The 53,770-nt window shown below is 68.6% G+C and carries 59 protein-coding genes and 1 riboswitch; of the genes, 35 read left to right on the top strand and 24 right to left on the bottom strand.

Features of this window, described 5'->3' with window-relative positions; translation table 11 throughout:
• The first annotated feature begins 2 nt into the window (after positions 1-2).
• The 3 genes from ACREEF_RS02180 to ACREEF_RS02170 are packed head-to-tail and all read left to right on the top strand — an operon-like array spanning position 3 to position 2,429.
• Positions 3-251 (top strand): helix-turn-helix domain-containing protein, encoded by a 249-nt coding sequence (locus ACREEF_RS02180; RefSeq protein ID WP_431563977.1) that lies wholly within the window; start codon positions 3-5, stop codon positions 249-251.
• Complete coding sequence (locus ACREEF_RS02175) at positions 251-889, top strand: Pr6Pr family membrane protein (protein WP_431563976.1); 639 nt, start codon at positions 251-253, stop codon at positions 887-889. Before ACREEF_RS02180 ends, ACREEF_RS02175 begins: the two co-directional genes overlap by 1 nt.
• A 10-nt stretch (positions 890-899) precedes the next feature.
• Positions 900-2,429: a UbiD family decarboxylase gene (locus ACREEF_RS02170; protein WP_431563975.1), complete on the top strand. Its 1,530-nt coding sequence runs from the start codon at positions 900-902 to the stop codon at positions 2,427-2,429.
• Position 2,430: 1 nt separating this feature from the next.
• Here the strand turns inward: ACREEF_RS02170 and ACREEF_RS02165 are convergent, their stop codons facing one another.
• Positions 2,431-3,411: a helix-turn-helix transcriptional regulator gene (locus tag ACREEF_RS02165; protein ID WP_431563974.1), complete on the bottom strand. Its 981-nt coding sequence runs from the start codon at positions 3,409-3,411 to the stop codon at positions 2,431-2,433.
• A 96-nt stretch (positions 3,412-3,507) separates the two neighbouring features.
• On the opposite strand from ACREEF_RS02165, the gene ACREEF_RS02160 reads away from it, so the two are divergent.
• The 10 genes from ACREEF_RS02160 to ACREEF_RS02115 all read left to right on the top strand — a co-directional run bounded on the left by ACREEF_RS02160 (position 3,508) and on the right by ACREEF_RS02115 (position 10,467).
• On the top strand, positions 3,508-3,999 hold the full coding sequence (locus tag ACREEF_RS02160; RefSeq protein WP_431563973.1) for a DUF1579 domain-containing protein: 492 nt from the start codon (positions 3,508-3,510) through the stop codon (positions 3,997-3,999).
• Between the two features lie 171 nt (positions 4,000-4,170).
• Positions 4,171-4,800 (top strand): hypothetical protein, encoded by a 630-nt coding sequence (locus ACREEF_RS02155; RefSeq protein ID WP_431563972.1) that lies wholly within the window; start codon positions 4,171-4,173, stop codon positions 4,798-4,800.
• Positions 4,801-4,898: 98 nt separating this feature from the next.
• Entirely contained in the window at positions 4,899-5,240 is a 342-nt protein-coding gene (locus ACREEF_RS02150; RefSeq protein WP_431563971.1) for a hypothetical protein, read from the top strand.
• A gap of 42 nt (positions 5,241-5,282) precedes the next feature.
• Positions 5,283-7,124, top strand: a complete 1,842-nt coding sequence (locus ACREEF_RS02145; RefSeq protein WP_431563970.1) for a M14 family metallopeptidase — start codon at positions 5,283-5,285, stop codon at positions 7,122-7,124.
• Positions 7,125-7,126: 2 nt separating this feature from the next.
• Entirely contained in the window at positions 7,127-7,522 is a 396-nt protein-coding gene (locus ACREEF_RS02140) for an MAPEG family protein (protein ID WP_431563969.1), read from the top strand.
• A 44-nt stretch (positions 7,523-7,566) separates the two neighbouring features.
• Positions 7,567-8,913 carry a TldD/PmbA family protein gene (locus ACREEF_RS02135; protein WP_431563968.1) on the top strand — a complete coding sequence of 449 codons (1,347 nt, stop codon included), beginning with the start codon at positions 7,567-7,569 and terminating at the stop codon, positions 8,911-8,913.
• Entirely contained in the window at positions 8,910-9,704 is a 795-nt protein-coding gene (locus tag ACREEF_RS02130; RefSeq protein WP_431563967.1) for a 3'(2'),5'-bisphosphate nucleotidase CysQ, read from the top strand. The genes ACREEF_RS02135 and ACREEF_RS02130 overlap by 4 nt, the downstream gene beginning before the upstream one ends.
• Before the next feature lie 28 nt (positions 9,705-9,732).
• Complete coding sequence (locus ACREEF_RS02125; RefSeq protein ID WP_431563966.1) at positions 9,733-9,969, top strand: DUF4170 domain-containing protein; 237 nt, start codon at positions 9,733-9,735, stop codon at positions 9,967-9,969.
• A 97-nt stretch (positions 9,970-10,066) separates the two neighbouring features.
• Positions 10,067-10,252 (top strand): hypothetical protein, encoded by a 186-nt coding sequence (locus ACREEF_RS02120; protein WP_431563965.1) that lies wholly within the window; start codon positions 10,067-10,069, stop codon positions 10,250-10,252.
• Positions 10,249-10,467, top strand: coding sequence for a hypothetical protein (locus ACREEF_RS02115; RefSeq protein WP_431563964.1), 219 nt, complete (start codon positions 10,249-10,251; stop codon positions 10,465-10,467). Before ACREEF_RS02120 ends, ACREEF_RS02115 begins: the two co-directional genes overlap by 4 nt.
• A gap of 16 nt (positions 10,468-10,483) precedes the next feature.
• Here ACREEF_RS02115 and ACREEF_RS02110 read toward each other — a convergent pair whose 3' ends face one another.
• Positions 10,484-11,149 carry a fused DSP-PTPase phosphatase/NAD kinase-like protein gene (locus tag ACREEF_RS02110; protein ID WP_431563963.1) on the bottom strand — a complete coding sequence of 222 codons (666 nt, stop codon included), beginning with the start codon at positions 11,147-11,149 and terminating at the stop codon, positions 10,484-10,486.
• 91 nt (positions 11,150-11,240) lie between these two features.
• On the opposite strand from ACREEF_RS02110, the gene ACREEF_RS02105 reads away from it, so the two are divergent.
• From ACREEF_RS02105 to lpxK, 4 genes are read left to right on the top strand one after another with little or no spacing between them, the layout of a single operon-like run.
• Positions 11,241-13,106 carry an ABC transporter ATP-binding protein gene (locus ACREEF_RS02105; RefSeq protein ID WP_431563962.1) on the top strand — a complete coding sequence of 622 codons (1,866 nt, stop codon included), beginning with the start codon at positions 11,241-11,243 and terminating at the stop codon, positions 13,104-13,106.
• Complete coding sequence (locus ACREEF_RS02100) at positions 13,103-13,789, top strand: lysophospholipid acyltransferase family protein (protein ID WP_431563961.1); 687 nt, start codon at positions 13,103-13,105, stop codon at positions 13,787-13,789. The genes ACREEF_RS02105 and ACREEF_RS02100 overlap by 4 nt, the downstream gene beginning before the upstream one ends.
• A gap of 3 nt (positions 13,790-13,792) precedes the next feature.
• Positions 13,793-15,094, top strand: coding sequence for a 3-deoxy-D-manno-octulosonic acid transferase (locus ACREEF_RS02095; RefSeq protein WP_431563960.1), 1,302 nt, complete (start codon positions 13,793-13,795; stop codon positions 15,092-15,094).
• The gene (gene lpxK, locus ACREEF_RS02090; protein ID WP_431563959.1) at positions 15,091-16,128 is read left to right on the top strand and encodes a tetraacyldisaccharide 4'-kinase; all 1,038 of its coding nucleotides are present in this window, start codon (positions 15,091-15,093) and stop codon (positions 16,126-16,128) included. Before ACREEF_RS02095 ends, lpxK begins: the two co-directional genes overlap by 4 nt.
• 109 nt (positions 16,129-16,237) lie before the next feature.
• On the opposite strand, the gene ACREEF_RS02085 is transcribed toward lpxK, so the two are convergent.
• Complete coding sequence (locus tag ACREEF_RS02085) at positions 16,238-17,554, bottom strand: amidohydrolase family protein (protein ID WP_431563958.1); 1,317 nt, start codon at positions 17,552-17,554, stop codon at positions 16,238-16,240.
• A gap of 281 nt (positions 17,555-17,835) precedes the next feature.
• Between ACREEF_RS02085 and ACREEF_RS02080 the strand changes: the two genes are divergently transcribed.
• On the top strand, positions 17,836-18,384 hold the full coding sequence (locus ACREEF_RS02080; protein ID WP_431563957.1) for a murein L,D-transpeptidase catalytic domain-containing protein: 549 nt from the start codon (positions 17,836-17,838) through the stop codon (positions 18,382-18,384).
• Between the two features lie 76 nt (positions 18,385-18,460).
• Here ACREEF_RS02080 and purD read toward each other — a convergent pair whose 3' ends face one another.
• Together purD and ACREEF_RS02070 are read right to left on the bottom strand one after the other, a co-directional pair.
• Entirely contained in the window at positions 18,461-19,738 is a 1,278-nt protein-coding gene (gene purD / locus ACREEF_RS02075) for a phosphoribosylamine--glycine ligase (RefSeq protein ID WP_431563956.1), read from the bottom strand.
• 56 nt (positions 19,739-19,794) lie between these two features.
• The gene (locus tag ACREEF_RS02070; protein WP_431563955.1) at positions 19,795-19,956 is read right to left on the bottom strand and encodes a hypothetical protein; all 162 of its coding nucleotides are present in this window, start codon (positions 19,954-19,956) and stop codon (positions 19,795-19,797) included.
• Between the two features lie 65 nt (positions 19,957-20,021).
• Here ACREEF_RS02070 and xseA point away from each other — a divergent pair, with 65 nt between their 5' ends.
• Entirely contained in the window at positions 20,022-21,503 is a 1,482-nt protein-coding gene (xseA, locus tag ACREEF_RS02065; RefSeq protein ID WP_431563954.1) for an exodeoxyribonuclease VII large subunit, read from the top strand.
• A gap of 150 nt (positions 21,504-21,653) precedes the next feature.
• Here xseA and ACREEF_RS02060 read toward each other — a convergent pair whose 3' ends face one another.
• A complete protein-coding gene (locus ACREEF_RS02060) occupies positions 21,654-22,814 on the bottom strand; it encodes a P1 family peptidase (RefSeq protein WP_431563953.1) in 1,161 nt (386 codons plus the stop codon).
• An 84-nt stretch (positions 22,815-22,898) separates the two neighbouring features.
• Between ACREEF_RS02060 and ACREEF_RS02055 the strand changes: the two genes are divergently transcribed.
• Complete coding sequence (locus ACREEF_RS02055) at positions 22,899-23,111, top strand: DUF2093 domain-containing protein (RefSeq protein ID WP_431563952.1); 213 nt, start codon at positions 22,899-22,901, stop codon at positions 23,109-23,111.
• 47 nt (positions 23,112-23,158) lie between these two features.
• Entirely contained in the window at positions 23,159-23,656 is a 498-nt protein-coding gene (locus ACREEF_RS02050; protein ID WP_431563951.1) for a response regulator, read from the top strand.
• Here ACREEF_RS02050 and ACREEF_RS02045 read toward each other — a convergent pair.
• Both ACREEF_RS02045 and ACREEF_RS02040 read right to left on the bottom strand, forming a co-directional pair.
• Positions 23,653-24,585 carry a lysophospholipid acyltransferase family protein gene (locus tag ACREEF_RS02045; protein ID WP_431563950.1) on the bottom strand — a complete coding sequence of 311 codons (933 nt, stop codon included), beginning with the start codon at positions 24,583-24,585 and terminating at the stop codon, positions 23,653-23,655. The two genes, ACREEF_RS02050 and ACREEF_RS02045, sit on opposite strands and share 4 nt — an antisense overlap.
• Positions 24,575-25,345, bottom strand: a complete 771-nt coding sequence (locus ACREEF_RS02040; protein ID WP_431563949.1) for an SDR family NAD(P)-dependent oxidoreductase — start codon at positions 25,343-25,345, stop codon at positions 24,575-24,577. Before ACREEF_RS02040 ends, ACREEF_RS02045 begins: the two co-directional genes overlap by 11 nt.
• A gap of 111 nt (positions 25,346-25,456) precedes the next feature.
• Here ACREEF_RS02040 and ACREEF_RS02035 point away from each other — a divergent pair, with 111 nt between their 5' ends.
• Together ACREEF_RS02035 and ACREEF_RS02030 are read left to right on the top strand one after the other, a co-directional pair.
• Positions 25,457-26,725: an EAL domain-containing protein gene (locus tag ACREEF_RS02035; RefSeq protein WP_431563948.1), complete on the top strand. Its 1,269-nt coding sequence runs from the start codon at positions 25,457-25,459 to the stop codon at positions 26,723-26,725.
• Positions 26,726-26,926: 201 nt separating this feature from the next.
• Positions 26,927-27,622, top strand: a complete 696-nt coding sequence (locus ACREEF_RS02030; protein ID WP_431563947.1) for a 2OG-Fe(II) oxygenase — start codon at positions 26,927-26,929, stop codon at positions 27,620-27,622.
• A gap of 51 nt (positions 27,623-27,673) precedes the next feature.
• Here the strand turns inward: ACREEF_RS02030 and ileS are convergent, their stop codons facing one another.
• On the bottom strand, positions 27,674-30,601 hold the full coding sequence (ileS, locus tag ACREEF_RS02025; RefSeq protein ID WP_431563946.1) for an isoleucine--tRNA ligase: 2,928 nt from the start codon (positions 30,599-30,601) through the stop codon (positions 27,674-27,676).
• 247 nt (positions 30,602-30,848) lie between these two features.
• Between ileS and ACREEF_RS02020 the strand changes: the two genes are divergently transcribed.
• Positions 30,849-31,406 (top strand): DUF3828 domain-containing protein, encoded by a 558-nt coding sequence (locus tag ACREEF_RS02020; RefSeq protein WP_431563945.1) that lies wholly within the window; start codon positions 30,849-30,851, stop codon positions 31,404-31,406.
• 349 nt (positions 31,407-31,755) lie between these two features.
• Here ACREEF_RS02020 and ACREEF_RS02015 read toward each other — a convergent pair whose 3' ends face one another.
• From ACREEF_RS02015 to ACREEF_RS02005, 3 genes are read right to left on the bottom strand one after another with little or no spacing between them, the layout of a single operon-like run.
• Positions 31,756-32,673 carry a bifunctional riboflavin kinase/FAD synthetase gene (locus ACREEF_RS02015; RefSeq protein WP_431563944.1) on the bottom strand — a complete coding sequence of 306 codons (918 nt, stop codon included), beginning with the start codon at positions 32,671-32,673 and terminating at the stop codon, positions 31,756-31,758.
• Between the two features lie 29 nt (positions 32,674-32,702).
• On the bottom strand, positions 32,703-33,164 hold the full coding sequence (locus ACREEF_RS02010; protein ID WP_431563943.1) for a MaoC family dehydratase: 462 nt from the start codon (positions 33,162-33,164) through the stop codon (positions 32,703-32,705).
• A gap of 38 nt (positions 33,165-33,202) precedes the next feature.
• The gene (locus tag ACREEF_RS02005) at positions 33,203-34,072 is read right to left on the bottom strand and encodes a TIGR01459 family HAD-type hydrolase (protein WP_431563942.1); all 870 of its coding nucleotides are present in this window, start codon (positions 34,070-34,072) and stop codon (positions 33,203-33,205) included.
• Between the two features lie 108 nt (positions 34,073-34,180).
• Between ACREEF_RS02005 and lspA the strand changes: the two genes are divergently transcribed.
• A complete protein-coding gene (gene lspA, locus ACREEF_RS02000; RefSeq protein WP_431563941.1) occupies positions 34,181-34,708 on the top strand; it encodes a signal peptidase II in 528 nt (175 codons plus the stop codon).
• Positions 34,709-34,776: 68 nt separating this feature from the next.
• The gene (locus ACREEF_RS01995; RefSeq protein WP_431563940.1) at positions 34,777-35,343 is read left to right on the top strand and encodes a DUF3035 domain-containing protein; all 567 of its coding nucleotides are present in this window, start codon (positions 34,777-34,779) and stop codon (positions 35,341-35,343) included.
• 72 nt (positions 35,344-35,415) lie between these two features.
• Here the strand turns inward: ACREEF_RS01995 and ispH are convergent, their stop codons facing one another.
• The gene (gene ispH, locus ACREEF_RS01990) at positions 35,416-36,387 is read right to left on the bottom strand and encodes a 4-hydroxy-3-methylbut-2-enyl diphosphate reductase (protein WP_431563939.1); all 972 of its coding nucleotides are present in this window, start codon (positions 36,385-36,387) and stop codon (positions 35,416-35,418) included.
• A 149-nt stretch (positions 36,388-36,536) separates the two neighbouring features.
• Between ispH and ACREEF_RS01985 the strand changes: the two genes are divergently transcribed.
• From ACREEF_RS01985 to ACREEF_RS01975, 3 genes are read left to right on the top strand one after another with little or no spacing between them, the layout of a single operon-like run.
• Positions 36,537-37,196, top strand: a complete 660-nt coding sequence (locus ACREEF_RS01985; RefSeq protein ID WP_431563938.1) for a Tat pathway signal sequence domain protein — start codon at positions 36,537-36,539, stop codon at positions 37,194-37,196.
• 4 nt (positions 37,197-37,200) lie between these two features.
• Positions 37,201-39,003 (top strand): arginine--tRNA ligase, encoded by a 1,803-nt coding sequence (gene argS, locus ACREEF_RS01980; protein WP_431563937.1) that lies wholly within the window; start codon positions 37,201-37,203, stop codon positions 39,001-39,003.
• Positions 39,004-39,053: 50 nt separating this feature from the next.
• A complete protein-coding gene (locus ACREEF_RS01975; protein ID WP_431563936.1) occupies positions 39,054-40,064 on the top strand; it encodes an adenosine deaminase in 1,011 nt (336 codons plus the stop codon).
• 178 nt (positions 40,065-40,242) lie between these two features.
• On the opposite strand, the gene pncA is transcribed toward ACREEF_RS01975, so the two are convergent.
• Entirely contained in the window at positions 40,243-40,875 is a 633-nt protein-coding gene (gene pncA, locus ACREEF_RS01970; protein ID WP_431563935.1) for a bifunctional nicotinamidase/pyrazinamidase, read from the bottom strand.
• 3 nt (positions 40,876-40,878) lie between these two features.
• Positions 40,879-41,847: a class 1 fructose-bisphosphatase gene (locus tag ACREEF_RS01965; protein WP_431563934.1), complete on the bottom strand. Its 969-nt coding sequence runs from the start codon at positions 41,845-41,847 to the stop codon at positions 40,879-40,881.
• Between the two features lie 112 nt (positions 41,848-41,959).
• A riboswitch (glycine riboswitch) is annotated at positions 41,960-42,058 on the top strand.
• A gap of 162 nt (positions 42,059-42,220) precedes the next feature.
• On the opposite strand from ACREEF_RS01965, the gene gcvT reads away from it, so the two are divergent.
• The 6 genes from gcvT (at position 42,221) to ACREEF_RS01935 (ending at position 47,953) form a co-directional block, all read left to right on the top strand.
• Entirely contained in the window at positions 42,221-43,336 is a 1,116-nt protein-coding gene (gcvT, locus tag ACREEF_RS01960) for a glycine cleavage system aminomethyltransferase GcvT (RefSeq protein WP_431563933.1), read from the top strand.
• A 12-nt stretch (positions 43,337-43,348) separates the two neighbouring features.
• A complete protein-coding gene (gcvH, locus tag ACREEF_RS01955) occupies positions 43,349-43,714 on the top strand; it encodes a glycine cleavage system protein GcvH (protein WP_431563932.1) in 366 nt (121 codons plus the stop codon).
• 119 nt (positions 43,715-43,833) lie between these two features.
• Complete coding sequence (gene gcvPA, locus ACREEF_RS01950; RefSeq protein WP_431563931.1) at positions 43,834-45,180, top strand: aminomethyl-transferring glycine dehydrogenase subunit GcvPA; 1,347 nt, start codon at positions 43,834-43,836, stop codon at positions 45,178-45,180.
• Positions 45,181-45,194: 14 nt separating this feature from the next.
• Positions 45,195-46,775 carry an aminomethyl-transferring glycine dehydrogenase subunit GcvPB gene (gene gcvPB, locus ACREEF_RS01945; protein WP_431563930.1) on the top strand — a complete coding sequence of 527 codons (1,581 nt, stop codon included), beginning with the start codon at positions 45,195-45,197 and terminating at the stop codon, positions 46,773-46,775.
• Between the two features lie 170 nt (positions 46,776-46,945).
• Positions 46,946-47,368 carry a hypothetical protein gene (locus ACREEF_RS01940; RefSeq protein ID WP_431563929.1) on the top strand — a complete coding sequence of 141 codons (423 nt, stop codon included), beginning with the start codon at positions 46,946-46,948 and terminating at the stop codon, positions 47,366-47,368.
• Between the two features lie 117 nt (positions 47,369-47,485).
• Entirely contained in the window at positions 47,486-47,953 is a 468-nt protein-coding gene (locus ACREEF_RS01935; RefSeq protein WP_431563928.1) for a DUF6789 family protein, read from the top strand.
• A gap of 76 nt (positions 47,954-48,029) precedes the next feature.
• Here the strand turns inward: ACREEF_RS01935 and ACREEF_RS01930 are convergent, their stop codons facing one another.
• From ACREEF_RS01930 to ACREEF_RS01890, 9 genes are all read right to left on the bottom strand, one after another.
• Positions 48,030-48,545 carry a F0F1 ATP synthase subunit B gene (locus ACREEF_RS01930; protein ID WP_431563927.1) on the bottom strand — a complete coding sequence of 172 codons (516 nt, stop codon included), beginning with the start codon at positions 48,543-48,545 and terminating at the stop codon, positions 48,030-48,032.
• A 1-nt stretch (position 48,546) separates the two neighbouring features.
• A complete protein-coding gene (locus ACREEF_RS01925; protein ID WP_431563926.1) occupies positions 48,547-49,179 on the bottom strand; it encodes a hypothetical protein in 633 nt (210 codons plus the stop codon).
• Positions 49,180-49,262: 83 nt separating this feature from the next.
• Positions 49,263-49,487: a F0F1 ATP synthase subunit C gene (locus ACREEF_RS01920; RefSeq protein WP_105562970.1), complete on the bottom strand. Its 225-nt coding sequence runs from the start codon at positions 49,485-49,487 to the stop codon at positions 49,263-49,265.
• Between the two features lie 57 nt (positions 49,488-49,544).
• Positions 49,545-50,309 (bottom strand): F0F1 ATP synthase subunit A, encoded by a 765-nt coding sequence (locus ACREEF_RS01915; RefSeq protein ID WP_431563925.1) that lies wholly within the window; start codon positions 50,307-50,309, stop codon positions 49,545-49,547.
• A 50-nt stretch (positions 50,310-50,359) separates the two neighbouring features.
• Positions 50,360-50,722: an AtpZ/AtpI family protein gene (locus ACREEF_RS01910; RefSeq protein WP_431563924.1), complete on the bottom strand. Its 363-nt coding sequence runs from the start codon at positions 50,720-50,722 to the stop codon at positions 50,360-50,362.
• Positions 50,723-50,903: 181 nt separating this feature from the next.
• Positions 50,904-51,569, bottom strand: a complete 666-nt coding sequence (gene scpB, locus ACREEF_RS01905) for an SMC-Scp complex subunit ScpB (RefSeq protein ID WP_431563923.1) — start codon at positions 51,567-51,569, stop codon at positions 50,904-50,906.
• Positions 51,566-52,393, bottom strand: coding sequence for a segregation and condensation protein A (locus ACREEF_RS01900; RefSeq protein ID WP_431564024.1), 828 nt, complete (start codon positions 52,391-52,393; stop codon positions 51,566-51,568). The genes scpB and ACREEF_RS01900 overlap by 4 nt, the downstream gene beginning before the upstream one ends.
• Positions 52,394-52,396: 3 nt before the next feature.
• Positions 52,397-53,446: a beta-N-acetylhexosaminidase gene (nagZ, locus tag ACREEF_RS01895; RefSeq protein WP_431563922.1), complete on the bottom strand. Its 1,050-nt coding sequence runs from the start codon at positions 53,444-53,446 to the stop codon at positions 52,397-52,399.
• A 21-nt stretch (positions 53,447-53,467) separates the two neighbouring features.
• Positions 53,468-53,770: SPOR domain-containing protein (locus ACREEF_RS01890; protein ID WP_431563921.1), on the bottom strand; the 303-nt coding region annotated here is incomplete at its 5' end.

Raw genomic sequence — 53,770 nt, 5'->3', positions numbered from 1 at the left:
CGATGGGTTCGGTTCTGGGGTTTCCGGGCATTGACCCGATGGACGCCGCCATCGGCGCCCGCATTCGGCGCTGGCGGGATCAGAGAGGCGTCGCCTCGTCCGATCTCGCCGCCGCCCTGAACCTGACGCCCGAGGCCCTGCGCCGGATCGAGGCGGGTCGCGAGCATCTGGATTCCGCAGGCATCGACGCCGCCACCCGCGCCCTGCACCTGCCGGTGTGGGCGCTGGCAGCCGACCGGCCCGAATACTGATGGCCCGCCTCTATCGCGCCGCCTTCGCCTGCGTCGGCTGGTTCGCGCTGATCCTGCAATACGTCCTGGCGCTGATCGACGAAACGCAGCCAAGCCTGGGCCTTATGACGCTGAACTACTTCAGCTTCTTCACCATCCTGAGCAATATTCTGGTCGCCCTGGCCCTGACCGGACCCGCCTTGTCGCCGGGCAGCCGATTGGGGCGCTGGGCCGCCAGCGAGGGCGTCCGCGCCGCCGTAGCCATGTATATCGTCGTGGTCGGCATGACCTATCACTTCCTGCTGGCCGCCACATGGAACCCGCAGGGCTGGACGTTGGTGGGCAACAACCTGCTGCACTACGTCATGCCGATCGCCTTTGTGGTCGACTGGCTGGCCTTCACGCCCAAGGGGCGGCTGCGCTGGATCGATCCGGTGAAATGGCTGATCCCGGTGCTGATCTATGGCGCCTGGACCTTGCTGCACGGCACGCTGAGCGGCTGGTGGCCCTACTGGTTCGTGGACGCGGACAAGCTGGGGCTGGGCACGGTCATGGCCTATTTCGCGGGCCTGCTGGTCTTCTTCCTGATCGTCGGCCTGATCATCGTGGCGATCGACCGCACCTTCGGACGGCGTGACAGACGGCCTCTACCCGCCTAAGCGTCAGCGCATGGCCTACAAGTCCCTGCGCGATTTCATCGCTGTCCTCGAAGCCGATGGCGAACTGGTTCGCGTCGCCGAACCCGTCTCCACCCATCTGGAGATGACGGAGATCCAGACCCGGCTGCTGCGCAACGGCGGCCCGGCGGTCCTGTTCGAAAAGCCGGTCATGCCCGACGGCTCGATCAGCCCCATCCCCTGCCTGGCCAACCTGTTCGGCACGGTGAAGCGGGTGGCCATGGGCGTGACGCTGGAGGGCAAGGCGCGCACCACGGCGGGCGAGCTGCGGGAAGTCGGCGAACTGCTGGCCTTCCTGCGCAATCCGACGCCGCCGCGCGGCTTCGGCGACGCGATGGAGATGCTGCCGCTGGCCCAGACCGTCATGTCCATGCGGCCCAAGACGGTGAAGAAGGCGCCCGTTCAGGAAGTGGTGCTGAAGGGCGACCAGATCGACCTGACAAGGCTGCCCATTCAAGGCTGCTGGCCCGGCGAGCCCGCGCCGCTGATCACCTGGGGCCTGGTCGTGACCAAGGGGCCGTCGGACGAGCGCGAGGACGACTTCAACCTGGGCATCTATCGGATGCAGGTGCTGGGCAAGGACAAGGCCATCATGCGCTGGCTGGCCCATCGCGGCGGGGCCCAGCACTACGCCCGGCACAAGAAGGCGGGCAAGCGCGAGCCCCTGCCCTGCGCCGTCGTGCTCGGCGCCGATCCGGGCACCATTCTGGCCGCCGTGACCCCGGTGCCGGAGACCCTGTCGGAGTATCAGTTCGCGGGCCTGATGCGCGGCTCCAAGGCCGAGCTGGTCCCCTGCAAGACCGTGCCGCTGATGGTCCCGGCCCAGGCCGAGATCGTGCTGGAAGGCCACGTCCTGCTCGACGAGTTCGAGGACGAAGGCCCCTACGGCGACCACACCGGCTACTACAACTCGGTCGAGAAGTTCCCGGTCTTCCAGGTCAGCGCCGTCACCATGCGGAAAGACCCCATCTATCTGACCACCTTCACCGGCCGTCCGCCGGACGAGCCGAGCGTGCTGGGCGAGGCGCTGAACGAGGTCTTCATCCCCCTGATCCGCCAGCAGTTCCCCGAGATCACCGACTTCTGGCTGCCGCCCGAGGGCTGCAGCTATCGCATCGCCGTGGTGTCGATGAAGAAGGCCTATTCGGGCCACGCCAAGCGGGTGATGATGGGTTGCTGGAGCTATCTGCGCCAGTTCATGTACACCAAGTGGATCATTGTCGTGGACGACGACATCAACGCCCGCGACTGGAAGGACGTCATGTGGGCCGTCTCGACCAAGATGGACCCGGCGCGCGACATCACCGTCATCGAGAACACCCCGATCGACTATCTGGACTTCGCCAGCCCCGAGAGCGGCCTGGGCTCCAAGATCGGTCTGGACGCCACCGACAAGTGGGAGCCCGAGACCAAGCGCGAATGGGGCGAGGATATCCGCATGGACGAGGGCGTGGTCGAGCGGGTGTCAGATATCTGGGATCGACTGGGCCTGCCCGGCGACGGCAAGCCGATCTGGAAATGATTCAAGTCTCGTAGATCGCCGCCAGCCGCATCGCCGTCGCACGCATCGCAGCTCTCAGCGCCGGTGGAGCCAACACTTCCGCCTCGCCCCCCAGCCGCAACAGGTCGGTCGCGGCATGGTCGATTGATTCGATCGGGAGGTTGACCACGACCCAGTCGGCGCCGACCTCGGCTTCCGCGGCGATGCGGGCCTGTTCGGCGCCCAACCGCACCAGCCGCCTCAGCCCTTCCGCCGACAGGCGCAACGTGGCCCGGTCGGTTAAAATCTCGGCCTCGAAGCGCCGCGAGGTCGCGCCCCACCAGTCCGCCAGATCGAACGCCGCTGGGCGCTCGAACGTCTCATCGCTGACCGACAGGTCCCGAATTTTCGTCACCCGGTAAGTGCGCGGGTCCCGCTTGGGATCACCAGCGGCGCCCTCCGTCGGGCGGGCGGCCAGATACCAGAGCCCGGCCTTCAGGATCAGGCCCAGAGGCTCAAGATCGCGATCGACGACGCCTTTCCAGCTTTCGTAGCGCACCTGGATTCTGTGGTTGTTCCACACCGCCTGGGCGATGATCGGCAGCCGTTTGGCGTCGTCGGGATTTTGATACCATCCGACCGGATCCAGGTGGAAACGCCCCGCCAGCCGCTCCGCCGCCGCCTGACGTTCGGGCGGCAGGGCGGCCAGCAACTTCAACTGCATGGTGGTGACGGCGGCTGAAAATCCCATCTGCGCCGCTGGTCCCGACAGACCGCCCAGGAACAGCGTTTCGGCCTCCGCGTCGGTCAATCCGGTCAACCGGGTGCGATAGCCGTCCATCAGTTGGAACCCGCCGGATCGCCCCCGGTCGGCATAGACCGGCGCGCCGGCGGCGCTCAGCTGGTCGATGTCGCGATAGATGGTGCGCACTGACACCTCGAACTCCGCCGCCAGCGTCTCGGCGGTCATCCGCCCCCGGGTCTGGAGCAGCAGCAGGATCGAGAGCAGTCGGCTAGCGCGCATTTTTCGACCCTAGTCGATAAATCCTGACATTGGATGACAGTTTATACAGCCTATCCCTGCCCGACCGGACATCCCGGCCGTCAGAAAGGACCCGCCATGTCAGTCGCCTCATCCGAGACCATCCCCCAAATTCGCGATTTCGACTTCATCCACGGGCGCTGGAACGTCGCCCATCGCCGACTGAAGATACGCGGCGGCGGTCGGGACGGCGTTGCGGATTGGGACGTATTCGACGCCGTCGCATCGTGCGAGCCGCGCCTGGGCGGTCTGGCCAATATCGAGGAGATGAGCTGCCCCGCGCGCGGCTGGAGCGGCATGGCGGTCAGAACCCTCGACGTCGCCTCGGGCGAATGGTCGATCCACTGGGTCAACAGTCTGGACGGCGTCTTGCAGCCACCAGTGCGCGGCCGGTTCACCGCGGACGGCTGCACGCTGGAAGGCCCCGACACCGACGGCGACCGCCCGATCATCGCCCGCTACATCTGGTCCGATATCCGCCCTGACAGCGCCCGGTGGAGCCAGGCCTTCTCCTACGACAGCGGCGCGACGTGGGAGGTCAACTGGATCATGGACTTCACCCAGGCATGACCCCCGGGGTGGCCTCGCCGTCGCTGTGCCGCCCCCGCCCTTCTCCTTGCCAAGGAGCACCGCATCGACGGAGGACTGGGAAGAATTCCGGAGCCCGACCTTCCCCGCCGCCGACTGGTGCGGCGGCGGGTAACCGTCTAGCTTGCCCCGCGTCTAGGTCGGGGGGCTGCATTGAGCGCGTTCGAGTTCTTCTTCAGCTTCTACGGCCTGTTGCTGGGCCTGTCGGTGGCCGAACTGGTCGGCGGTTTCGCGCGCGTGCTGCATGAGCGCGAGCGCATCCGCTTCGGCTGGCTGACGCCTGCGCTCGCCCTGTTCGTGGCCATCGACATCGCCACCTTCTGGAACCAGGCCTGGGTCATCTTTCGCGGAGCCCCGTTCAACACCTTCCTGCTGTTGGTCAGCCTGAGCATCGCCGCAACCTTCTATGTGGCGGCCAGCGTCACCTTCCCGCGCGTCTCGGCGGAAGGCGCCCACGAGCGCATCGACATGGATACCCACTTCTGGGCGCACCGGCGGCTGGTCTTCGGCTGCATCCTGGCCGCCAATCTGATCGTCGCCGTCATGGTGATCATCCTGGGTCAGAGGAACCCGGGGTTCGCACGAGTGGCCAGTTCCGTGCCCCTATGGACCGGCGTCGCCATCTTCGTAGTCGGCACCGCCACGGCGGCCTTTGCGCCCTGGCGCCGGGTGGCGGTGGGGGCCCTGGCCGTCGTCCTGCTCTACAGCCTGTGGCAGATGGCCCGTTCGGCGGCGGCGCTGGCGGCAGCGGGCGGATGGGCGCCGATGAGCGGCGGCGGCTAGAAATACCTGCGATTAGCCAAATGTGGCGCAAATACGATTTTCAGATGACGAAGTCGTAATCTCAACGTAGCGTTTCGGGATAGCAATCGGAGCGCTCCATGAAGCCCGCATTCGTCCTGGTCCTGGCCCTCGCCGTGGCGACCCCCGCCCTCTATGTCCCAACGCTCGCAGATGCTCAGGTGCGTGTCGGATCCGGCGGCATGGCCCGGCGCTCGCCGCCTCGCCCGCGTCCGCGCCTTTCGGAGGCCGAACAGGAACGCCTGATCGCCGCCGAGGACGAGGTGTTCGAACTGGACGACAAGATCGCTGACCTTGAAGCCGCCAATACAGCCGAAGGCGGCCTGACCGAGGCGCAGCGCACGGAATGGCAAAGCCACACGGCCCGCCGCCAGGCGGCTCAAGCCACCGTCGAGCGTCTGCGCGCCAAACAGAACGGCTGATCGGGCTTGCCAGGACGAACGCGACGGCGGAAGACAGGCGCCATGCGCACCAGTCTGCTTCTCGCCGCCGTCGCGGCGTTCGCTTCGAGTCCCGCCATGTCCCAGACCCCCTCCGTTCCGAACGCCGCGCCCAATTCAGCGCCTTGGGATCAGGCCTTCCTGCCGCCCGCGCCCGCGTGGAACGGCGCGTCCAAGGCCCTGCTGCGCGACGCCTCCGATCCCTGGGTCACGGCCTTCGAAGCCGATGCTGCGCATGACTTTTCGCCCTCCTACGCCGACACCCGCGCCTGGTTCGACCGTCTGGACGCGGCCAGCGATCTGATCCGCATTGAGCAGTTCGGCGTCTCGCCGGAGGGCCGCCCGATCTATGCGGTCATCGCGTCCAAGGACGGCGCCACGCTGGACCCGAACAAGCCCGTCCTGCTGGCCCAGGCCGGCATCCACCCCGGCGAGATCGACGGCAAGGACGCGGGCATGATGCTGCTGCGCGACATGGCTTTCTACGGCAAGGACGGCCTGCTGGACCGCGCCAACCTGATCCTGATCCCGATCCTGAGCGTGGACGGGCACGAGCGCACCAGCCCTTACTCCCGCCCCAACCAGCGCGGACCGCGCAATCAGGGCTGGCGCCACACGGCGACCAACCAGAACCTGAACCGCGACTTCATGAAGCTGGATCAGGCCGAGATGCAGGCCGTCATGGGGCTGATCCACAAGTATCAGCCCGACCTCTACGTCGACATCCACGTCACCGACGGCATCGACTACCAGTACGACGTCACCTACGGCTACAACGGCGAGGACGGGATCTGGAGCCGCAGCCCGGCCATCGCGAAGTGGCTGGACGACGCCTTCAAGCCCGACATGGACGCCGCGCTGGAGGCCCAGGGCCACATCCCCGGCGAACTGGTCTTCGCCATCGACGACCGCGACCCGAAGAAGGGCATGAACGACGGCGGTCTGGGCGAGCGCTACTCCAACGGCTGGGGCTCGGCGGCGCACGTCCCGACCATCCTGATCGAGAACCACAGCCTGAAGCCGCACGAGCAGCGGGTGCTGGGCACCTATGTCTTCCTGGAAGAAGCGCTGAAGCTGCTGGCCGACAAGTCGCAGACCCTGCGCGCCGCCATCAATGCCGACCGCGCCCTGCGTCCCGCCGAACTGCCCGCCAACTTCGTCGGCGACGAGCAGCCGATCCGCATCCGCCCCTTCAAGGGCATCCTCTATGACACCTATGACAGCGTCGCCTCGGGCCGTCCCGAACTGCGCTGGCTGGGCCAGCCGGACCCGGTGCTGTGGCAGGTGCCCTACTTCGGCTCACACCCGACCCTGACGCTGAAGCGCCCGACCGCCTACTGGGTGCCGTCCTACCGCGCCGACATCATCGCGCGGCTGAAGACCCACGGCGTGCAGATGGAGACGCTGTCCGCGCCGCGCACGGTCGCCGTCGACATGCTGCGCCTGGTCGATCCCAAGGTTTCAAGCCGCACCAACGAAGGCCATGTGCCGATCACGGTCGGCGAGGTCCGCGCCGAGGCCAAGGACTGGACCTTCCCGGTCGGCTCGGTGCGCGTGCCGACCGATCAGCCGATGGGCGACGTCGCCATCCTGCTGCTGGAGCCGCAGTCGAGCGAGAGCTTCTTCGCCTGGGGCATGTTCCCCGAGGTGCTGAACCGCGTCGAGTACATCGAGGCCTACGCCATCGCCCCCCTGGCCGAAAAGATGCTGGCCGCCGATCCGGCGTTGAAGGCCGAGTTCGAAGCCAAGCTGGCCGCCGAGCCCGCCTTCGCCGCCGACGGCGACGCGCGATTGGCCTGGTTCTACGAGCGCACGCCCTTCTATGATCAGCGCTACCGCCTGTATCCGGTCGGACGGGAGAAGTGAGCATGGTCCCTTCGATCCAGGCCGCCGCCCTCTGGGGCGGGATGCTGATCCTGACCCTGCTGGTCCTGTCCAGCGTCGTGGTCAGCCGACGCCGTCGGTTCATGATCGAGTTCGGCGACGGGGGTAATCCCGAGATGACGCCCGCCGTCCGGGCCTTCGGCAACGCCGCCGAATATGTGCCCGCCGGCATCTGCGGCCTGATCCTGCTGGCCTTCGTCGGCGCCCCGCCCCTGCTGATCCACGGCGTCGGCGGCGTGCTGTTCCTGGGCCGCGTCATCCACGGTCTGGGCCTGCTGTTCCAGAAGGGGCCGTCGCTGGGCCGGGTGACGGGCACGGTCCTGACCTGGCTGGCCCTGCTGGTCGCCGCCGTCAGCCTGATCGCCTGGTCGGTGATCTAGCAGCGAGCAGTTGCGGCGCCGGGGCGGGTCCGCCATATCGGGGCATGTCCGAACAGACGCCCTCCCCCGACATCCTGCATGATCTGGTCGCCGCCGCGCTGAAGGCCGGCGCCGACGCCGCCGAGGCCGTCTCGGCCCACCGCGCCTCCCTGTCCGTCGGCGTGCGTAACGCCGAACTGGAAGAGGTCGAGCGCGAGGAGGCCCGCGACCTGGGCCTGCGCGTCTTCATCGGCCGCCACCAAGCCACCGTCTCCGCCTCCGACCTGTCCGACGCGACCCGCGCCCGTCTGGTCGAGCGCGCCGTGGCGATGGCGAAGCTGGCCCCCGAAGACCCCTATGCCTCGCTGGCCCCGCAGGACCGGCTGGCGAAGGGTCCGCACGCCGACCTCGACCTGTTCGATCCGTCCGAGCGCACCGCCGAGGCGCTGGAAGCCGCCGCCGCCGAGGCCGAGGCCGCAGCCCTGGGCGTCGCGGGCGTGTCCAAGTCCGAGGGCGGTCACGCCTCCTGGTCGGCCAGCGAATGGCGTCTGGTCACCTCGCACGGCTTTGACGGTCGTCATAAGGGCAGCGCCTTCTCGCTCGGCGTCGGCGTCATCGCCGAGAAGGACGGCGCCATGGAGCGCGGCGGCGAAAGCCGCGCGACCCGCTACCTGTCCGACCTGCCCGGCGCCGCCGAGATCGGCCTGAAGGCGGGCGAGCGCGCCGTGGCCCGCGTGGGCTCACGCAAGATCGCCTCGACCACCGCCCCGGTCATCTTCGAGAACCGCATCGCCACCCAGGTCCTGTCGCCCCTGCTGGGCGCCATTTCCGGCCCGGCCATCGCCCGCGGCAGCTCCTTCCTGAAGGACAAGCTGGGCCAGCGGGTCCTGCCCGCCGGCGTCGACCTGATCGACGACCCGTTCCGTCTGCGCGGCCTGGGCTCCACCCCCTTCGACGACGAGGGCGTGGCGGTCGAGCGTCGCAACATCGTCGAAGACGGCGTCATCACCACCTGGCTGCTGAACACGGCCGCCGCCGCTCAGCTGGGCCTGGCCTCGACGGGTCACGCCTCGCGCGGTCTGGCGGGTCCGTCGGGCGTCTCGACCCACAACCTGCATCTGGCGCCGGGCGAGCGCGACAAGGCGGGCCTGATGGCCGAGGCCGGGTCGGGCCTGCTGATCACCTCCATGTTCGGCCCCTCGCTGAACGCCAACACCGGCGACTGGTCGGCGGGGGTGTCGGGTTTCTGGTTCGAGGACGGCCAGGCAGCCTATCCGGTCAGCGAAGTGACCGTGGCCGGCAACCTGATCGACCTTTACGCCCGACTGGTGCGCGGATCGGATCTGGAGTTCCGGGGTTCCTTCAACAGCCCCTCCCTGATGTTCGACGCGGTGGCCATCGCCGGAAAATGACCGACCTTCTCTCCGACCTCGAACTGATCCGCGATGCGGCGCTGGCTGCGGGCCGGCTGGCACTCGAGCATCGCGAGACGGGGCTGAAGGTCTGGTCCAAGGAAGGCGGCTCGCCCGTCACCAGCGCCGATCTGGCGGTGGATCAACTGCTGCGCGATACGCTGCTGGGCGCCCGCCCCGACTACGGCTGGCTGTCCGAGGAGACGGCGGACAGCGCCGAGCGCCTGACGAAGAAGCGCATCTTCGTCGTCGATCCGATCGACGGCACCGTCGCCTATATGAAGAACAAGCCTTGGTGGTGCGTGCCCATCGCCGTGGTCGAGGACGGCCGCCCCGTCGCCGCCGTCATCCACGCCCCCATGCTGGGCGAGATGTTCGAGGCCACCCTGGGCGGCGGCGCCCGGCTGCAGGGCCGCCCTATCAGCGCCTCGGACACCGACACCCTGGAGGACGCCGAGCTTCTGGCCGACGCCCGGTTGATGGAGGCGCGCGAATGGGCCGAGCCCTGGCCGGAAATGCGCTTCACCAAGCGCAACGCCCTGGCCTACCGCATGGCCCTGGTCGCCGCCGGAGCCTTTGACGCGGCCATCGCCATCAGCCCCAAATGGGACTGGGACGTCTGCGCCGGCGCCCTGATCGCCGAGGAGGCCGGGGCCAGGGTCAGCGACCATATGGGCCGTCCGTGGCGGTTTAATCGCCCCGATCCGCGACAAACCAGCCTGATCTGCGCCGCGCCGGCCCTTCACCCGTTGATCGTCAGGCGCACAGCGCCTATCCCGCTGGCGATCTGATCTCCTTTCGCAATGGATTGCCCGCTCCATGGCTGACGCCCACGACCCCCAACTGCTTCACCTCGTCATCGGCGGCGAGATGCGCCACCCGGCCGAGCCGATCTTCCGTGACCTGTCCAAGGTCGAATTCGTTGGCGCCTACGGCAATTATGAAGAAGCCAAACAGGCCTGGAAGGCCCGCGCCCAGGCCACCGTCGACAACGCCCACATGCGCTACTTCATCCTGCACGCGCACAAGCTGATCGACCCGCGCAGCGACGTCTGAGGCGAAAGCACGCCTCACGGCAAGGTTTCGGAACCGCACAGGCGGCTGACGCGCTTTCCCGTCAGCCGCCTTTGGCGTTTCTGGAGAGGTTGCCGTCATGATGCCCACCCTGATCGTCCTGCTGCTGGTGATCGTGGCCGTGGCCGTGATCGTCTGGGTGGTGCGGCGCCAGCCGGCGCACGCGCCGCGTCCGGGCGAGGATCAGGACACCGCCTGGAATGACCCGATCACCCCGGCCGAAACCCACCATCACCACCCCCACGAACCGGAGTCGCGGCCATGACCCTGTTCGGCTACACCATCGACGGCGGACAGTTGTTCGGCCTCATCTCCCTGCTGAGCGTCCTGGCCCTGTGGCTGATCGTTCTGGGGCGCGAGCGCCACTATGGGCGCTGGTTCCGCCAGTGGGAGGCCGACCGCAAGGCCCGCCGTGACGCCGAGAACGGCCAGTCCTCCAGCCCCGGCTCCGGTCATGCCAAGCGCGGCCCCTGGGGCTAATTGAAGGGCTGATCGCCTATTCGCGCTTCAGCAGGCGGTCGACGACCAGCTTGCCCCACCAGCCGGCCTTGAACTCGGCGCGGATCGTCTTGGGGTCATAGGCGTCGCTGTCGATCCAGTCCTCGAAGCTGACGCCGGTCGGCTCGACCTCGGCGACATATTTCTCCAGCACATAGTCCAGCACCCCGGTCAGCCCCTCGCGGCTGTGCAGGGTGCGCTTGCCCAGTTCAGACATGGCCGCCGAGATCGGCTCGCCCAGATGGAAATGGCGATACAGCACCGCCATCATCCCGGCCCGGTCCGCGCCGGACTTGCAGTGGATCAGGGCCGGGTATTCGATGGTGCGGAACAGTTCGCGCGCCCGGTGGATACGGTCGCGGCCCGGCGCATCGCGCGAATCCAGCGGGGCGTCGATCAGGGTCAGGCCCAGCTGCTCGCACGCCGCCTTCTCCAGCCAGTAATAGGCCTCGTCGCGCTGACCGCGCAGGTTGATGACCGTCGTGATCCCGCGCCGCCGCCAATAGGCCAGTTGCCCCGGCGAGGGCTGGTTGGTGCGCACCAGGTCCGGCCCCAGCCAGTGGGCGTTGGTGAAGGCCGTGCGCAGGAAGGCGTGATCCGCCCAGAAATAGGACCAATGCGCCTTGAACCGGCCCATCAGTGTTGTCAGATCATAGCGCGCCATAGGCCGCAGATAGCGATGAATCCGCACCGCGTCACCACCAGCTTGACGGCGGCGGCTTGACTTGACGCCCGTCCCGTTCGACCGAGAGCCAATGACCGTTCCCGCGCCCGCACCCAACACCCGCGAACCTCTGCGGCCGCTTTTGGGCCGGATCTGGCGCGACTACCTGTCCCGGCACAAGCGCGCCTTCTTCGCCTCCATGTTCTGTGCGGCGGTTTCGGGCGGACTGACGGCCCTGCTGCTGAAGTTCCTCGAACCCGCGATCGACCTGCTGTTCACCAGGCACCAAGGACCGGTTCAGGTCTGGGGTCTGGTCAGCATTCCGTCGGACAAGGTGCTGATCCTCATCCCGCTGTTCATCATCATGGTGGCGGTCGTCCGCTCGCTGGCCATGGCGGCGCAGGCGGCGCTGGTGAACCGGCTGGGCCACGGCATCGTCGGCGACATCCAGAAACAGCTCTTCTCGGGCATGATCCGGGCCGACCTGTCGCGCCTGCGCGGCCAGCACTCCGGCAGCTTCGTCTCGTCCGTCCTGTTCGACGCCAATCTGGTGCGCGAAGCCTTCACCTCCGGCGTGGTCAACTACACCCAGAACGCCCTGATGCTGCTGGGCGTCATCATCGCCATGGGCTTCATCGACCTGCCGCTGACCCTGATCGTCCTGCTGGGCGTGCCGGTGGTCAGCTGGATCATCCGTCGCTTCGGCAAGAAGTCGCGCAAGGCCGCGCGCGGGGCCATGGTCGAGACCGAGGCCCTGTCCAGCGCCCTGATGGAGAACCTGGACGGCGTCCGCGTCATCAAGATCGAGAACCGCGAGGCCGCCGAGGAAGCCCGCGTCGGCGAGGTCATCGCGCGTCGCCAACGCCACATCATCAGGGGGTCCGACAGCCGCGCCTTCGCCGGGCCGGCCAGCGACATCGTCGCCTACGGCATCGTCGCCGCCGTCATGGCCTATGCCGGCTGGAGCGCCAGCCAGGGTCAGATGACGGTCGGCGCCTTCGCCTCCTTCATCGGTATGCTGCTGCTGGCCGGCCAGGCCCTGCGTCAGGTGACCAACCTGACCACGGTCCTCAGCGAAGGCCTGACCGCCGCGCGGCGCCTGTTCACCGCCCTGGATATCGAGCCTGAAATCCGCGAGGCGACCGACGCCATAGAGCTGGAGACCGGTCCGGTCACCGTGGCCCTGGATCACGTCTCCTTCGCCTATCAGACCAGCGAGGACGGCGCCGCGCCGACCCTGTCGGACGTCAGCCTGCGCGTCGCGCCGGGCGAGACCATCGCCCTGGTCGGCCCGTCGGGGGGCGGCAAGTCGACCATCCTGTCGCTGCTGCCACGCTTCTACGACGTCACCGCCGGGGCCGTGACCATCAACGGCCGCGACATCCGCGAACTGAAGCTGCAGTCCCTGCGCGACCACATCGCCCTGGTGACGCAGGAGCCCTTCCTGTTCGACGACACGGTCGCCGCCAATATCGCCTACGGCCGCAAGGGCGCGACCGCCGAGCAGATCATCGAGGCCGCCCGCGCCGCCGCCGCCCACGACTTCATCGCCGCCCTGCCCGAGGGCTACGCCACCCGCGTCGGCGAGGCCGGGATGCGGCTGTCGGGCGGTCAGCGCCAGCGCATCGCCATCGCCCGCGCCTTCCTGAAGAACGCCCCCATCCTGCTGCTGGACGAGGCCACCAGCGCGCTGGACACCGAGAGCGAGGCCCTGGTCCAGGCGGCGCTGGAACGGCTGATGCAGGGCCGCGCCACCCTGATGATTGCTCACCGCCTGTCGACGGTTCAGAACGCCGACCGCATCTATGTCATCGAGGCCGGCCGCGTGGTCGAAAAGGGCAGCCACGCCGCCCTAGTCAAGAAGGGCGGTCTCTACGCCCGCCTGGCCCGGCAGCAGTCGCTGGACGGCCCGTCGCCCGTCGTTGCCTCGCCCCTGCCCGACGAGACCGGCGCATGAGGCCGCTGCGCAACCCGATCATCCAGACCTCCATGGCCTGGATCCTCTCGGAATGGATGCGGTTCTGTTATGCCACCATCCGCTGGGAGCATGAGAACGAGCAGGTCGCCGAAGAGGCCTGGGCCCAGGGCGGCGGCGTGCTGTGCGCCTTCTGGCACTCCCGGCTTGCCCTCGCGCCTGCCTGCTGGCCGATGAAGCGGGCGCAGCCGATCAAGGGCCTGGTCTCGCTCAGCGCCGACGGCGAATTCTTCGCCAAGGCCGTGGGACGCCTCGGCATCCCCGCCGTGCGCGGCTCCTCCAGCAACAAGGACAAGGCCAAGCAGTCCAAGGGCGGCACCCAGGCCCTGCGCGACGGCCTGAAACAGTTGAAGGTCGGCGGTCTGGCCGTCACCCCGGACGGGCCGCGCGGCCCGGCGCAGCAGATGGCCGAGGGCCTGCCGCTGATGGCCAAGCTGTCAGGCGCGCCCGCCCTCTTCATCGGCATTTCGTGCAAGCCCGCGATCCGGCTGAACAGCTGGGACAAGGCCGTTCTGCCTCTGCCCTTCGGCAAGGGCGCCATCGTCTGGGACAAGGCCTGGTATCCCGAGGGCGCGGAGATGTCTGAGGTCGTCGCCGACTGGACCAAACGGCTGACGGCGGTCGAAGCCCGCGCCGACGCCATCGTCGGCCTGAAGCGGATCTAGGCCGTGATCTTCAGCCCCGCCCTGATCGCCTATCGCCTGCTGACCCGACTGATCGAGCCCCTGGCCCCGCGCCTGCTCGACGCCCGGGTCAAGCAGGGCAAGGAAGACCCGCAGCGGGTCGACGAGCGCCTGGGCCTGGCCGGCGTCGCCCGTCCCGCCGGGCCGCTGATGTGGATTCACGGCGTCAGCGTCGGCGAGGCCCTGTCCATCCTTCCCCTGGCCGAGCGCATCCGCAAGGACCGGCCCGACGTGACGGTCCTGGTCACCACCGGCACCCTGACCTCGGCGCAGATTCTGGCCCAGCGTCTGCCGCCCGGCGTCATCCACCAGTTCGCCCCGGTGGACAGCCCCGGCGCCGTCGCCGCCTTCCTCGACCACTGGCGGCCCACCGTCGGCGTCTTCGTCGAAAGCGAGCTGTGGCCCAATCTGCTGACGGCGGCCAAGAAGCGCGGCGTGGCCCTGGCCCTGGTCAGCGCCCGCATCACCGACAAGACCGCCGAGGGCTGGAAGAAGGCCCCCGGCATGGCGCGCGCCCTGATGGCGACCTTCGCCCATGTCTGGCCCCAGGATCAGGACAGCGCCGATCGGCTCACGGCCCTGGGCGCCCGCGTCGACGGCCAGGTGAACCTGAAGCTGTCCGGCGAGCCCCTGCCCTATGACAAGGGCGAGTTCGGCCGCCTGTCGGCCCTGATCGACGACCGCCCCGTCGTCGTCGCCGCCAGCACCCACGAGCACGAGGAAATGGCCATCGTCGGGGCGCTGGACCATCTGGCCGACCGGCTGTTCCTGATCGTCGTGCCGCGCCATCCCGACCGCGCCGACGAGATCGCCCGGTCACTGGCCCAGGACGGCTACAGCTTCGCCCGGCGCAGCCTGCGCCAGCCGGTGACGGATCAGACCGACATCTATCTGGCCGATACGCTCGGCGAACTGGGCCTGTTCATGCGGCTGGCCGACGTGGTGGTCATGGGCGGCTCCTTCGCGCCCGCGCTGGGCGGCGGCGCCGTCGGCGGGCACAATCCGCTGGAGCCGGCGCGTCTGGCCAAGCCCGTCGTCACCGGCCCCGACGCCAGCAACTGGGCCGCGGTGACGCGGATGCTCAAGCAATCGGGCGGACTGGTCTCCGTCCTGTCGCCAGCCGAACTGCCGGGGAGCGTCGGACCTCTGCTGGCCGATCCCGACGCGGCGCGCGACATGGGCGAGCGCGGCCGCCGCGCCGCCGCCGAGGCCGCCGCCGGGCTGGACCGTTTGTGGCTGGCCCTACAGGCCCACCTGCCCGCCGCCCCGTCGCGAGGCCGCCGATGAAGCTGAACACCCCCCGCTGGTGGTACAGCCGCGACCGCCGCCATGCCCCGATGACGCGCATGCTGCTCAAGCCCGCCTCATGGCTCTGGGCCGGGGTCACCGCCCGCCGCATCGCCCGCGCCACGCCCGTCGATCCCGGCGCGCCGGTCATCTCCATCGGCAACCTGACCGTGGGCGGTTCGGGCAAGACCCCGATCACCCGCGAGGTCCTGCGCCTGCTGCACGCGCAAGGGATCAAGGCCGCCGCCCTGTCACGTGGCTATGGCGGCGCGCTGGAAGGCCCGGTTCAGGTCGATCTGGCCGTCCACACCGCCGCCGACGTGGGTGATGAGCCGCTGATGCTGGCCGCCGACGCCCCCGCCTGGATCGCCCGCGACCGCGTCGCCGGGGCGAAAGCCGCCGTCGCCGCCGGGGCCGAGACCCTGGTTCTGGACGACGCCCATCAGAACCCGACGCTGAAGAAGACCCTCAGCCTGATCGTCGTCGACGGCGAAACGCGCGGCGACGAATGGCCCTTCGGCGACGGCTCGGTCTTTCCGTCCGGGCCGATGCGCGAGCCGTTAGCGGCCGGACTGGCCCGCGCCGACGCGGTCGTCGTCCTGCTGCCCGCCGACCTGTCCGAAGCCGACCCGGAACTGGTCGCGACCTTCGGCGCCCTGCCCGTCTTCATCGCCCGGCTGGAGCCCGCCGTCGCGCCGCCGTCAGGGCCTCAGGTCGGCTTCGCCGGCATCGCCAAGCCGTGGAAGGTCGAGCGGTCGCTGATCGCCGCCGGTTGCGACCTGAAGGACTTCGTCCCCTTCCCCGATCACGCCGAACTGTCGGAGCGCGACTTCGCCCTGCTGACCGATCGGGCGGCCCTGTTCGAGGCCGGTCTGGTGACGACCGAAAAGGACTGGGTGCGTCTGTCGCCCCAATGGCGCGGACGGATCGTCGCCTGGCCCGTGGCGGCCCGACTGGAACAGGAAGCGGCCTTCGCCGGCTTCCTTGCCAAGGCCCTTCTCCCCTTGCGGGAGAAGGTGGCAGCCGAAGGCTGACGGATGAGGGGTCGCGCCGCGCTTGCCAACGCCCCCTTTATTCAACCGCCAGAAACCCCTCATCCGACCCGCTGACGCGGGCCACCTTCTCCCGCAAGGGGAGAAGGACTTAGTCGGCGCGGAAGACCTGCCCGCCCTTCATCACGAAGCGCACGCGCTGCAGCTCCGTCACGTCGCTCAGCGGATCGCCCGAGACGGCGATCAGGTCGGCGGGCATCCCCGCCGCCAGACGACCGGCCTCGTTCGAGATCTTCAGGTGCTCGGCGGCGCCGACGGTGGCGGCCTGAATGGCCTCCAGCGGGGTCAGGCCGGCGCGAACCAGAAGGGCGAACTCCCGGGCGTTGTCGCCGTGGGCCGAGACGCCGGAGTCGGTGCCGAAGGCGATGCGGACGCCGCCGTCATGGGCGCGGCGCGCCATGTCCAGCATCTTGGGACCAGCCTCCAGCGCCTTGGCCGTCTGGGCAGGGCTGAAGAAGTTGTCAGGGCTGGCGGCCACGCGCGCCACGAAGTCGCCCGCCATCAGGGTCGGCACCAGCCAGGCGCCGTGCGACTTGAACAGCCGCATGGACTCGTCGTCCAGATAGGTGCCGTGTTCGATGGAATCGCCGCCGGCCTTCAGGAATGCGTTGATGCCGTCGACGCCGTGGGCGTGGGCCGTGACCTGACGCCCCATCCGATGCGCCGAGGCGACGATGGCGGCCAGTTCGTCCTCGCTGAACTGCTGGGCCAGACCCGCCGCCGTATTGGACAGGACGCCCCCGGTGGCGGTGATCTTGATGATGTCGGCGCCGCTGCGGACCTGAAGGCGCACGGCCCTCATGCAGTCCTCGACGCCCGAGCAGACGCTTTCCGGCGACAGGACATGCATGATGTCCTCACAATAGCCGTTGATGTCGCCGTGCCCGCCGTGCACCGACACCGCCGAACCCGAAGCGATGATGCGCGGCCCCGGCACGTCGCCGCGCCGCACCGCGTCGCGCAGGGCGAAGATGGCCTCGTTGCTGGCCCCCAGGTCGGCGACCGTGGTGAAGCCGGCGTTCAGGGTGCGGCGAGCGTAGCGGGCGCCGATCATGGCCTGGGTGGCCTCGGACTCCGTCACATTGTCCAGACGCGAGGTCGGGCTCTGCTGGCTGGTCAAATGGACATGGCTGTCGATCAGTCCGGGCAGGACGAAGGCGCTACGCAGATCGACCACCTTGCCGTCGCCGACGAAGCCGTCGCGGATTTCGACGACCTGGTTCCCTCTGATCACGAGAGTTTTATCGCGCAGCACCCGGCCGCTGGCCGGATCGGCCAAAAGCCGCCCCACTTGAACGAACGTCGTCGGCTGTTCGGCGGAAACCGAAGGGGCCGCAGGGGCTTGTTGCGCCTGTGCGGACGTGGCCGCCAGAACGGCAGCGGTCACAATCAGAGCCAGTTTCTTCATCGGTCCCTCCCAGAACTACTGGCGTCACCTTAGCGGGTCGGCGGCTTTCGCCAAGGCTCAGGTTGCGTCGTTACGGGGCTTTGTGAAACAAGCCGTCACAGTTGTTTAAATCGTGCGAGGGGCGTCGCATGCGGCTTTCCAGACGTGGCTTGATCTTGGGCGGTTCGGCCCTGCTGGCGGGATGTTCCTCCGCCGCTTCGACCAGCAACCTCCAGCTCGCCGGCGCCGCGCCTGCCAGCCTCCCCGTCGTTCCGGTCCCGACCACGGCGCAGCCCGTTTCCGTGGCCAAGACGACCGGCCCCGCCATCGACCCGCACGGCGTCGTCCGCAAGGACCTGATGGAGCGCGCCCGCGCCGCGCTGGACACCCACGGTCACAAGATCAGCAAGCGCGACCGGATGTATCTGGTCGATTTCCAGAAGTTCTCGGGCGAGGACCGCTTCTACGAGGTCGATCTGGAAGGCGGCTGGGTCACGGCCTATCGCACCAGCCACGGCCGCGGCTCGGACCCGGCGCACTCGGGCTTCGCCCAGCGCTTCTCGAACGAGATGAACAGCCACATGTCGTCGATCGGCGCCTTCGCCACGGCGGGGGCCAGTTGGGGCTCGCAGCAGGGTCCGAACGTCCTGCTGGACGGGTTGGAGTATTCCAACAACCGGGCGCGCGAGCGGGCCATCATCATCCACGGCGCCGATTACGCCGACCCGGCCTTCCTGGCCCGCGAAGGCAAGCTGGGCCGCTCTTACGGCTGCTTCTCGGTGTCCCACGCCGACCTGGCGCCCCTGCGCGAACGCATGGGCGAGGGCCGGCTGCTGTTCGCCATGGCCTAAGCCTTTGCGGAGCCGCTTGGCGCGGCTCCATTTCTCCAGCCGCCGCTTAGCGCGGCTCCATCCTTCTTTGAGCCGCTTAACGCGGCTCCAGCGCCCGCCAGCCGATGTCGCTGCGGTGGAAACCGCCCGGCCAGTCGATCTTGGCGATGGCTTCATAGGCCCGCGCGCGCGCCTCGGCGATGTCCGCGCCATAGGCGCAGACGTTCAGCACACGACCGCCCGCCGCGACCAGGGCGCCGTCGTCACGCTTGCGCGTTCCGGCATGGAAGACCTGGACGTGGGGACCGAAGTCCTGATCGGCGCCGCGAATGACCGAGCCTTCCAGCGGGCTGTCGGGATAGCCCTTGGCGGCCAGGACCACGGTGATGACCACGCCGTCCTTGAACCGGGGCGCGGGCGCCTTCGACAGGTCGCCGCGCGCGCAGGCCAGCAGCAGCGGCACGATGTCGCCGTCGAAGCGCATCATCAGCACCTGGCATTCCGGGTCGCCGAAGCGGGCGTTGAACTCGACCACCTTGGGGCCTTCGTTCGTCGCCATCAGACCGGCGTAGAGGACGCCGCGATAGGGGGCACCCTCGGCGGCCATCATGCGGATGGTCGGCTGGACCACGCGCTCGTCGGCCTGCTGCACCAGTTCGGGGGTGAAGACCGGGGCGGGCGAATAGGCGCCCATGCCGCCCGTGTTCGGACCCATGTCGCCGTCAAAGGCGCGCTTGTGGTCCTGGGCCCCGCCGAACAGGACGGCGCGCTGGCCGTCGCACAGGGCGAACAGCGAGCCCTCCTCGCCGTCCATGAACTCCTCGATCACCACGCGCGACCCGGCCGAGCCGAAGCGTCCGCCCAGCATCCGCTCGATCTCGGCTTCGGCGTCCTGCCTGTCGGGGCTGATGGCCACGCCCTTGCCCGCCGCCAACCCGTCGGCCTTGATGACATAGGGGGCCGAATACTGGTTCAGCGCCGCCTTGGCCAAGGCCACGTCCTCGTAGACGCCGTAGCCCGCCGTCGGGATGCCGTGCCGTTGCAGGAAGGCCTTGGAGAAGGCCTTGGAGGTTTCCAGCTGCGCCGCCTTGGCGGTGGGGCCAAAGCAGGGAATCCCCGCCGCGTTCAGACGGTCGGCCAGGCCCTCGGCCAAGGCCGATTCGGGGCCGACCACCACCAGGTCCGCCTTCATCTCGCGGGCCAGGGCGGCCAGGCCCTCGGCGTCGGTCGCCTTCAGGTCGGGCCGCAGCTCGGCGTGCTTCGCCATGCCGGGATTGCCGGGCGCGGCGACGAGCCGCGTGACCAGCGGCGACTGGGCGATCTTCCAGGCCAGGGCGTGTTCACGCCCTCCGGATCCGACGAGCAGAATGTTCATACGGGCGCAATGACCGCCCCGGCCGTCCGGGTCAAGCGGGGGAAAGGGTTAGCGGCCTAAAGGAGGGCCAGGCCGACATAGATGAGCAGGCCCAGCAGCAGGATGACGAACACCGCCAGCCAGGGGCTGACGGCCGGGGCGTTGCTGCGACGCGACAGGTCATCCTCGCGCGGCGCGCGTTCGGCGGGATCGGTTCCGGGGGGATCGGCGGGCTCCATGGCTCCGCTAACGGCCGGGTCCGCGCCCCGTTCCCGCCGCGCGCGGCAGAGGCTAAGATGCCTTCATGATCTCCGACGACGACTATGCTTTCGAAGGGCCCGCCGAGGCGCCGGCCGCCGCCCGCGACAACAATCCGCCCCTGTCGATCTCGGAACTCAGCTTCGCGCTGAAACGCACGCTGGAGGACCGCTTCGGCCATGTCCGCCTGCGCGGCGAGATCTCCAAGGTGAACCGCCACGCCTCGGGCCACGTCTATCTGACGCTGAAGGACGACAAGGCGGCCATCGACGGCGTCATCTGGAAGGGCGTGGTCAAGGGTCTGGGCGCCCAGCCGGAAAGCGGCCTGGAAGTCATCGTCACCGGCAAGATCACCTCCTACCCCGCCCGGTCGTCCTATCAGATCGTCATCGAGAGCATGGAGCCGGCGGGCGCAGGCGCCCTGCTGGCCCAGCTGGAGCGGCTGAAGGCGCGCCTGCGCGACGAGGGTCTGTTCGAGCCGAGCCGCAAGAAGCCCCTGCCGAGCTTCCCGGCGACCATCGGCGTCATCACCAGCCCGACCGGGGCCGTGATCCGCGACATCCTGCACCGCATCGCCGAGCGCTGGCCCTGCCGCGTCATCGTCTGGCCGGTCGTGGTGCAAGGCGACGCCGCAAGCGGTCAGGTGACGAACGCCATTCGCGGCTTTGACGCCATGCGGTCTGACGGGCCGATCCCCCGCCCCGACCTGCTGATCGTCGCGCGCGGCGGCGGCTCGGTCGAGGACCTGTGGTGCTTCAACGACGAGGCCCTGGCCCGCACCGTGGCCGAGGCCCGCATCCCCATCATCTCGGCCGTCGGGCACGAGACCGACACCACCCTGATCGACTTCGTCTCCGACCGCCGGGCGCCCACCCCGACCGGCGCCGCCGAAATCGCCACCCCGGTCCTGGCCGACCTGCGCTGGGCCCTGACCGATCTGGAAGGCCGTCTGGCGCGCGCCGGTTCGCGCCTGCTGGAGGACCGTCGCACCCGTCTGCGCGCCGCCGCGCGCGGCCTGCCCGCCCGGCCCGAGGACCTGCTGGCCCTGCCGCAGCAACGCCTCGACCACGCCGCCAGCCGTCTGGGCTCGGGCCTGCACCGCAACGTCGCCGTGCACGAACGCCAGCTGGCGGTCGTCGGCGGACGTCTGTCCAAGGGGCTGCTGGACCGCGCCATCGAACGCCGCGGCGACCGGCTGGCCGCCTATGCCGACCGCTTCGCCCCGGCCATGAAGCGCCGGCTGGACCGCGACGAGACCCGGCTGGCCGCCCTGTCGCGAGCCCTGGCCACGCTGGACCCCAAACGGCCCAAGCCCGGCTTCGCCCGCATCGAGGACGCGGCGGGGGCCATGATCGCCTCCGCCGCCGCCCTGTCGCCCGGCCAGGCGGTGCGCATCGTCTTCGGCGACGGCGCCAAGGGCGCGACGATTGATGGCGAGGGGGCCGCGTCTCGGCCCGTCGCCCCGCCCGCGCCCAAGCCGGCGCCGCGTCCGAAACCGCCGGCAGCCGGTCAGGGCGACCTGTTCTAGCCTGAAATATCCGCTCATCCCGGCCGACGCCGGGATCCAGTGCTTTGGCTTCAATTTCAGCGCCTGGAATTCCCGCAGAAGGCTTCAGATTGCGGAGCGCATGGCTCTCACTGGATCCCGGCGTCCGCCGGGATGAGCGGGGATGAAGCGTTAGCGACCTGCCGCCAGCAGCCCCTTCACCGCCTCGACGTCCAGCGCCTCGACCGTCACCGGCTTGCCGTCGATGACCGAGGTCGTGGTCTCCGCCTTCAGCAGGGAGTTGAGGATGGCCTCCTCGGTCGCCTCGGCCACGGCGACGAACAGGGGCGACATGCGGTCGTTGGGCCAGTCCGCCACGGTCGTCACGTCAGCCCGCCGCTCCGGCGTCCGCCGCACGCCCTCGGCCGTGGAGAAGGCGACGGCGTAGTCGCCGGACCCGTTCGAGAAGGCCGCCCCCGTCCGCGCCAGACCGGCGAAGGCGCGATCCGCCAGCCGCTCCAGATTACGGTCCGACAGGGGCGCGTCGGTGGCGATCACGATCATGATGGAGCCGTCGGCGCGCTCGGCCTCGACCTCCTGACGCAGGAAATAGCGGCCCAGCGGCACCCCGACGGGCGTCCCGTCCATGCTCAGCACCCCGCCGAAGTTGGACTGTACCAGCACCCCCACGGTGAAGCCGCCCAGGCTGTCGGGCAGCTGGCGCGAACTGGTGCCGATGCCGCCCTTGAAGCCGAAGGCGATGGTGCCCGTCCCGGCGCCGACCGCGCCCTGCTCGACCGGGCCGCTCGTCGCCGTTTCAATGGCCCGCACCACGTCGGCGGCGGTGACGACGCGGGCGCGGATGTCGTTCAGCCCGCCGTCGTTGGTCTCGCCCACCACGGCGTTGACCGAGCGGATGTCCTCATGCCCCGGCTGTTTCAGCGTCCAGTCCAGCACACCGTCGACGCCGCGCGCCACCGACAGGGTGTTGGTCAGGACGATGGGCGTCTCGATCTCGCCCAGTTCGCGAATCTGGGTCGCGCCCGCCAGCTTGCCGAAGCCGTTGGCCACCGACAGCCCCGCCGGAACCTTGTCGCGGAACAGGTCGCCGCCGTGCGGCAGGACGGCGGTGACGCCCGTGCGGATGCTGTCGCCGCGCCGCAGCGTGACCTGCCCCACCCGCACGCCCGCCACATCGGTGATGGCGTTCAGCGGCCCCGGCGACAGGACGCCGGGCGTCCGGCCCAGATCGCGAATCGTCGGCCGGGTTTCGCCCGTTTGCGCCGCGATGGGCGAGCCCGTCAGGGTCGCCGCCAGAGCCAGGGCGGCCAGAAGGGCGTGTGAACGGGTCATGGGCGGCTCCTGTCATCGACTTGTTTTCAGATGACAGCGATTCGCCCCTCGTCTCGCGCGCCAAGCCGTGCCTATCATCGGCCCATGACGCCGCCTGTTTCTCCGCCTGTTTCGCCTTCGCCCGCCACGCTGCACTACGGCGACGGCGAATTCGCCGTGCTGCGCCCCGGTGCCTATGTGACCTGCGCTGTTAGCGGCGTGCCGATTCCTCTGGCCGCCCTTCGCTACTGGTCCGTCGAGCGACAGGAAGCCTACGCCAGCCCGCTGGAATTCATGGCCGCCGCGCGCGACGCCTGATATCCGTCCAATCTTCCCGCCGCCTGTCAGATCGCGTCGTATTTTCCATGTCCGCCCTGCAATCGCTCGACATCCTGCTCGCCGACGACAATCCGAACATGCGGGCCATCGTCTCGGCCATGCTGAAGTCCGTGGGCGTGGGGCGAGTACGTGAGGTCGATGACGGCGCGGCCGCGCTCGAGGCGCTGAAAGCGCGCCCGGCCGACATGGCCATCGTCGATTTCCGGATGCTGCCGATCGACGGGGTGACTTTCACCCAGCTGATCCGCAACGCAGAGGACAGCCCCAACCCCTATCTGCCGATCATCATGATGACGGGCCATTCTGAGCGCCGCCGCGTCACCGAAGCCCGCGACGCCGGGGTCACCGAGTTCGTGACCAAGCCGGTCAACGCGCCCGCCCTTCTGGCGCGGATCGAGGCGGTGATCATGCGGCCGCGCGCCTTCATCAGAGGCGGCCAGTATTTCGGACCCGACCGCCGCCGCACCCAGCCGGAGAACTATGCCGGGCCGTTCCGCCGGGCCAGCGACGCCGTGATCGATTAGGCCTCGGACGCCTTCAGCGCCTCATAGACCTTCGCCGGCCAGCGCTTGTGGACCCAGAACCAGTCCACCGGATGTTCCTTCACGCGGTCCTCGACGAAACGGTTCACGGCCTGAATGCCGGCCAGAACATCGGCGGCCTTGTCGCCCGTATCCGGCACGGCGATCGGTTCGTGCGCCGTCACGCGGAAACGCACGCCCGGCAGGCGCGTCACCGACAGCGGCTGCATCACCGTACCGAACTTCAGCGCCAGTCTTGCCGCGCCGGGCGAGGCGTTGACCGGCTGGCCGAAGAACTCGACCTCCGGCCCCTGATTGTATTTCTGGTCGACCAGCAGGGCGATGGATTCGCCGCGCTTCATGCCGGCCATCAGCTCGCGCGTGCCGTCGCCCTTGGGCGCGAACAGCTTGATGCCGTAGCGCTCGCGGCTCTGGCGGATCAGGGCGTCGACATAGGGGTTGTTGGCCGCGCGATAGGTCACCTGACACGGCACGCCCGCCGCCATGATGACCGCCGCCATGACCTCGAAATTGGCCAGGTGGCCCGAAATCAGGACCACGGGCTTGCCGCTGTCGCGCACCGCGTGCAGCCGTTCTAGGCCGACCACGTCGATCCGGCCGCTCTCCGGCGTCAGGCGATCCATGACCGCCAGTTCGGCGAAGGTCCGGCCCGTCTGCTCCCACTGATCCACGGCCAGACGCTCGCGCTCGGCGGCGTCCATGTCGGGGAAGGCGATTCGCAGGTTGCGCGTCACCGTCTTGTGCGTGCCCGTCAGCGGGCCCAGCCAACGCAACAGCTTGCCGCCGAAGCCGGAGGCCCCCTCGACGCCCAGCGCCCGCAGGAAGGCGAACAGCGCCGAGAAGGCCGCCGCCTCGAGCCGCCAGTTCAGGTCCTGGAAAAACCCGATCTTCTTCTCGTCGTCACCAGGCAATCGTCAGTCCGCCGTCCACCACAAGGGTCTGCCCGGTCACATAGGCCGAGGCAGGGCTGCACAGATAGACCGCCGTGCCCGCGATTTCATCAGGCTGACCGATCCTTTTCAGCGGGGCGGGTTCGGTGACGGTCTTCAGCAGCTCCGGGTTCTCCCACAGGTATTTGGCGAAGTCGGTCTGGACCAGGCCCGGGGCGATGCAGTTCACGCGCACGTTCGACGGGCCGAACTCGACCGCCAGATTGCGCGCCAGCTGCATGTCGGCGGCCTTGGAGATGTTGTAGGCGCCGATCAGGGCGTTGCCACGAAGCCCGCCGATGGACGAGATGATCAGGATCGCCCCGTCCTTGCGCGCCAGCATCTGCGGCGCGACCATCTGGATCAGCCAGTGGTTGGAGATGACGTTGTTCTGAAGAATCTTCTCGAACTGGTCGTCATTGATGCCCGCCATCGGCCCGGCGTAGGGGTTGGTCGCGGCGTTGCAGACCAGGATGTCGATCTGGCCGAAGGCGCTGTTGGTCTCGTCCGTCAGACGCTGCAGGTCTTCCTTGGAGGCGATGTTGGCGGGGATGGCGATGGCGCGGCCCGCGCCGTGCTTTTCGTTGATGGCGGCAGCGACCTCGTCGCACGGCCCGGTCTTGCGCGAGGAGATGACGACGCGGGCGCCGTGCTCGGCCAGACGTTCGGCGATGGCCTTGCCGATGCCCTTGGAGGAGCCGGTGATGACCGCGACCTTGCCGCTCAGATCGAACAATTCCATGCGTTAACCTCCCTTGGGGCGGGTTTTCTGCGCCCCAACCCTAGCCGTTACCTCTAGTTAGACCGATACTCGGCCGATTCTATAAGGGAAAGGCGGCTTAACACCGGTCCCATGCGCAAGATTACCGGCGGTTTTCTGTTCTTCGGCTACCTGTTCCTGTCCCTGACCATCGGGGCGGCGATCTGGCGCGCCGGTATGGGCGCGGGCGCGGGCGCCGCCGGCGTGCTCGGCGCGCTCGGGCTTCTGATCGGGCTGCACGCCGTGGTCGCTGGAGTTCTGGACCGCCGCGCCCTGCGCAAGGAAGTCGCCAAGGTTCGCGAGGCGCACCGTCTGCTGGCCGACGCGATGGAGTCGACCCAGGGCGCCCTGACCGAACTGGCCGAAGCCATCGAGAGCGGCGCCCTGACGCGCACCGAGGCCCTGACCGGCGAGGTGCGGATGCTGGAGGGCCTGGTCCAGCAGATGAGCGATTCGATCGACGAGCGTCTGGCCTCCTCGCCGATCACCGCCGACACCTATGAGGGCCGCCGTCAGGTCCAGTCGAACACCCTGCTCAAGACCGTCCACGACGCTCTGACGGAAAACCGCATCGACCTCTATCTGCAGCCGGTCGTCACCCTGCCGCAGCGCCGCACCGTCTTCTACGAGAGCTTCACCCGCCTGCGCGACCCGTCCAACCGGGTCATGATGCCGGCCGAATACCTGTCGGTGGCCGAGGGCGAGGGCCTGCTGCCCGCCATCGACAACCTGCTGCTGTTCCGCTGCGCCCAGATCGTGCGCCGTCTGGCGCGTCAGGACCGCAAGGTCGGGGTCTTCTGCAACATCTCCCTCGCCTCGCTGGGCGACGAGACCTTTTTCCCGCAGTTCCTCGACTTCCTCAGCCAGAACCGCGACCTGAAGGACGCCCTGATCTTCGAGCTGGGTCAGGCGACCTTCGAGGCACGCGGCGCGTCCGAAGCCCGCAACATGGCCAAGCTGGCCGACCTGGGCTTCCGCTTCTCCATCGACAAGGTGCAGACCCTGGATCTGGACTTCGCCGACCTGCAACGCTCGGACGTGCGCTTCATCAAGGTCGCGGCCGACCTGCTGATCGAACAGCTTCTGGATCTGGACGGGGCCGCCCCGCTAGCCACCCAGCCCGACATCCAGGCGGCCGACTTCGCGCCCCTGACCCGCCGCTACGGCTTGGAGCTGATCGCCGAGAAGGTCGAGAGCGAGAAACAGGTCGTCGACATCCTCGAACTGGACGTCGGCATGGGCCAGGGCCACCTGTTCGGCGAGCCCCGCGCCATAAAGGAAGCCGTCCTGGCCGAGACCGACCCGCCGGTCGAGTTCGTCCGCTCGACGCTGAAGTCCGCCGAGCAGCGCCGCCGGTTCTAGCTTCTTTCCTCCCCACGCGTGGGGAGGGGGACCACGAAGTGGTGGAGGGGGCGACGCCGCCGTCTCCTATTCAGCACTCCCTATGTCTGCCGTCCCGCCGCCCCCTCCGTCACGGACGCTGCGCGCCCGCGCCACCTCCCCATGAAATGGGGAGGAAAGAAGGGCCGAAAGCCGCCAGACAGGCCGCCTCGACCGGCGTCTATGACGCCCATGACCGACACGCTCGACTGGCCCCGCATCGCCGACGATCTGAACGCCCGGGGCTGGGCCGTGGTCGGGCCGCTGCTGACGCCCTCGACCTGCGAGGTCCTGCAAGCCCTCTACGACCAGCCCGAGCGGTTTCGCAGCCGCATCGTCATGCAGCGCCACGGCTTTGGACAGGGCGAGTATCAGTATTTCGCCAATCCCCTGCCCGATCCCCTGCCTCGACTGCGGACGCGGCTCTATGCGGGGCTGGCGCCGATCGCCAACGACTGGGCCGCGCGGCTGGAGCGACCGGGCTTTCCCGACAGCCTGGATGAGTTGACCGCCCAGTGCCGGGCGGCGGGCCAGACGCGGCCGACCTCGCTGATGCTGCGCTACGGCCCCGGCGACTACAACCGGCTGCATCAGGACCTCTATGGTGACCTGGTCTTTCCGCTGCAGGCGGCCATCCTGCTCAGCGATCCGGCGGCGTTCGCGGGCGGCGAGTTCGTCCTGGTCGAGCAGAAGCCCCGGTCGCAGTCACAGGCCCATGTCGTGCCGCTGAAACAGGGCGAGGCGGTGATCTTCGCCGTGCGCGAACGCCCCGTCGCCGGCACGCGCGGCGACTATCGCGTGCAGATGCGCCACGGCGTCAGCACGGTGCGCGCGGGCAAACGGATGACGCTGGGGCTGATCTTTCATGATGCCCTCTGACACCCATTCATGAAAAAAGGCCCCTCCGTCGAAACGAAGGGGCCTGATCCCTTAAGCCCTCTGCACGTCCAGCCAGCGGACGGCGTCGGCGTCGCGGGCCGAGAGGTCGGGGAAGTCGGCGTCCGAGCCGACGTCCGGCACCCGGCGCCAGGAACGGGCGCACTTGGGATAGTCGGCCAGCTTGACCTCGACGGTGACGGCGTCGCCGCCGACCACGAGTTCAGCGCCCGAGGTGCGGAAGACCTCGGCGGCGTCCAGACCGTCGAACGGGGTCAGCAGTTCAGCCGGGGCCGTCACCACCGGCCAGGCGTCCAGGGCGCCGCCGATCAGTTTGTCGCGACGCGCGGCTTCGAGCGCCTCGTTGACGACTTCCAGTACCGTCTCGACGCCCGCCCAACGCTCGGCCTCGGCCGGGTTGCGCCATTCGCCGGGCGTTTCCGGGATCACCCGCGCGCAGTTGCTGCCGGCGTCCGGGAAGCGCGTCGTCCAGGCCTCTTCCATGGTGAAGGGCGTCAGGGGGGCCAGCCAGGCGGTCAGGCGGCTGAAGACCTCGTCCATCACCGTGCGCACGGCGCGGCGGCGGACGCTGTCGGGACGGTCGCAGTAGAGGCTGTCCTTGCGCACGTCGAAATAGAGGGCCGACAGGTCGCCCGAGCAGAACTCCAGCACCGGACGCACCACGTCCTGGAAGCGATAGTCGCGGTAGGCCTCGCGCACCTGACCATCCAGTTCATGCAGGCGGTGCAGGATGAACTGCTCCAGCGGCGGCATCTGGTCGTAGGGCAGGCGTTCGGCCTCGTCGAAGCCGTTCAGGGCGCCCAGCAGATAGCGGACCGTGTTGCGCAGCTTGCGATAGGCGTCGACCGTGGTCTGCAGGATCTGCTTCCCGATCCGCTGGTCCTCGGCATAGTCCACCAGGGCGACCCACAGGCGCAGGATGTCGGCGCCCGACTCCTTGATGACGACGGCCGGGTCGGTGGTGTTGCCACGCGACTTCGACATCTTCTCGCCGTTCTCGTCCTGGGTGAAGCCGTGGGTCAGGACGGCGTCATAGGGGGCGCGGCCGCGCGTGCCGCTGCCTTCCAGCAGGTTGGACTGGAACCAGCCGCGGTGCTGGTCGGAGCCTTCCAGATAGAGGTCGGCGGGCCAGTGCGACGGGCGGTCGCCCGTGTAGCCGTGGGCCGGGTCGCGGGCTTCCAGCGTGAAGGCGTGAGTGCAGCCCGAGTCGAACCAGACGTCGAGGATGTCCTGGATCTTCTCGTAGCGGTCGGCGTCGTGCGCGCCCAGGAAGTCGGCGTCGGGACGGTCGAACCAGGCGTCGGCGCCGCCCTCGGACACGGCCTTCAGGATGCGGGCGTCGACCTCGGGGTCATGCAGGGGCTGGCCGGTCTGCTTGTCCACGAACATGGCGAGCGGCGTGCCCCAGGCGCGCTGACGGCTGATCAGCCAGTCGGGGCGGGTCTCGACCATGCTCCGGATGCGGTTCTTGCCCGCCGCCGGGTGGAAGGCGGTGGCGTCGATGGCCGTCAGGGCCTTGTCGCGCAGGGTGTCGCCGTCCGCCAGGTGCTCGTCCATGCTGATGAACCACTGCGGCGTGTTGCGGAAGATGATCGGGGCCTTGGAGCGCCACGAGTGCGGATAGGAGTGCTCCATCCGGCCGCGCGCCAGCAGGGCGCCCGCCTCGATCAGCTTTTCCATCACCGCGCCGTTGGCGGGGCCGAACTTGCCGGTCTTCTTGCCCTCGGTCTCCAGCACCTTGAGGCCGGCGAACAGGGGGACGTGGTCGTAATAGGCGCCGTCGGCGTCGACCGTGTCCGGCACCTCGCGGTGGCCGTGAGCCTGCCAGACGGCGTAGTCGTCCGCGCCGTGGCCGGGGGCGGTGTGGACAAAGCCGGTGCCGGCGTCGTCGGTCACATGGTCGCCGGCCAGCAGCGGCACCGAGAAGCCGTAGCCCGAGTCCAGCGCCGCCAGCGGGTGGGCGCATTCCAGGCCCGACGGGTTGATGGCGTCGACGCGGGTGAAGCCGCTGATCTTGGCGGCCTTGAACACGTCCTCGGCCAGCTTGTCGGCGATGATGAAGCGGTCGCCCGGCTTGGCCCAGGGCTCATAGTCCAGGCCCTCCTCCAGCGCCGTGACCTCGTACAGGCCATAGGCGATCTCGGGGCCGTAGCTGATGGCGCGGTTGGCCGGGATGGTCCAGGGCGTGGTCGTCCAGATGACGATCGACGGCGTCGCGGCGCGGAAGGACAGCAGGTCGTCCGGGTGGCTGTCGGTCGCGCCGACCACCGGGAACTTGACCCAGATCGTGGGCGAGACGTGGTCGTGATACTCGACTTCTGCATCCGCGAGGGCCGTGCGCTCGACCGGCGACCACATCACCGGCTTGGAGCCGCGATACAGCTGGCCCGAGTTCTTGAACTTGTGGAACTCGGCGACGATGGCCGCCTCGGTCGTGAAGTCCATGGTGGCGTAGCGGTTGTCGAAGTCGCCGGTGATGCCCAGGCGCTTGAACTGATCGCGCTGCACGTCGATCCAGCCGGCGGCGTATTCACGGCAGGCCTTGCGGAACTCCGACTTGGAGACCTCGTCCTTGCGGCGGCCCTTGGCGCGGAACTGCTCCTCGATCTTCCACTCGATCGGCAGGCCGTGGCAGTCCCAGCCGGGGACGTAGTCGACGTCGTAGCCCAGCAGGAAGCGCGAGCGGACCACGAAGTCCTTCAGCGTCTTGTTCAGGGCATGACCGATATGGATGTCGCCGTTGGCGTAGGGCGGGCCGTCGTGCAGGACGTAGAGTGGCGCCTTCTGGGCCTGACGCGTGGCGCGCAGGTGGCTGTACAGGTCGCCCCAGGCGGCGATGATCTCCGGCTCCTTCTTGGGCAGCCCGCCCCGCATGGGGAAGGGCGTCTCGGGCAGGAAGACGGTGTCGCGATAGTCGCGGCCCGATGCGTCGGAAGCGGTGTCGTTGGTGGCGTCGGCCATGGGGTAATCTTTGTCTTTATGCGCGGGCGCCGAGGGGGCGACGCGGACGCAGTCTAGCGTGAAGGCCGTTGGACGGCATCGGCGATATTCGATCCCGACGTGCGCGGGGCTGACCAGCCCTGGCGCTACGCCGGGCGGCTAATCGAAATCGGACGGATCTCGCGAACGGTCATGGTTGAAACGGTCTAGCAGACCGGGCGGCGCCTGCGCCATAGTCGAAGCGAACACAGGAACGGGAGGCGGGCGAATGCGCGTTCAGGCGATCATGACGGCGGCGGCGGTGCTGGTTTTGACGGCGGCGGCCTGCTCCCCCGCCGAGGAAAAGGCGCCCGCCCCGGCCGAGGCGCCGCTGACCGGGCGCGCGGCGATCTACGCCGCGGGCGAGAAGGACGCCGAGGCCTTCGTGCGCGCCCTCTACGCCGGCGCCTCCTCGCCCTCCACGACGCCGGACCCGGCGGCGGCCGCGATCAGCCCGGGTCGCGACCCGCTTTATTCCCGCCCCCTGAACGCCCTGGTCGGCGCCGACTTCCACGCGGCCAAGGGCGAGGTTCCCTATCTGAACTACGACCCGGTCTGCGCCTGTCAGGACACGGACGGCTTCGCCCTGACGTCGCTGAAAATGACGCCGGAGGGCGACAAGGCCGCCTCGGCCGAGGTCGTCTTCACCAACCACGGCGAGACGCACCGCCAGACCCTGAAGCTGGTCAAGGAAGGCCCCATGTGGCGCATCGCCGACGTCATCGACGACAAGGGCAAGTCCCTGCACGACGTCCTGATGGCCATCGCCGAGAAGGCCGGGGGCTAGCCGCAAGGGCCTACACGGCCCGGCGCGCGGCGGACGTTCTGGTAGCGAGTCGTCCGCCCCTGTCAGAGCGCCTGCTGAAAGCGATCGAGCACAGCCAACGAAAAGCAGAATTACCGTCGTTCCGGCGGCTCAGTCCCTGACGGGTGCTCGGTAAGCTCCAAGGACCACGCATCGGCCGAACGAATAAGCTCGATCTCAAACGAGGGCCCTCGCCCCCCGGAGTTCATATACCAACACCGAACGCGGTCGTTCTCCGCTGACAAGAACTCAATGAACTCCGCATGGACATATGATCCGATCACAGAAGAAATTTCTTCAGCGACATCCATGCTGGTGATGCGCGCAACCTTCAGAGCACAGCCCTCGCCGCCACTGCGTCGGCCTCGATCTGGACCTTGAGCGCATCCAGGCTGTCGAACTTCATCTCGCCGCGCAGGAAGGCGACCAGTTCGGTCTCCAACGTCTGGCCGTAGAGGCTCTCGTTGAAGTCCAGCAGCCAGACTTCCAGCAAGGGTTGTTCGACCTCGAACATGGGACGGACGCCCAGGTTGGCGACGCCGCCGATGACGCGGCCGTCGGCCAGGCGGGTGCGCGTGGCGTAAACCCCGTAGGCGGGGCGCATATAGTCGCCCAGGGCCACGTTGGCGGTGGGCACGCCGATGGTGCGGCCGCGCTTGTCGCCGTGGATCACCTCGCCCTGGATGGCGAAGGGGCGGCCCAGGATGGCGGCGGCGCGGTCCATGTCCCCAGCCTTCAGCGCCTCGCGCACGGCGGAGGACGACAGCTTCAGGCCCGAGGCGTCGTCGATGCGGTCGGTGACGGAGACGGTGAAGCCCTGGGCCTGTCCATAAGCCCGCAACGCCTCGGGCGAGCCGGAACGGCCCTTGCCGAAGGTGAAGTCGAAGCCGACGGCGGCGTGGGCGACGCCCAGACCTTCGGACAGGACCCGACGGGCGAACTCCTCGTCGCTCATCGCCGCCATCTCGGCGTCGAAGGGGATCAGATACAGGCGGTCGACGCCCAGAGGCGTGAGCGCCCGCGCCATCTGGTCGGCCGTCATCAGGCGAAAGGGCGCGGCCTCGGGCTGGAACAGGCGACGCGGATGCGGATCGAAGCTGACCACGGCCAAGGGGACGCCCAAGCGCTCGGCGGCGGCGCGGGCCGAGGCGATCACCGCCTGATGGCCCCGGTGGACCCCGTCAAAGGCGCCGACGGCGACGGCCGCGCCGCGTTGCGAGGCCGGCAGGTCGCGCCAGCCGCGGATCACTTCGACGGTCCTGGAGACCACCTCGGGCCTCAGCGGGCCGAAGGCTTGCGGCGGCGCGGCACGCGCACGACGGCGACGCCGTCCATGATCAGCTTGTCGCCGACGAAGCCTTCGCACTTCAGTTCGACGCGGGCGCTGTCCGTCTCCATCTCGATCACCGTGATGACGATGCGAACCGAATCGTCGATGCGGACCGGGAAGTGGAAGGCCAGGGTCTGCGAAATATAGATCGACCCGGCGCCCGGCAGGATGGTGCCGACCACCGCCGAGCCGAAGGCGGCGCTGAGCAGGCCGTGGGCGATTCGTCCGCGATAGGCGGTCTTGGACGCGAAGGCCTCGTCCAGATGCACCGGATTGAAGTCGTCCGACGCCTCGGCGAACAGGCGAATCCGGTCCTCGGTGACGTGGACGGTCTTCTCCGCGGCCATGCCGACGTGGAGTTCGTCGAGGATGTAACCGCCCGACGGATGCTGTGTGACGTATTCGACCATGAGCGGGCTTTACGGCAGGTGCGACGAAATGGCGAGCCTCACCACGCCAGTTCGAGCGCGGCGTAGCGGGCGAAGGTCGTCTCGGCCCGGAGCAATTCGCCGGCGAGGGCCGGGTCCAGCGTCCCGTCCGGCCCCTTGGCGGCGTCGCCGTGGATGCCCTGGGCGATGAACAGGCAATCCAGCGCCTGTTCGGCCGCGCCCAGGACGTCGGTGATCACGCCGTCGCCGATGCACAGGACGCGCGAGCGATCCACGGGCCGCCCCATCAGCTTCTGCGCCTCGCGCAGGGCCAGTTCGTAGATGGGACCGAACGGCTTGCCGGCCATGACCACCCGGCCGCCCATGGATTCGTAGAGATCGGCGATGGCGCCGCCGCAATAGATGATGCTGTCGCCCTTCTGCACGATGCGGTCGGGGTTGGCGCAGATCAGCTCCAGATCGCGCTCGACCGCCGGGATCAGCCGCTCGCGGTAGTCCTCGGGCGTCTCGGTCGCGTCGTCGTAGAGGCCGGTGACGGAGAGGAAGGCGGCGTCCGACGCATCGTGGGCGCTGTCGAGGTCCAGGCCCTCATAGAGAACGAAGTCGCGATCCGGGCCGATGATCCAGGCCGGGCCGGGGGCGCGGCGGGCCAGTTCGACGCGGGTGGCGTCGCCCGAGGTGACGAAGGCCTTCCAGGCGCTGCGCGGCACGCAGAGCGCGTCCAGCTGCGCCACCACGTCCGACGAGGGACGCGGCGAGTTGGAGATCAGGACGACATGGCCGCCCTTTTCGTTGAACCGGATCAGGGCCTCGCAGGCCGTGGCCCAGCTCTCGCGGCCGTTGTGGATCACGCCCCAGACGTCGCACAGCAGGATGTCATAGTCGTCGGCGACGGCGGACAGGCGGGGCAAGGCGTGAGGCAAGGTCATGCGCCGGTTATAGCCGCCGGAACGCCGGGGGAAAGGGCGCGGCTGTCCGACGCTGCGGTCGCTTTCCCTCTTCGCCCTCGCCCCGCTTCCTGCTAACCGGCTTGGAACATGAAAATTTCTCGCCTCGCCTATGCCGCCTACGGCATCGCCCTCGTCGTCATCGTCCTGGACCAGCTGACCAAGGCCTGGGTTCTGGGCGCCATCGACGCGGCCCACATCTCGCAGATCCCCGACGGCTATCGCATCGCCGAGGTCATGCCGCCGGTCTTCAACCTGACCTATGTGTTGAACACGGGCGTCAGCTTCGGCCTGTTCGGCGGCGGCGCGGGCCGCTGGATTCTCAGCGCCTTCTCGATTCTGGTGGCGGCCGCCCTGGCTTGGTGGGCGACGCGCTCGGACCGAAAGCTGATGATCGCGGCCATCGGCCTGGTCATGGGCGGCGCGCTCGGCAACGTCTTCGACCGCATCCGTTTCGGCGGGGTCGTGGACTTCCTCGATTTCTCGGGAACGGGCCTGTTTCCGTGGATCTTCAACGTCGCCGACGCCGGCATCACCGTCGGCGTCGTCCTGCTGATCCTCGACAGCTTCCTGTCGGAACGCCGCTCTACGGTTGGCGCGGCCCACGAAAAGTCGTAATCACCCCCTCTTCACTATCGTCCCGAGCCAGCGCCACAGGGCGCGCCTCCCGGAGCCGAGCTGACCTTATGCGTATCCGCAACGCCGCTACCGTGGCCCTTCTCGCCGCCACCGCCCTCAGCCTGACCGCATGCGCAAGCATGAAACAGAGCATCGGCCTGTCCAAGGTCGTGCCGGACGAGTTCGTCACCGTCGCCAGCGCCCCGCTGGCCGTGCCGCCGGAATACGGCCTGACCCCGCCGTCGCCGGGCCAGCCGCGCCCGCAAGAACTGGCCCCCGAAAGCGCCGCCCGTCAGATTCTGCTGGGTCAACGCCAGGCCGTGACCCGCACCGGCGGCGAGCAGGCCCTGGTGACCCAGGCCGGCGCCGACCGCGCCGATCCCCTGGCCCGCTATGTCGTCGACGACGAGTTCGGCGACCTGGCCCACAAGGAAGAAAGCTGGGCCAACCGCGTCATGTTCTGGCGCAAGGACGACCCGGCGACCCAGGCCCCGACCGTCAGCCAGTCGGCCGAGGGTTCGCGCACCATCGACGCCACCACCGAACAGGCCCGTCTGCAGGCCCTGACCGGCGGCCAGCAAGGCATCGCCATCACGCCGCGCCGCGACAGCCGCTTCAAGCTGCCGGGTCTGTAAGGCAGGGCCGGAAGGCCAGGAAATCAGGGGCGCGTCCGTTCGCCGGACGCGCCCTTTTCTTTTATCCGTTGCTCAGACCGTCAGGGCGCGCGGCAGCTTGAACGAGACGGTCTCGCGCGCGCCGTCGTCCTCGGTCACCACGGCGTCGAATCGGGCGCGGATGGCGTCGATCAGGGCCTCGATCAGCGGCTCGGGGGCCGAGGCCCCGGCGGTGACGCCGACCGTGGTGACGCCGTCGAACCACGACCAGTCCACATCGCCGGCGTCATCGACCAGACGGGCGTCGCCCGCCCCGGCCTTCAGCGCCACATCGACCAGACGGGCCGAGTTGGACGAGTTCTTCGACCCGACCACCAGCACCAGCTGGCAGCCCTCGCCCAGACGCTTGACCGCCTCCTGCCGGTTGGTGGTGGCGTAGCAGATGTCTTCCTTGTGCGGGTCCGGCAGCTCGGGGAATCGCCGCTTCAGCGCCGCCAGGATGTCGGCGGTGTCGTCGACCGACAAGGTGGTCTGGGTGGCGTAGGCCAGCGGTTGATCGCCGGGGCGCTGGAAGGCCTCCGCGTCCGCCACCGTCTCGACCAGGCTGATGGCGCCGGGCGGCAGCTGGCCCATGGTGCCGACGACCTCCGGGTGGCCGGCGTGGCCGATCAGGACGATGTGCCGGCCCGCCGCATGGTGGCGCTCAGCCTCGACGTGGACCTTGGAGACCAGGGGGCAGGTGGCGTCGAGGAACAGCATCTCGCGCGACCGCGCCGTCGCCGGCACCGACTTGGGCACGCCGTGGGCCGAAAACACCACCGGCCGGTCGTCGGGGCATTCGTCCAGCTCCTTGACGAAGACCGCCCCCATGCCCTTCAGCCGCTCGACGACGTGGCGGTTGTGGACGATCTCGTGGCGCACATAGACGGGGGCGCCGAATTTCTCGATCGCGCGCTCGACGATCTGGATGGCCCGGTCGACCCCGGCGCAAAAGCCGCGCGGCGTGGCCAGGCGCACGTTCAGCGGGCGGCGATCAAAGGCGGAGGGCGAGACAGGCGCGTTCATGGCCCGGAACCTAGTCGCTTGCGGCCCTTCCCGCCACCGGGCGCGTGGTCGCGTTTGCCGCGCCTCGCTTTAGCCGCTATCAGCATCGAGCGTGCACCGGTCGGCGCCGACTGTCGCGCGCTCCCTTTCGCTTGCCGGAAATGAAATTGATGCGTCGCGTCTTCACTGCCCTGGCCGCCCTGTCGATGACAGCCGCGCTTGTCCCTTCGACCGCCTCCGCCCAGTTCAGCGGCCAGCGAGGCCAAGGTCAGCAACAGCAGCAACAACAGCAGGAAGAGCCGAGAAATCGCCCGGTCCGCATCGCGCCGCTGAACCGCCGCGCCAACGCCGGTCCCTGCCCCTATGTGAAGGTGCTGTACGACGCCGCGCGTTACGTCGAGATGACCGATTTCAACCGCCCGTCCACGGCGACCGTCGGCTTCACCGGCGAGATCGAAGGCGTCGCGGCCGACTGCGTCTATCGCGACGCCGATCCGATCCGGCTGGACATGAACATCCTGTTCAACCTCGGCCGCGGCCCCCAGGCCAGCGGCGACGCCCGCACCTATCGCTACTGGGTGGCGGTGACGGAACGGAACACGGCCGTTCTGGCCAAGGAATATTTCGACCTGCCGGTGAACTTCGACGGTCAGACGACGGCCACGGTCCAGGAAGCCCGCTCCATCGTCATTCCCCGCGCCGACGCCACCACCAGCGGCAATAATTTCGAGGTCCTGGTGGGCTTTGAGGTCACGCCCGAAATGGCGGACTTCAACCGTTCGGGCAGCCGTTTCCGCCCGAACGCCGGCCAGACCCAACCGAACCCCTAAGAACATGACCGATCTCAAGACCTCTCTCAGCGAAGCGGTCGGAGCCGCCTTCGCCGCCGAAGGCGTGGACAAGGCCCTGGCCCGTGTCGTCGCCTCCGACCGTCCCGACCTGGCCGACTTCCAGTCCAACGGCGCCCTGGCCGCCGCCAAGGCGCTGAAAGCCAATCCGCGCGAACTGGCCGCCAAGGTGGCCGAACGCCTGGCCGCCGATCCACGCCTGTCGTCGGTCGAGGTCGCCGGTCCCGGCTTCATCAACCTGAAGCTCTCCGACGCCGCCCTGTCGCAGCGCGCCGCAGAGGTCGCCACCGACGAAGTCCTGGCCGGCGCCTCGCTGAACACGCCCTCGCGCAAGGTCGTCATCGACTACGCCGGCCCGAACGTGGCCAAGCCGATGCACGTCGGCCACCTGCGCTCGTCCATCATCGGCGAGAGCCTGAAGCGGCTGTTCCGCTTCCGCGGCGATGCGGTCTGGGGCGACGCCCACTTCGGCGACTGGGGCTTCCAGATGGGCCTGCTGATCACCGCCTGCGGCGACGAAGGCCTGGGCCTGGCCTTCATGGCCGACGGCGACGGTCCCTTCCCCGCCGACAGCCCGGTGACGCTGGAAGACCTGGAGCGCCTCTATCCCCAGGCCGCCGCCAAGGCCAAGGAAGATCCCGCCTTCCGCGACCGCGCCCGCAAGGCGACCGCTGAACTGCAAGGCGGCCGCCCCGGCTATCGCGCGCTGTGGGCGCACTTCGTCGCCGTCAGCCGCACCGCGCTGAAGCGCGAGTTCGGCGCTCTGGACGTCACCTTCGACCTGTGGAACGGCGAATCCGACGCCGATCCCCTGATGCCCGAGATGCTGGCGCACCTGAAGGAAACCGGCCTGCTGGTCGAGGACGCCGGCGCCCAGGTGGTCCACGTCGCCAAGCCCGGCGAGACCCGCAAGAAGAAGCTGGCCGACGGCTCGGTGATCGAGGCCCCCAGCCCGCCGCCCCTGCTGGTGGTGTCGTCGGAAGGCTCGGCCATGTATGGCACGACCGACCTGGCCACCATTCTGGATCGCCGCAAATCCATCGACCCCGACCTGATCCTTTACGTCGTCGACGAGCGTCAGGCCGAGCATTTCGAACAGGTCTTCCGCGCCGCCTATCTGGCTGGCTACGCGCCTGAAAAATCGCTGGAGCACCTCGGCTTCGGCACCATGAACGGCGCCGACGGCAAGCCCTTCAAGACCCGCGCGGGCGGCGTGCTGAAACTGCACGACCTGATCACCATGACCACCGACAAGGCGCGCGAGCGTCTGAAGGAAGCCAGGCTCGGCGACGACCTGCCGGAAGCCGAGTTCGAGGACATCGCCCGCAAGGTGGCGGTGGCCGCGCTGAAATTCGCCGACCTGTCGAACAACCGCACCACCAGCTACGTCTTCGACCTCGACCGTTTCATGAGCTTCGAGGGCAAGACCGGAGCGTACCTGCTGTTTCAAGCCGTGCGGATCAAATCCCTGCTGCGCAAGGCGGCGGATCAAGGCGTGGAGTTCGTTCCCATCGCCATCGCCGAACCGGCCGAACGCGATCTGGCCCTGACGCTGGACGCCTTCGACGCGGCCACGGCGGACGCCTATGACAAGCGCTCGCCCAACCTGATCGCCGAGCACGCCTATCGCCTGGCGCAGAGCTTCTCGAAATTCTACGCCGCCTGCCCGATCCTGGTCGCGCCGGACGCGGCGACCAAGGGCTCGCGCCTGGCCCTGGCCGCCGCCAGCCTGCACCAGCTTGAACAGGCGCTGCAGTTGCTGGGCATCGAGACGCCCGAGCGGATGTAACCCCGCGCCAATGTGATAAGGGGAGGCTAAGCCAAGGAGCCTCCCCTTTCATGTCTCTCGACGCCTTCATCGCCGGCCTGCCCAAGGCCGAACTGCACCTGCACATCGAGGGCAGCCTTGAGCCCGAACTGATGTTCGAACTGGCGCAGCGCAACGGCGTCGCCATCCCCTACGACAGCGTCGAGGCCGTGCGCGCGGCCTATGACTTCTCGAACCTGCAGGACTTCCTCGACATCTATTACGCGGGCGCCGCCGTGCTGCTGACGCGTCAGGACTTCGAGGATCTGGCCTTCGCCTATTTCCAGCGCGCCGCCGCCGACAATGTCCGCCACGCCGAGATCTTCTTCGATCCCCAGACCCATACCGACCGGGGCGTGGCCTTCAATGTGGTGGTCGAGGGCCTGATCGCGGGCATGGACCGGGCGAGGGCCGAGCTGGGCGTCACCAGCGGCCTGATCCTCAGCTTCCTGCGCCACCTGTCTGAGGACGAAGCCTTCGCCACGCTGGAAATGGCCAAGCCCTACCTGCACCACTTCATCGGCGTCGGACTGGATTCGTCCGAGGTCGGCCATCCGCCGTCCAAGTTCCAGCGCGTCTTCGCCGCCGCCCGCGAACTGGGTCTGAAGCTGTGCGCCCACGCCGGCGAGGAAGGCCCGCCCGAATACGTCCGCGAGGCGCTGGACCTGCTGGAAATCGACCGCATGGACCACGGCAACCGCTCGATGGAGGACGAGGCCCTGATCGCGCGTCTGGCCGCCGAGCAAATGACCCTGACGGTCTGCCCCCTGTCGAACCTGAAGCTGTGCGTGGTCAAGGACCTGAAGGACCACCCGGTCCCCGAGATGCTGCGCCGCGGCCTGCACGTCACCCTGAACTCGGACGACCCCTCCTATTTCGGCGGCTATGTGAACGCCAACTACATCCAGCTGGCCAAGGCCGTGGGCCTGACCCGCGAGCAGGTGACGCAACTGGCCAAGAACAGCTTCGAAGGCAGCTTCCTCAGCGACGCCGACAAGGCCGCAAGGATCGCCGAGGTGGACGCCTACGCGGCGGCGCACTGAGCCCTTCTTCCGTCATCCTCCGGCGAGCGGAGCGAGACCGGGGAACCCAGCGGCGCCCGTGAGGGCGAAACGTCCACGTGCGACGTCTGCTGCAAAGATCGCCTTCGGCGCCGCTGGGTCCCCCGGTCGGCGCCGCTGCGCGGCTTGCCGGAGGATGACGAAAGAAGAAGAGGCCTGCCTAGCCTAGCAGCAGCGCGGCCTCGATCTCGGCGACGCCCAGCGCCGCGAAGCTCGTCTTGGCGGCCGCCGCCGTGTCCGGCGCAATGGCCCGGCAAGCGTCCTCGATCACCACAGCCTCAAAGCCTTCGCGCACGGCGTCCTCGGCGGTGAAGCGGACGCAGTAGTCATAGGCCAGACCGCACAGGAAGACGCGCTTCACGCCCCGGTCGCGCAGCAGGCCCGCCAGGCCCGTCGCGGTGCGATGGTCGTTCTCATAGAAGCCGGAATAGCTGTCGACCGCCGGGTTGTAGCCCTTGCGGATCACGGCCAGGGCCCTGGTCACGGCGGGCGCGACGTGCGGGTGGAAGTCCGCGCCCGGCGTCCCCTGCACACAGTGGTCCGGCCACAGCATCTGGCGTCCGTAGGCGACCTCGACCTCGGTGAAGGGCGTCACGGCGTCGTGGTTGGAGGCGAAGCTGATCTGGTCCGGCGTGTGCCAGTCCTGAGTGGCGATCACCGTGTCGAAGCGCTCGGCCAACTGATTGATCAGGGGCATGATCCCCGCCCCGCCCTGCACCGCCAGAGCCCCGCCCTCGCAGAAGTCGTTCTGGGCGTCGATGACCAGAAGGGCGTCTGAAGCGGTGATCTTCATGGCTCAGGCCGCCGCGATCTGATCGACCTCGTTGGCCGAGCCCAGGGCCACAGGGATGCGCTGGTGCAGTTCGGTCGGGGTCACGTCCAGAATGGCCTGCTTGCCGTCCGTCGTCGCCTTGCCGCCCGCCTGTTCGATCAGGAAGGCCATGGGGTTGCCCTCGTACATCAGGCGCAGCTTGCCGGGCTTGTTCGGCTCGCGCTTGTCCCACGGATAGAGGAAGACCCCGCCGCGCATCAGGATGCGGTGAACGTCGGCCACCATGGCGGCGACCCAGCGCATGTTGAAATTCTTGCCCCGAGGGCCGTCCGCGCCCCGCAGGCAGCCGTCGACGTAGCGCTGGACGCTCTCGGCCCAGTGGCGCTGGTTCGACATGTTGATGGCGAACTCCTTGGTGTCCGCCAGGACCGTGATCCGCTCGTGCGTCATCAGCCACTGGCCGTCGTGCGACAGGGTGAAGCCCGCCACGCCCTGGCCCGTCGTCAGCACCAGCATGGTCTGACCGCCGTAGAGGCAATAGAGGGCCGCGACCTGATGACGGCCCGACTGCAGGAAGTCGGCCTCGGTCGGCGTGGCCGACGGCGATTTCAGCACCGAGACGATGGTGCCGACCGGGGCGTTGATGTCGATGTTGGACGAACCGTCCAACGGGTCGAACAGGACCAGATACTCGCCCGCCGGATTGGTCGCCGGCTGGACCGTGTCCATCTCCTCCGACGCCACGCCCGCCACGGCCGGGCAGGCCAGCAGCCTGTCGGTCAGCACATCGTTGGAGATGACGTCGAGCTTCTTCTGCTCCTCGTCCTGAACATTGACCGCGCCCGATGCGCCCAGGGCCCCGACCAGGGCCCCGCCCGAGACGATCTTGCGGATCTCGACGCAGGCGGCGGCGGCGACCGTCAGGGTCTGGGTCAGGCCCTGCGGCAGATCGAGGGAGGCCAGGTGGGCGGCGAGGTCGGTGCGGGCGGTCATGGCGGCCTTCAATCCTGTCCGAGAGGGCGGTTCGCGCCCTCATGGCCTGTCGGATCGTTCGCGGCAAGCCCGGTCCCGCTTGACTTCGCCTCGGAGTCGGGGCCTTAGGTCGCACGCTCTCGCGGGAGAGATCGGCGGTCGCGTAGCGGCTGCCGGAGCCGAAGGCGCAACCGCCCCGGAAACGCTCAGGCAAAAGGACCGCGAAAGCGCACGGACGCTGGAAAGTCGCCCCCCTTCCCGGGATTCATGGGCGCGCCGACGGAGCAAGGCCGACCTCTTTTCCGGGGGCGGTCGGAATCTCTCAGGCTTCAGGACAGCGGGGGCGCGACGACGGCGAAGCTATCGCCGCAACCCGCGACCCGGAGGATGCTCGATGAGCGACCAGGCCTTGAAGACCACCCCTCTCAACGCCGCGCACCGCGCGCTGGGCGCCCGCATGGTCGGGTTCGGCGGCTATGACATGCCGGTCCAGTACGAAGGCGTGCTGGCCGAGCACCGCTGGACCCGCGAACACGCCGGCCTGTTCGACGTCTCGCACATGGGCCAGGCCCGCATCACCGGCGCCGACGCGATTCAACAGTTCCAGCGCTTCGTCCCCGGCGACTATGAAATCCTGAAGGCCGGCAAGCAGAAGTATTCCCTGCTGCTCAACGCCGAGGGCGGCATCATGGACGACCTGATGGCGGGCAAGCCCGACCACGACGGCCTCTATGTCGTGGTCAACGCCGGCAACAAGGACGCCGACTTCGCCTTCCTCAACGCCAATCTGGCCGGCGACGCCAAGCTGGTCGTCCTCGACGACCGCGCCCTGCTGGCCATCCAGGGACCGGAAGCCGTCGAGGTCATGGTCAAGCACGAGCCGGCCCTGGGCGAGATGGGCTTCATGGATTCGGCCCGCCTGATGCTGTTCGGCGTCGACTGCTTCGTCTCGCGCTCGGGCTACACCGGCGAGGACGGCTATGAGATTTCGGTGCCGAACGCCGACGCCGAACGCGTCTGGAACCTGCTGCTGTCCGACGCCCGCGTGAAGCCGATCGGCCTGGGCGCCCGCGACAGCCTGCGTCTGGAAGCCGGCCTGCCGCTGCACGGCCACGACATCGACGCCTCGACCAGCCCGGTCGAAGGTGCCCTGACCTTCGCCCTGTCCAAGTCGCGCAAGGAAGCCGCCGACTTCAACGGCGCCGAGCGCATCCTCAAGGAACTGGCCGACGGCCCGTCGCGCGTCCGCATCGGCCTGAACGTCAAGGAAGGCGCCCCGGCCCGCGAAGGCGCCGAGATCGCCGACCTGGACGGAAACCTCATCGGCAAGATCACCTCGGGCGGCCCCTCGCCGACCCTGGGGCACAACATCGCCATGGGCTACGTCCCGCCGGCCTTCGCCGAACTGGGCACGGACCTGAAAGTCATCGTGCGCGGCAAACCCGCCGCCGCCGAAGTCGTCGCCACCCCCTTCGTGGCCACCCGCTACTATCGCAAACCTAAAGCCTGAGAGATCAGACACATGCGCTTCACCAAAGATCACGAGTGGGTTCGCCTCGAGGGCGACGTCGCCACGGTCGGCATTTCCAAGCACGCCGCTGACGCCCTGGGCGACGTGGTGTTCGTCGAGACGCCGGAAGCCGGCAAGACCGTCTCGGTCGGCGACAGCTTCGCCGTCGTGGAATCGGTCAAGGCCGCCTCGGACGTCTACGCCCCGGTCGCCGGCGAAGTGGTCGAGGGCAACGCCGCCCTGGCCTCGGCCCCGGAAACCGTCAACGCCGATCCCGAAGGCGAAGGCTGGTTCGCCAAGATCAAGGTTTCGGACGCCTCGGCGATCGACGCCCTGATGGATCAGGCCGCCTACGACGCCTACCTGACCACCCTGTAAGACCCGCCGTCGTCCCCGGACGGCGCGGCGCGCCGATCCGGGATCGCCGGATTCCCGCCGCTTGAAGCGCACCCGGAGCGTCGCCATCGCGACCTCCGGGATGCCGCCGAGGACCTGTAATGCGCTACCTCCCCCTGACGCCCGACGACCGTGAGGCCATGCTGGCCGCCATCGGCGCCAAATCCATCGACGACCTGTTCATCGACGTGCCGCAGGCCGCGCGCCGCGACGGCTTCGTCGACCTGCCCCGCGTGGCGGGCGAGCTGGAGGTCGAACGCGCCCTCTCGGCCATGGCCGGCAAGAACGCCACGGCTGGAACCGTGCCCTTCTTCTGCGGCGCCGGCGCCTACAAGCACCACGTCCCGGCCACGGTCGATCACGTGATCCAGCGGTCGGAGTTCCTGACCAGCTACACCCCCTATCAGCCGGAAATCGCGCAAGGCACCCTGCAGTACCTGTACGAGTTCCAGACCCAGGTCGCGAACCTGACCGGCATGGAAGTCGCCAACGCCTCCCTCTATGACGGCTCGACCGCCATGGCCGAGGGCGTGCTGATGGCCACCCGCGTCACCCGCCGCAACAAGGCCGTCATCTCGGGCGGCGTGCATCCGCACTACGTCAAGGCCACCGAGACCGTGGTTCACGCCGTCGGCGTCGAGACCCAGGCCCTGACCGCCGCCGTTGACGCCGAAGACGCCGTCATCGCCGCCATCGACAAGGACACGGCCTGCGTCGTCGTCCAGACCCCCAACGTCTTCGGCACCGCCACCGACGTGACGAAGATCGCCGAGGCCGCTCACGCCGCCGGCGCCCTGCTGATCGTCGTGGTGACGGAAGCCGTGTCGATGGGCCTGCTGAAGTCGCCCGGCGAAATGGGCGCCGACATCGTCGCGGCCGAAGGCCAGTCGATCGGCAACGCCCTGAACTTCGGCGGCCCCTACATCGGCCTGTTCGCCACCCGCGAGAAGCTGCTGCGCCAGACGCCCGGCCGCTACTGCGGTGAGACGGTCGATTCCGACGGCCGCCGCGGCTTCGTCCTGACCCTGTCCACGCGCGAGCAGCACATCCGCCGCGACAAGGCCACGTCGAACATCTGCACCAACTCGGGCCTGTGCTGCCTGGCCTTCACCATCCACATGAGCCTGCTGGGCGAGACGGGCCTGCGTCAGATGGCCCTGCTCAACCACGAGAAGGCCGTCGCCACCCGCGACGCCCTGGCCGCCATTCCAGGCGTCGAGGTCCTGACCCCGCGCTTCTTCAACGAGTTCGCGGTCAAGCTGCCCAAGAACGCCGCCGAGGTCGTCCAGACCCTGGCCGACAACGGCATCCTGGCCGGCGTGCCCTACAGCCGTCTGGCCCCGGAAGCAGGCCTGGACAATGTGCTGCTGGTCGCCGCCACCGAGACGACGCTGGACGCCGACATCAAGATCCTGGCGGCTTCGCTCGCCAAGGTCCTGGCGGCCTGAGGGGAGATAGAACCATGAGCACGATGAACACTGTCGGCCGCCCGACCGCCCCGAACGCCCTGCCGGACAACGACTACAAGCACCCGACCCTGACGGGCGCGCGCGGCCTGCTGCAGGACGAGCACCTGATCTTCGAAGGCGAAGGCTGGGGCAAGACCGGCGTCGATCTGCCGAAACCCGCCACGGACGGTTCGGACCTGGGCGACCTGGTCCGCAAGGACCCCATTGGTCTTCCGGGCCTGTCGGAGCCGGAGGCCATGCGCCACTATGTGCGCCTGAGCCAGAAGAACCACGCCATCGACCTGGCCATCTATCCGCTGGGTTCGTGCACGATGAAGCACAACCCGCGCCTGAACGAGAAGATGGCCCGCCTGCCGGGCTTCTCGGACATCCACCCGCTGCAACCGCAGTCGACGGTGCAGGGCGCGCTGGAGCTGATGGACAATCTGGCCCACTGGCTGACGACGCTGACGGGCATGCCCGCGGTGGCGCTTTCTCCGAAAGCGGGAGCTCACGGCGAACTGTGCGGCCTGATGGCCATCCGCGCCGCCCACGAAGCCAAGGGCGAGCATGAGCAGCGCCGCAAGGTTCTGGTCCCGACCTCGGCCCACGGCACCAACCCGGCCACCGCCGCCTTCGTCGGCTATTCGGTCGTCGAGGTCGCCCAGACCGACGACGGCCGCGTGGACGTGGCCGACCTGGCCGCCAAGCTGGGTCCGGACGTGGCGGCCATCATGGTCACCAACCCGAACACCTGCGGCCTGTTCGAGCGCGACATCCTGGAGATCAGCCGCCTGACGCACGAGGCGGGCGCCTACTTCTACTGCGACGGCGCCAACTTCAACGCCATCGTCGGCCGGGTGCGCCCGGGCGACCTGGGCGTCGACGCCATGCACATCAACCTGCACAAGACCTTCTCGACGCCGCACGGCGGCGGCGGTCCGGGCGCCGGTCCGGTCGTGCTGTCGGAAGCCCTGGCCCCGTTCGCGCCCGCTCCGTGGGTCGTGAACACCGGCGACGGCTACAAGCTGGTCGAGCGTGAGGAAGACGAAGCCAAGGACGCCTTCGGCCGTCTGTGCGCCTTCCAGGGGCAAATGGGCATGTATGTGCGCGCCCTCAGCTACATGATGAGCCACGGCTCTGACGGTCTGCGTCAGGTGGCCGAGGACGCCGTCCTGAACGCCAACTACATCAAGGCCCGCCTCGAGGACCTGATGAGCCCGGCCTTCCCCGAGGGACCGTGCATGCACGAGGCCCTGTTCGACGATGAATGGCTGAAGGGCACGGACATCACCACGCTCGACTTCGCCAAGGCGATGATCGACGAGGGCTTCCACCCGATGACCATGTACTTCCCCCTGGTCGTCCACGGGGCCATGCTGATCGAGCCGACCGAGACGGAATCCAAGCAGGAGCTGGACCGCTTCATCCACGCCATGCGTCTGCTGGCCGAGGCGGCGAAAGCCGGCGAAGTGGAGCGCTTCAAGGGCGCGCCCTTCCATGCGCCCCTGCGGCGTCTGGACGAGACCCGCGCCGCGCGCTCGCCGCGTCTGCGCTGGACCGCCCCGGAAGGTTCCAACATCGCCGCCGAATAGGCGTCTGATCGAGGTCTGAAGTGAAGCGCCGTGTCCCTCGGGACACGGCGTTTTGCTTTTCAGGCCCCTCTTACGAAAGCTTCACGCCGACGCCACGGTTCGGCCTTGTCGTCCGTGTCTAGGATAGGCTGACGACGCCTCCCAAGGTCGTCGCTTCATCCTCCTCCCGCGTGACCGCCCTGACCCTCGCCCTGATCCCCTTCCGCGCCGACAGCCGGCCTCGCCAGAGGCCCGGACTGCTGCGCCGGGCAAAGCGTCTGGGGATGATGGCGCTGGGCTTTCTGATCATCGGCCTGGGCATCCTGATCGCCCCCCTGCCCGGCCCCGGCGGGGTGCCGGTCATCGCCGTCGGCCTGGTCCTGCTGCTGCGCAACTCGTGGTGGGCCAAGCGCCAGTTCATCCGCGCCCAGCACGCCCGGCCGAAGTGGGTCTATCCCTTCCGTCGCCTGATGCGAAAGAAGCCCGAGATCGCCCCTGTCTTCTGGCAACAGGCCCTGCGCGCCGAGAAGGCGGTGCTGCGCAAACGGCCCTCGCGGGGGCTGATCCGCGCCCGCAAGCGCGCCCGTCGCGTCCTGCGTCGCGCCTTCCCTTAACAGCGACGCTTCGCCGCACACGGTAACGTGAACACAGCCGCCGCGCGGTCCGTCGCGATCGGCGTATGCTTCCTCTCGCGTAGTCAGAAACCGATAGCGTTGGGAGGCGCTGTTCAAATGATGCCACGCGTACAAAAGGGAATCCTCGCCGGCTTCTCAGCCACCGTCGCGGTTTCCATCCTTGAGGCCGGCAATATGCTGCTCGGCCGGATGTTCGACCCCTTCCCGGGCATCGTGGCCAGGATGTTCGGCCTGTCGGGCAATCTGGCCGCCGGCTGGGCCATTCACTTCGTGATCGGTTCTCTGGTGCTCGGTCCGTTGTTCGCCCTGCTCTACACCCGACTGCCGACCAAGACGCCCGAGACCCGGGGCATCCTGTTCGCCGTGGCGGCCTGGGTGGGCATGATGCTGATCATCACCATGATGGGCGACCCCCGCACCTTCACCGGCAGCGCCGGCTTCGGCACCTTCGGCTGGATGCTGATCACCCACATGGTCTTCGGCGGCGTGCTGGGCAACGTCTATGCCCGGCTGCTGGCGCGCGAGAAACGCGCCGGCTTCATCCACGGCGCGCCTGCTCACTGATTGCGGCGCACCGTTAGAACGCAAAAGGCCCCGCCATCGCCGGCGGGGCCAGATGCGCTTGTCGCTATGACCGCGATCAGTTCAGCTTGTCGCCGATCTGCTTGATGGCGGCGTCGATCAGCGGGTCCGACTTGGCGGCGGCCAGACGGGCGGTCAGGATGTCCTGAGCGGCCTTGACGGCCAGGTCGGCGGCGGCGGCCTTGACCTCGACCGTAGCCTGGGCCTCGGCCTGGGCGATGCGGCGCTCGGCCAGGGCCTGACGGCGAGCCAGGCTCTCCTCCAGTTTGGCCTTGGCTTCGGCTTCGAGGCGGCGTGCATCGGCTTCGGCGGCGGCCAGCATATCGGCGGCCTGGGCTTCGGCTTCGGCCTTCTCCAGACGGATCTGGGCCAGCATGGCTTCGGCTTCGGCGCGCAGGCGGGCGGCTTCATCCAGTTCCGACTGGATCTTGGCGCCCTGGTCGTCCAGGGCCTTGGCCATGGCGCCCGGCACCTTGGCCAGAACCAGGATGCCCAGGAAGATCACCAGACCGACGGCGACCCAGAACTCGGCGTTCGAGAGATCCCAGAAGGCGGCGTGGAAGAAGGCGGGCATATCAGGCGGCTCCCTTGACGGCGGCGTCGGCTTCGGCGGCCGTGGCGGCCTTGCCGGTCAGACGCTCGACCATGGCGCGGGCGGTGTCGGAGGCGATGGTCGAGACATTGGCCATGGCCGCGTCGCGGGTCTTGCCGATGGCGGTCTCGGCCTCGGCGATGCGGGCGTTGACGACGGCTTCCTCGGCGGCCTGACGGGCGTTGGCCTCTTCGGTCACGCGGGCCTTGGCAGCGGCGGCGGTGGCGCGGGCGTCAGCGCGGGCCTTGGCCACTTCGGCCTTGGCGGCTTCGGCTTGCGTCGCGGCCTCGGTCTGAACCTGACGGGCGGCGTCGACGGCGCCGGCGATCGTCCCGGCGCGTTCGTCACGAACGGCGCGCAGACGCGGCAGGAAGACCTTCGACAGCAGAATGTAGAGGACGACGAAGATCAGCAGCAGCCAGACGATCTGACCGGCCCAGTGCTGCATCTCCAGCTGCGGCAGACCACCGGAGCCATGGGCGTCGCCGTGGGCGACTTCGGCCTGATGGGTCGCCTCGGGGGCGGCCACGGGCGCGATCTCACCGTTCTGGACGGTGACGGTCGGCGCAGGCTGGGTCGGGTCTTGCGAGGCGACGCTCGCGATAGGGGCGGCCATGGGCTCTATCCGGTGATCTCAGAAAGACGCGAGCGGCGGAACGGTCGTCAAGACCGCGCCGCCGCCCAGATATTCAGTTCGACTTAAGCGAACAGGCAGAGCAGGCCGATCACGAAGGCGAAGATGCCCAGTGCTTCAGCCAGGGCGGCGCCCAGGATCAGGTTGGTGAACTGGCCGGGAGCAGCCGAAGGGTTGCGCGTGGCGCCTTGCAGGAAGCCCGAGAAGATCAGGCCGACGCCGAGGGCCGAACCGATCATGCCGAGGGTGGCGAGACCAGCGCCGATGTATTTTGCTGCTTCAGCTTCCATGAGAGTAGTTCCTGGTTGGGATGGTTTGAAAGAAGGGGTTGGCGGGCTGGGTCAGCTTTAGTGCTGATCCAGATGCACGACGTCGTTCAGATAGACCGTGGTCAGAACGGCGAAAACGAATGCTTGCAGGAAGGCGACGAGGAACTCCAGCGCAGTGATGGCGACCACGCCGCCCATGGCCAGAACCGCGCCGGGGATGCCGACCAGGCCGAAGGCGCCCAGCGAAACCACGAAGCCGGCGAAGACCTTCATCGCCACGTGACCGCCCAGCATGTTGCCGAACAGACGAAGGGCCAGCGACACGGGACGCAGCAGGAAGGAGATGAACTCGATCGGCGTCACCAGGATCAGCAGGTACCACGGCACGCCCGAGGGGGTGAACAGCTTGAAGAAGCCGATGCCGTTCTTGGCGAAGCCGACGCCGATGACCAGCAGGATGGTCAGCAGGGCGAAGGTGGCGGTGACGGCGACCTGCGAGGTGGCGGTGAAGACCGTGAACATACCCAGCAGGTTCAGCGCCAGGATGAAGACGAACAGCGTCAGGATGAAGGGGAAGAAGGCACGGCCCTGTTCACCCATGATCGAGGTCGCCAGGTCGTCGATGAAGGCGAAGGCCCCCTCGCCCACCACCTGCAACCGCCCCGGCACCAGCTTGGGCTTGGCCGTCACGGCGGTGAAGAACAGGGTGATCAGCACCGCGGCGACCAGCATGGCCAGCACCGAGTTGGTGATCGACAGGTTCACAGCGCCGACCAGCGGCAACTCGACCGTCGGAAGCTCGATCACCGGAGCGATCTGGAACTGGTGCATCGGATCGGCCATGCCGCCCGGTCTCCTAAGTCAAAAGGCCAAACCGCCGTACGACGGTTTGGTCAGAAATTCCGCTCGTCCTCGACCTCGTCGTCGGGAAGATCCTGGGGAGGCCCCAGTTCCTTCAACGCGGCCGCACTCATCTTTCGGGCCGAACGAAGCGCCAGCCAGATCGACATGCCGAAACCGATCAGGGTCCCGGCGATAATTCCCCAAGGCATGGTCCCGACCAGAAGATCGAAACCCCACCCCAGACCCAGACCGACGGCCAGGCCGGCGATCATTTCGCCCATCAGGCGATAGCCGTAGCCCGCCGCGTTCGCCCCATAGTCGGGAGGCGTCGGCGTGGCCCGTGCCTTGAGCGAGTCGGCCTGCTCGTTGAGGCGTTTGATCGCCTCTTCGCGCGATTCCATCGTTGGGGACATGGCCTGTGCGCTCAGCGCCCCGGCAAGGACGCCAAGGCAGGTCTGAATTCGGCGCGGAACCTATAGCCGAGGGGGCCGCAGGTCAAGGCGTGGAACGCGGCCTGCAAGGCCTTGGAATATCTAACCTTCTTCCCCGCTCCAGCGCAGGCGTGGCGATGCGTCGCTGGCGGCGCCGCGACTCTCAGTCCTCGCTGACGAAATCCTGGGCGAACTCGGGCGCGCCGTCGTCGAGACCGGTCAACAGGTCCTCGCCCTCGCTCTCGCCGCTGCGGGTCGGATCGGGCACCTCGAAGCCGACGGGAATCGACAGGTCGAGTAGCCCCGCCGCCTTCATCTCCTGCACGCCAGGCAGATCATAGAGGCTGGCCAGGCTGAAATGCTCGAGGAAGCGGTCGGTCGTGGCGTAGGTGACGGGCCGGCCCGGCGTGCGACGCCGCCCGCGCAGCCGCACGAAGTCCATCTCCAGCAGCAGGTCCAGCGTCCCCTTGGACAGGGAGACGCCGCGCACGCTCTCGATCTCGGCGCGGGTGCAGGGCTGGTGGTAGGCGATGATGGCCAGGGTCTCGAGCGCGGCCTTGGACAGGCGACGCGGCTCCTCGCGCTCCTCGGTCATCAGGACGCCCAGGTCGGCGGCGGTGCGGAAGCGCCAGCGGTCGGCCACGCACTCCAGCTCGACCCCCCTGCCCTGATAGCGCTGGCGCAGGGCGGCGATGGCCCGGCCCGCGTCGGCGCCTTCCGGCAGGCGGCGCGCGATCTCGGCCGCCGACAAGGGCGCGGCGGCGGCGAACAGCAGGGCCTCGACCCGGCGCTCGATCTCGGTTTCGTCGGGGGTGAAGGTCAGGCTCACGGCGTCAGCTCCAGCGGTTGGCCGAAGCCCCGGCGTTTCAGGAAGAGGTCGGCGAAGGCCTCGGCCTGGCGCACGTCCATCGCCCCCTCCTTCACCAGCTCCAGACTGGCCGACAGGGTCGAGGCGGTATAGCTGGCCTGGCTGGGCCCCTCCCCGTCGTCGTCCTCGCGGGCGGGCGCCACCTGATTCAGCGGGGTCCAGTCGGCCAGGCGCGGCATCATGGACCGCAGCCAGTCGCGCGCGGCCTCCAGCTGGAAGGCCTCGACCCGCTGGCCGGGGGCGTAGCGGCGGCGCTCCTCGCGCCGGCGCTGGGCGACATAGGCGGCCATCAGCTCATAGAGGCTGGCGTCGACGCGGTCCGAGGGGATGATGACGGTGGCCTCGGGGTCGCCGCGGGTGAAGACGTCGCGCTTCAGCTGCGGGCGGCTGGTGATGGCCTCGACCGAGCGGCGCATGGCCTCCAGCTTCTGCAGGCGAAACGCGAGCGCGGCGGCCATTTCCTCGGCCGGCGGCTCCTCGGCCTTGCCCTTCTCGTTGCGGGGCAGCAGCAGACGCGACTTCAGATAGGCCAGCCAGGACGCCATCACGAGATAGTCGGCCGCCATGGCGAAGTTGCGCCGCCGGGCCTCGTGAACGAAGGCCAGATACTGTTCCGCCAGCCTGGTGATCGACAGCTTCAGCAGGTCCACCTTCTGCGTGCGCGCCAGCGCCAGCAGGACGTGCAGCGGTCCTTCATAGCCTTCCAGATCGACGACGAAGGCCTCGGCGGCGTCAGCATCATCGACGGCGGCGAAGTCCAGATTGGGCTGGAACGCCTGATCCATCATTTAGGCCTGCGCCTCGCCGACATCCGGCCCCTTGGCGGCGTCGAAGCGACCTGACAACGCCGCCTCCAGTCGGGCGCGGGCCTCGGCTACGTCCAGCGGCTCGACGGCGTGGACGATGCGGTTCAGCGCCGCCTCGGCGCGGCGTTTGGCCTCGCCCTTCAGCTTGCCGGTCCCCTCGGCCACCTGACGCATCTCGGTCAGGTCGCCGTTGCAGTGCAGGACGACGTCGCAGCCCGCCTTCAGCGACTGTTCGGCGCGTTCGGTCAGGGTGCCCGACAGGGCCTGCATCGACAGGTCATCGGACATGATCAGGCCGGAGAAGCCCAGATGCTCGCGCATCAGGCGGATGCCCTTCTTCGACGTCGTGGCCGGGCGCTTGGCGTCGACGGCGGTGAAGACGACGTGGGCCGTCATCGCCATCGGCATGTCCGACAGGGCCTTGAACGGGGCGAAGTCCCAGGCGTCCAGCGTCGCCAGATCGGTCTCGACCACTGGCAGGTCGTGGTGGCTGTCGGCGAAGGCGCGGCCGTGGCCAGGAATGTGCTTGATGATGGGCAGGACGCCGCCCGCCAGCAGGCCCTCGGCCGCGGCCCGGCCCAGCTGGGTTACGGTGGCGGGGTCCTGGGCGTAGGCGCGGTCGCCGATGATGTCGTGGGCGCCCGGCACCGGCACGTCCAGCACCGGCACGCAGTCCACGGTGATGCCCAGCTCGCGCAGGTCGTGGGCGATCAGCCGCGCCCCCAGACGCACCAGTTCGCGCGCGGCCATCGGGTCGTTGACGGCCTTCAAGTAGGCCGAGCCGGGCGGATACTTGGGCCAGTGCGGCGGGCCGAGGCGCTGCACCCGACCGCCCTCCTGGTCGATCAGGACCGGGGCGTCGGCGCGGCCCACGCTGTCGCGCAGTTCATCGACCAGGGCCCTGACCTGAGCGGGGCTGTCCACGTTGCGGCGGAACAGGATGAAGCCCCAGGGCCTGGTCTCGGCGAAGAAGGCGCGCTCCTCCGCCGTCAGCTTATGGCCGGAACAGCCGTAGATGGCGGCGGAGGTCATGCGTCTTCTTTCCGGCTCGTCTTAGCGGACGATGCAGTCGCGGCCGGCGGCCTTCAGCGCGTTGCAGAAGGCCACGGCGCGGTCGCGGCTCAGGCCGGTGAAGGTGGTGCGATAGACGGTCGAGCCGTTGGCGGCGGTGACTTCCTGCACCCGCTTTTCCGCGCCCGAGGCGAACGAGCCGAAGCGCGAGGCGACGGCGGCGTATTCACGATCGGCGATGGCGGTCGAGGAGAAGGCGCCGATCTGCACCCCCGAGGAACCACCGGCGGCGGCCGGGGCCGTCGGAGCAGGCGCGGGCGTCGCCTTGGGCGCGGGGGCCGGGGT

It is taken from the genome of Brevundimonas sp. (assembly GCF_050729455.1).
Taxonomy (GTDB): Bacteria; Pseudomonadota; Alphaproteobacteria; order Caulobacterales; family Caulobacteraceae; genus Brevundimonas.
The sequence above is the reverse complement of the archived record's forward strand: the minus strand, read 5'-3'. Positions and strand labels throughout refer to the sequence as shown.

Excerpts from the sequence above, each read along its gene's own strand:
- ACREEF_RS02180 (WP_431563977.1), top strand. The coding sequence starts at position 3 with ATGGGTTCGGTTCTGGGGTTTCCGGGCATTGACCCGATGGACGCCGCC.
- ACREEF_RS02125 (WP_431563966.1), top strand. The coding sequence starts at position 9,733 with ATGGCTGACGCCCACGACCCCCAACTGCTTCACCTCGTCATCGGCGGC.
- ACREEF_RS02005 (WP_431563942.1), bottom strand. The coding sequence starts at position 34,072 with ATGACCTTGCCTCACGCCTTGCCCCGCCTGTCCGCCGTCGCCGACGAC.
- ACREEF_RS02055 (WP_431563952.1), top strand. The coding sequence starts at position 22,899 with ATGACGCCGCCTGTTTCTCCGCCTGTTTCGCCTTCGCCCGCCACGCTG.
- ileS (WP_431563946.1), bottom strand. The coding sequence starts at position 30,601 with ATGGCCGACGCCACCAACGACACCGCTTCCGACGCATCGGGCCGCGAC.
- ACREEF_RS02035 (WP_431563948.1), top strand. The coding sequence starts at position 25,457 with ATGCGCAAGATTACCGGCGGTTTTCTGTTCTTCGGCTACCTGTTCCTG.
- ACREEF_RS02160 (WP_431563973.1), top strand. The coding sequence starts at position 3,508 with ATGTCAGTCGCCTCATCCGAGACCATCCCCCAAATTCGCGATTTCGAC.
- ACREEF_RS02120 (WP_431563965.1), top strand. The coding sequence starts at position 10,067 with ATGATGCCCACCCTGATCGTCCTGCTGCTGGTGATCGTGGCCGTGGCC.
- ACREEF_RS02170 (WP_431563975.1), top strand. The coding sequence starts at position 900 with ATGGCCTACAAGTCCCTGCGCGATTTCATCGCTGTCCTCGAAGCCGAT.
- ACREEF_RS02105 (WP_431563962.1), top strand. The coding sequence starts at position 11,241 with ATGACCGTTCCCGCGCCCGCACCCAACACCCGCGAACCTCTGCGGCCG.
- pncA (WP_431563935.1), bottom strand. The coding sequence starts at position 40,875 with ATGAAGATCACCGCTTCAGACGCCCTTCTGGTCATCGACGCCCAGAAC.
- ACREEF_RS02070 (WP_431563955.1), bottom strand. The coding sequence starts at position 19,956 with ATGGAGCCCGCCGATCCCCCCGGAACCGATCCCGCCGAACGCGCGCCG.
- gcvPB (WP_431563930.1), top strand. The coding sequence starts at position 45,195 with ATGAGCACGATGAACACTGTCGGCCGCCCGACCGCCCCGAACGCCCTG.
- ACREEF_RS02145 (WP_431563970.1), top strand. The coding sequence starts at position 5,283 with ATGCGCACCAGTCTGCTTCTCGCCGCCGTCGCGGCGTTCGCTTCGAGT.
- ACREEF_RS01900 (WP_431564024.1), bottom strand. The coding sequence starts at position 52,393 with ATGGATCAGGCGTTCCAGCCCAATCTGGACTTCGCCGCCGTCGATGAT.
- gcvH (WP_431563932.1), top strand. The coding sequence starts at position 43,349 with ATGCGCTTCACCAAAGATCACGAGTGGGTTCGCCTCGAGGGCGACGTC.
- ACREEF_RS01910 (WP_431563924.1), bottom strand. The coding sequence starts at position 50,722 with ATGTCCCCAACGATGGAATCGCGCGAAGAGGCGATCAAACGCCTCAAC.
- ACREEF_RS02050 (WP_431563951.1), top strand. The coding sequence starts at position 23,159 with ATGTCCGCCCTGCAATCGCTCGACATCCTGCTCGCCGACGACAATCCG.
- gcvPA (WP_431563931.1), top strand. The coding sequence starts at position 43,834 with ATGCGCTACCTCCCCCTGACGCCCGACGACCGTGAGGCCATGCTGGCC.
- ACREEF_RS02135 (WP_431563968.1), top strand. The coding sequence starts at position 7,567 with ATGTCCGAACAGACGCCCTCCCCCGACATCCTGCATGATCTGGTCGCC.
- lpxK (WP_431563959.1), top strand. The coding sequence starts at position 15,091 with ATGAAGCTGAACACCCCCCGCTGGTGGTACAGCCGCGACCGCCGCCAT.
- ACREEF_RS02165 (WP_431563974.1), bottom strand. The coding sequence starts at position 3,411 with ATGCGCGCTAGCCGACTGCTCTCGATCCTGCTGCTGCTCCAGACCCGG.
- ispH (WP_431563939.1), bottom strand. The coding sequence starts at position 36,387 with ATGAACGCGCCTGTCTCGCCCTCCGCCTTTGATCGCCGCCCGCTGAAC.
- ACREEF_RS02040 (WP_431563949.1), bottom strand. The coding sequence starts at position 25,345 with ATGGAATTGTTCGATCTGAGCGGCAAGGTCGCGGTCATCACCGGCTCC.
- ACREEF_RS01925 (WP_431563926.1), bottom strand. The coding sequence starts at position 49,179 with ATGGCCGCCCCTATCGCGAGCGTCGCCTCGCAAGACCCGACCCAGCCT.
- ACREEF_RS01995 (WP_431563940.1), top strand. The coding sequence starts at position 34,777 with ATGCGTATCCGCAACGCCGCTACCGTGGCCCTTCTCGCCGCCACCGCC.
- ACREEF_RS01975 (WP_431563936.1), top strand. The coding sequence starts at position 39,054 with ATGTCTCTCGACGCCTTCATCGCCGGCCTGCCCAAGGCCGAACTGCAC.
- ACREEF_RS02030 (WP_431563947.1), top strand. The coding sequence starts at position 26,927 with ATGACGCCCATGACCGACACGCTCGACTGGCCCCGCATCGCCGACGAT.
- ACREEF_RS02020 (WP_431563945.1), top strand. The coding sequence starts at position 30,849 with ATGCGCGTTCAGGCGATCATGACGGCGGCGGCGGTGCTGGTTTTGACG.
- ACREEF_RS01915 (WP_431563925.1), bottom strand. The coding sequence starts at position 50,309 with ATGGCCGATCCGATGCACCAGTTCCAGATCGCTCCGGTGATCGAGCTT.
- ACREEF_RS02115 (WP_431563964.1), top strand. The coding sequence starts at position 10,249 with ATGACCCTGTTCGGCTACACCATCGACGGCGGACAGTTGTTCGGCCTC.
- ACREEF_RS02130 (WP_431563967.1), top strand. The coding sequence starts at position 8,910 with ATGACCGACCTTCTCTCCGACCTCGAACTGATCCGCGATGCGGCGCTG.
- ACREEF_RS01930 (WP_431563927.1), bottom strand. The coding sequence starts at position 48,545 with ATGCCCGCCTTCTTCCACGCCGCCTTCTGGGATCTCTCGAACGCCGAG.
- ACREEF_RS01985 (WP_431563938.1), top strand. The coding sequence starts at position 36,537 with ATGCGTCGCGTCTTCACTGCCCTGGCCGCCCTGTCGATGACAGCCGCG.
- gcvT (WP_431563933.1), top strand. The coding sequence starts at position 42,221 with ATGAGCGACCAGGCCTTGAAGACCACCCCTCTCAACGCCGCGCACCGC.
- lspA (WP_431563941.1), top strand. The coding sequence starts at position 34,181 with ATGAAAATTTCTCGCCTCGCCTATGCCGCCTACGGCATCGCCCTCGTC.
- ACREEF_RS01920 (WP_105562970.1), bottom strand. The coding sequence starts at position 49,487 with ATGGAAGCTGAAGCAGCAAAATACATCGGCGCTGGTCTCGCCACCCTC.
- ACREEF_RS02175 (WP_431563976.1), top strand. The coding sequence starts at position 251 with ATGGCCCGCCTCTATCGCGCCGCCTTCGCCTGCGTCGGCTGGTTCGCG.
- purD (WP_431563956.1), bottom strand. The coding sequence starts at position 19,738 with ATGAACATTCTGCTCGTCGGATCCGGAGGGCGTGAACACGCCCTGGCC.
- xseA (WP_431563954.1), top strand. The coding sequence starts at position 20,022 with ATGATCTCCGACGACGACTATGCTTTCGAAGGGCCCGCCGAGGCGCCG.
- ACREEF_RS02110 (WP_431563963.1), bottom strand. The coding sequence starts at position 11,149 with ATGGCGCGCTATGATCTGACAACACTGATGGGCCGGTTCAAGGCGCAT.
- ACREEF_RS01965 (WP_431563934.1), bottom strand. The coding sequence starts at position 41,847 with ATGACCGCCCGCACCGACCTCGCCGCCCACCTGGCCTCCCTCGATCTG.
- ACREEF_RS02140 (WP_431563969.1), top strand. The coding sequence starts at position 7,127 with ATGGTCCCTTCGATCCAGGCCGCCGCCCTCTGGGGCGGGATGCTGATC.
- nagZ (WP_431563922.1), bottom strand. The coding sequence starts at position 53,446 with ATGACCTCCGCCGCCATCTACGGCTGTTCCGGCCATAAGCTGACGGCG.
- argS (WP_431563937.1), top strand. The coding sequence starts at position 37,201 with ATGACCGATCTCAAGACCTCTCTCAGCGAAGCGGTCGGAGCCGCCTTC.
- ACREEF_RS02085 (WP_431563958.1), bottom strand. The coding sequence starts at position 17,554 with ATGAAGAAACTGGCTCTGATTGTGACCGCTGCCGTTCTGGCGGCCACG.
- ACREEF_RS02150 (WP_431563971.1), top strand. The coding sequence starts at position 4,899 with ATGAAGCCCGCATTCGTCCTGGTCCTGGCCCTCGCCGTGGCGACCCCC.
- ACREEF_RS02100 (WP_431563961.1), top strand. The coding sequence starts at position 13,103 with ATGAGGCCGCTGCGCAACCCGATCATCCAGACCTCCATGGCCTGGATC.
- ACREEF_RS02060 (WP_431563953.1), bottom strand. The coding sequence starts at position 22,814 with ATGACCCGTTCACACGCCCTTCTGGCCGCCCTGGCTCTGGCGGCGACC.
- ACREEF_RS01935 (WP_431563928.1), top strand. The coding sequence starts at position 47,486 with ATGATGCCACGCGTACAAAAGGGAATCCTCGCCGGCTTCTCAGCCACC.
- ACREEF_RS02010 (WP_431563943.1), bottom strand. The coding sequence starts at position 33,164 with ATGGTCGAATACGTCACACAGCATCCGTCGGGCGGTTACATCCTCGAC.